General features: G+C 74.4%; 40 protein-coding genes and 1 pseudogene (1 of these 41 running past the window's edge). 18 read left to right on the top strand and 23 right to left on the bottom strand.

Features of this window, described 5'->3' with window-relative positions; translation table 11 throughout:
- Nucleotides 1-4,340: the 5' portion of a glycoside hydrolase domain-containing protein gene (locus GJV82_RS02750; RefSeq protein ID WP_155098164.1), read on the bottom strand. The gene continues 772 nt to the left of window position 1, outside the view; only the first 4,340 of its 5,112 coding nucleotides appear in the window; its start codon is at nt 4,338-4,340; the stop codon falls past the left edge of the window.
- Between the two features lie 223 nt (nt 4,341-4,563).
- Here GJV82_RS02750 and GJV82_RS02745 point away from each other — a divergent pair, with 223 nt between their 5' ends.
- The 4 genes from GJV82_RS02745 to GJV82_RS19330 all read left to right on the top strand — a co-directional run bounded on the left by GJV82_RS02745 (nt 4,564) and on the right by GJV82_RS19330 (nt 7,709).
- Nucleotides 4,564-5,439, top strand: a complete 876-nt coding sequence (locus GJV82_RS02745) for a DUF4397 domain-containing protein (RefSeq protein ID WP_155098163.1) — start codon at nt 4,564-4,566, stop codon at nt 5,437-5,439.
- Between the two features lie 233 nt (nt 5,440-5,672).
- Complete coding sequence (locus GJV82_RS02740) at nt 5,673-6,152, top strand: class F sortase (protein ID WP_318657207.1); 480 nt, start codon at nt 5,673-5,675, stop codon at nt 6,150-6,152.
- Entirely contained in the window at nt 6,149-6,859 is a 711-nt protein-coding gene (locus tag GJV82_RS02735; RefSeq protein WP_155098162.1) for an RNA polymerase sigma factor, read from the top strand. The genes GJV82_RS02740 and GJV82_RS02735 overlap by 4 nt, the downstream gene beginning before the upstream one ends.
- The gene (locus tag GJV82_RS19330) at nt 6,843-7,709 is read left to right on the top strand and encodes an anti-sigma factor (RefSeq protein ID WP_318657224.1); all 867 of its coding nucleotides are present in this window, start codon (nt 6,843-6,845) and stop codon (nt 7,707-7,709) included. Before GJV82_RS02735 ends, GJV82_RS19330 begins: the two co-directional genes overlap by 17 nt.
- A gap of 243 nt (nt 7,710-7,952) precedes the next feature.
- Here the strand turns inward: GJV82_RS19330 and GJV82_RS20925 are convergent.
- Both GJV82_RS20925 and GJV82_RS02725 read right to left on the bottom strand, forming a co-directional pair.
- Nucleotides 7,953-9,923, bottom strand: a pseudogene (locus tag GJV82_RS20925) (DUF7507 domain-containing protein); the annotation flags it as partial.
- 594 nt (nt 9,924-10,517) lie between these two features.
- Nucleotides 10,518-11,930: a BTAD domain-containing putative transcriptional regulator gene (locus GJV82_RS02725; protein WP_318657206.1), complete on the bottom strand. Its 1,413-nt coding sequence runs from the start codon at nt 11,928-11,930 to the stop codon at nt 10,518-10,520.
- 180 nt (nt 11,931-12,110) lie between these two features.
- On the opposite strand from GJV82_RS02725, the gene GJV82_RS02720 reads away from it, so the two are divergent.
- Nucleotides 12,111-12,983 (top strand): alpha/beta hydrolase, encoded by an 873-nt coding sequence (locus GJV82_RS02720; RefSeq protein WP_024840928.1) that lies wholly within the window; start codon nt 12,111-12,113, stop codon nt 12,981-12,983.
- A 40-nt stretch (nt 12,984-13,023) separates the two neighbouring features.
- On the opposite strand, the gene GJV82_RS02715 is transcribed toward GJV82_RS02720, so the two are convergent.
- On the bottom strand, nt 13,024-13,548 hold the full coding sequence (locus GJV82_RS02715) for a carboxymuconolactone decarboxylase family protein (RefSeq protein WP_024840927.1): 525 nt from the start codon (nt 13,546-13,548) through the stop codon (nt 13,024-13,026).
- Between the two features lie 45 nt (nt 13,549-13,593).
- Here GJV82_RS02715 and pdxR point away from each other — a divergent pair, with 45 nt between their 5' ends.
- Nucleotides 13,594-15,072 (top strand): MocR-like pyridoxine biosynthesis transcription factor PdxR, encoded by a 1,479-nt coding sequence (pdxR, locus tag GJV82_RS02710; RefSeq protein WP_155098160.1) that lies wholly within the window; start codon nt 13,594-13,596, stop codon nt 15,070-15,072.
- A gap of 27 nt (nt 15,073-15,099) precedes the next feature.
- On the opposite strand, the gene GJV82_RS02705 is transcribed toward pdxR, so the two are convergent.
- A complete protein-coding gene (locus tag GJV82_RS02705) occupies nt 15,100-15,744 on the bottom strand; it encodes a PAS and ANTAR domain-containing protein (RefSeq protein ID WP_155098159.1) in 645 nt (214 codons plus the stop codon).
- A gap of 187 nt (nt 15,745-15,931) precedes the next feature.
- Between GJV82_RS02705 and GJV82_RS02700 the strand changes: the two genes are divergently transcribed.
- From GJV82_RS02700 to GJV82_RS02675, 6 genes are all read left to right on the top strand, one after another.
- Complete coding sequence (locus GJV82_RS02700) at nt 15,932-16,948, top strand: zinc-binding dehydrogenase (RefSeq protein WP_318657205.1); 1,017 nt, start codon at nt 15,932-15,934, stop codon at nt 16,946-16,948.
- Between the two features lie 100 nt (nt 16,949-17,048).
- Nucleotides 17,049-17,552, top strand: coding sequence for a hypothetical protein (locus GJV82_RS02695; protein WP_155098157.1), 504 nt, complete (start codon nt 17,049-17,051; stop codon nt 17,550-17,552).
- Entirely contained in the window at nt 17,549-18,778 is a 1,230-nt protein-coding gene (locus GJV82_RS02690) for an NRAMP family divalent metal transporter (protein WP_024840922.1), read from the top strand. Before GJV82_RS02695 ends, GJV82_RS02690 begins: the two co-directional genes overlap by 4 nt.
- Nucleotides 18,775-19,191, top strand: a complete 417-nt coding sequence (locus tag GJV82_RS02685) for a hypothetical protein (protein WP_024840921.1) — start codon at nt 18,775-18,777, stop codon at nt 19,189-19,191. The genes GJV82_RS02690 and GJV82_RS02685 overlap by 4 nt, the downstream gene beginning before the upstream one ends.
- On the top strand, nt 19,188-19,586 hold the full coding sequence (locus GJV82_RS02680) for a PRC-barrel domain containing protein (RefSeq protein ID WP_318657204.1): 399 nt from the start codon (nt 19,188-19,190) through the stop codon (nt 19,584-19,586). Before GJV82_RS02685 ends, GJV82_RS02680 begins: the two co-directional genes overlap by 4 nt.
- Nucleotides 19,587-19,703: 117 nt before the next feature.
- On the top strand, nt 19,704-20,309 hold the full coding sequence (locus GJV82_RS02675) for a flavodoxin family protein (RefSeq protein ID WP_155098156.1): 606 nt from the start codon (nt 19,704-19,706) through the stop codon (nt 20,307-20,309).
- 22 nt (nt 20,310-20,331) lie between these two features.
- Here the strand turns inward: GJV82_RS02675 and GJV82_RS02670 are convergent, their stop codons facing one another.
- The 5 genes from GJV82_RS02670 to GJV82_RS02650 form a co-directional block, all read right to left on the bottom strand.
- The gene (locus GJV82_RS02670; RefSeq protein ID WP_024840918.1) at nt 20,332-20,706 is read right to left on the bottom strand and encodes a fluoride efflux transporter FluC; all 375 of its coding nucleotides are present in this window, start codon (nt 20,704-20,706) and stop codon (nt 20,332-20,334) included.
- The gene (locus tag GJV82_RS02665; protein ID WP_024840917.1) at nt 20,703-21,146 is read right to left on the bottom strand and encodes a FluC/FEX family fluoride channel; all 444 of its coding nucleotides are present in this window, start codon (nt 21,144-21,146) and stop codon (nt 20,703-20,705) included. The genes GJV82_RS02670 and GJV82_RS02665 overlap by 4 nt, the downstream gene beginning before the upstream one ends.
- Nucleotides 21,134-21,694, bottom strand: coding sequence for a universal stress protein (locus GJV82_RS02660; RefSeq protein WP_034604515.1), 561 nt, complete (start codon nt 21,692-21,694; stop codon nt 21,134-21,136). Before GJV82_RS02660 ends, GJV82_RS02665 begins: the two co-directional genes overlap by 13 nt.
- A gap of 61 nt (nt 21,695-21,755) precedes the next feature.
- Nucleotides 21,756-23,024, bottom strand: a complete 1,269-nt coding sequence (locus GJV82_RS02655) for a hypothetical protein (RefSeq protein ID WP_155098155.1) — start codon at nt 23,022-23,024, stop codon at nt 21,756-21,758.
- A 134-nt stretch (nt 23,025-23,158) separates the two neighbouring features.
- Nucleotides 23,159-27,292, bottom strand: coding sequence for an NPCBM/NEW2 domain-containing protein (locus GJV82_RS02650; protein WP_155098154.1), 4,134 nt, complete (start codon nt 27,290-27,292; stop codon nt 23,159-23,161).
- A 298-nt stretch (nt 27,293-27,590) separates the two neighbouring features.
- On the opposite strand from GJV82_RS02650, the gene GJV82_RS20610 reads away from it, so the two are divergent.
- The gene (locus GJV82_RS20610; RefSeq protein WP_155098153.1) at nt 27,591-30,584 is read left to right on the top strand and encodes a discoidin domain-containing protein; all 2,994 of its coding nucleotides are present in this window, start codon (nt 27,591-27,593) and stop codon (nt 30,582-30,584) included.
- A gap of 86 nt (nt 30,585-30,670) precedes the next feature.
- On the opposite strand, the gene GJV82_RS02640 is transcribed toward GJV82_RS20610, so the two are convergent.
- The 8 genes from GJV82_RS02640 to GJV82_RS02605 all read right to left on the bottom strand — a co-directional run bounded on the left by GJV82_RS02640 (nt 30,671) and on the right by GJV82_RS02605 (nt 38,605).
- Nucleotides 30,671-31,507, bottom strand: a complete 837-nt coding sequence (locus tag GJV82_RS02640; protein ID WP_155098152.1) for a class II fructose-bisphosphate aldolase — start codon at nt 31,505-31,507, stop codon at nt 30,671-30,673.
- Nucleotides 31,507-32,457, bottom strand: coding sequence for a 1-phosphofructokinase family hexose kinase (locus tag GJV82_RS02635; protein WP_318657203.1), 951 nt, complete (start codon nt 32,455-32,457; stop codon nt 31,507-31,509). Before GJV82_RS02635 ends, GJV82_RS02640 begins: the two co-directional genes overlap by 1 nt.
- The gene (locus tag GJV82_RS02630; RefSeq protein ID WP_024840911.1) at nt 32,454-33,509 is read right to left on the bottom strand and encodes an ROK family protein; all 1,056 of its coding nucleotides are present in this window, start codon (nt 33,507-33,509) and stop codon (nt 32,454-32,456) included. The genes GJV82_RS02635 and GJV82_RS02630 overlap by 4 nt, the downstream gene beginning before the upstream one ends.
- On the bottom strand, nt 33,506-34,402 hold the full coding sequence (locus tag GJV82_RS02625; RefSeq protein WP_024840910.1) for an SIS domain-containing protein: 897 nt from the start codon (nt 34,400-34,402) through the stop codon (nt 33,506-33,508). The genes GJV82_RS02630 and GJV82_RS02625 overlap by 4 nt, the downstream gene beginning before the upstream one ends.
- 63 nt (nt 34,403-34,465) lie before the next feature.
- The gene (locus tag GJV82_RS02620; protein ID WP_024840909.1) at nt 34,466-35,314 is read right to left on the bottom strand and encodes a DeoR/GlpR family DNA-binding transcription regulator; all 849 of its coding nucleotides are present in this window, start codon (nt 35,312-35,314) and stop codon (nt 34,466-34,468) included.
- Entirely contained in the window at nt 35,311-36,237 is a 927-nt protein-coding gene (locus GJV82_RS02615; RefSeq protein ID WP_024840908.1) for a carbohydrate ABC transporter permease, read from the bottom strand. Before GJV82_RS02615 ends, GJV82_RS02620 begins: the two co-directional genes overlap by 4 nt.
- Complete coding sequence (locus GJV82_RS02610; protein WP_155098151.1) at nt 36,234-37,223, bottom strand: carbohydrate ABC transporter permease; 990 nt, start codon at nt 37,221-37,223, stop codon at nt 36,234-36,236. Before GJV82_RS02610 ends, GJV82_RS02615 begins: the two co-directional genes overlap by 4 nt.
- A 101-nt stretch (nt 37,224-37,324) precedes the next feature.
- Complete coding sequence (locus GJV82_RS02605; RefSeq protein ID WP_155098150.1) at nt 37,325-38,605, bottom strand: extracellular solute-binding protein; 1,281 nt, start codon at nt 38,603-38,605, stop codon at nt 37,325-37,327.
- 337 nt (nt 38,606-38,942) lie between these two features.
- Here GJV82_RS02605 and GJV82_RS02600 point away from each other — a divergent pair, with 337 nt between their 5' ends.
- Both GJV82_RS02600 and GJV82_RS02595 read left to right on the top strand, forming a co-directional pair.
- Nucleotides 38,943-39,677, top strand: coding sequence for a hemerythrin domain-containing protein (locus GJV82_RS02600; RefSeq protein ID WP_155098149.1), 735 nt, complete (start codon nt 38,943-38,945; stop codon nt 39,675-39,677).
- A gap of 25 nt (nt 39,678-39,702) precedes the next feature.
- Nucleotides 39,703-40,161 carry an SRPBCC family protein gene (locus tag GJV82_RS02595; protein WP_155098148.1) on the top strand — a complete coding sequence of 153 codons (459 nt, stop codon included), beginning with the start codon at nt 39,703-39,705 and terminating at the stop codon, nt 40,159-40,161.
- A gap of 37 nt (nt 40,162-40,198) precedes the next feature.
- Here the strand turns inward: GJV82_RS02595 and GJV82_RS02590 are convergent, their stop codons facing one another.
- Both GJV82_RS02590 and GJV82_RS02585 read right to left on the bottom strand, forming a co-directional pair.
- Complete coding sequence (locus GJV82_RS02590; RefSeq protein ID WP_155098147.1) at nt 40,199-40,435, bottom strand: hypothetical protein; 237 nt, start codon at nt 40,433-40,435, stop codon at nt 40,199-40,201.
- Between the two features lie 352 nt (nt 40,436-40,787).
- On the bottom strand, nt 40,788-47,063 hold the full coding sequence (locus GJV82_RS02585) for a DUF7507 domain-containing protein (RefSeq protein WP_196217168.1): 6,276 nt from the start codon (nt 47,061-47,063) through the stop codon (nt 40,788-40,790).
- Between the two features lie 374 nt (nt 47,064-47,437).
- On the opposite strand from GJV82_RS02585, the gene GJV82_RS02580 reads away from it, so the two are divergent.
- Nucleotides 47,438-49,051 (top strand): helix-turn-helix transcriptional regulator, encoded by a 1,614-nt coding sequence (locus GJV82_RS02580; protein WP_155098145.1) that lies wholly within the window; start codon nt 47,438-47,440, stop codon nt 49,049-49,051.
- A gap of 160 nt (nt 49,052-49,211) precedes the next feature.
- Here the strand turns inward: GJV82_RS02580 and GJV82_RS02575 are convergent, their stop codons facing one another.
- The gene (locus tag GJV82_RS02575) at nt 49,212-53,552 is read right to left on the bottom strand and encodes an endo-alpha-N-acetylgalactosaminidase family protein (RefSeq protein WP_155098144.1); all 4,341 of its coding nucleotides are present in this window, start codon (nt 53,550-53,552) and stop codon (nt 49,212-49,214) included.
- Nucleotides 53,553-54,109: 557 nt separating this feature from the next.
- Here GJV82_RS02575 and GJV82_RS02570 point away from each other — a divergent pair.
- Nucleotides 54,110-54,511 (top strand): hypothetical protein, encoded by a 402-nt coding sequence (locus GJV82_RS02570; protein WP_155098143.1) that lies wholly within the window; start codon nt 54,110-54,112, stop codon nt 54,509-54,511.
- Nucleotides 54,512-54,586: 75 nt separating this feature from the next.
- Here the strand turns inward: GJV82_RS02570 and GJV82_RS02565 are convergent, their stop codons facing one another.
- Together GJV82_RS02565 and GJV82_RS02560 are read right to left on the bottom strand one after the other, a co-directional pair.
- Entirely contained in the window at nt 54,587-55,792 is a 1,206-nt protein-coding gene (locus GJV82_RS02565; RefSeq protein WP_155098142.1) for an SGNH/GDSL hydrolase family protein, read from the bottom strand.
- Nucleotides 55,793-55,996: 204 nt separating this feature from the next.
- Nucleotides 55,997-56,461 (bottom strand): MarR family winged helix-turn-helix transcriptional regulator, encoded by a 465-nt coding sequence (locus GJV82_RS02560; RefSeq protein ID WP_318657202.1) that lies wholly within the window; start codon nt 56,459-56,461, stop codon nt 55,997-55,999.
- 166 nt (nt 56,462-56,627) lie between these two features.
- Between GJV82_RS02560 and GJV82_RS02555 the strand changes: the two genes are divergently transcribed.
- Nucleotides 56,628-57,422 (top strand): sigma-70 family RNA polymerase sigma factor, encoded by a 795-nt coding sequence (locus tag GJV82_RS02555; RefSeq protein WP_155098141.1) that lies wholly within the window; start codon nt 56,628-56,630, stop codon nt 57,420-57,422.
- Nucleotides 57,423-57,671 lie beyond the last annotated feature (249 nt).

Below are 57,671 nucleotides of genomic sequence, written 5' to 3'. Positions count from 1 at the left end.
GACAGGCGCACGAACACCTCGTGCGTGCCGCGCACCGGGGTCGGCAGGTCGACCGTGGCGACGCCGTCCTCGGTCCAGTTCGGGCCCGTCGTCGGCAGCGGCACCGTGACGAACGGCTCGCCCGGGTCGGCCGGGTCGAACTCGTCGAGGTACACCGACAGCGCCGAGTTGTTCCCGGACCGGTTCGAGTTGTGCACGTAGTGGACCGAGAGCTGGTCGAGCGAGCCCGAGCCGAGGTCGATCTCGCCGTACGCGAGCCAGTCCCCGTCCGCGGTGCCGCCGACGTTCGTCACCGGACCGGTCGACCACGTCGACGACTCGTTCTTCAGCCCGCCGCCCGAGTTCTCGGTCCAGGCCTCCGACTCGACGACGACCCTGCTCGGTCCGCCCGGGGCGAACGTCATGCTGTCGAGGTTCGCCACGTACGGGTGGTTGGCGTACGCCTCGGTGGACAGCCGGACGAACACCTCGTGCGTGCCCTGCACCGTCTCCGGCAGGACGATCGTGGCGACGCCGTCCTCGGTCCAGTTCGGGCCCGTCGTGGGCAGCGGCACGGTCGCGAACGGCTCGCCCGGGTCCGCCGGGTCGAACTCGTCGAGGTACACCGACAGCGCCGAGTTGTTCCCGGACCGGCCCGAGTTGTGCACGTAGTGCACGGAGAGCTCGCCGAGCGGCACGTCGCCGAGGTCGACCTCCCCGTACGCGAGCCAGTCGCCGTCCGCGGTGCCACCGACGTTCTTCACCGGACCGGTCGACCACGTGGAGGACTCGTTCTTGAGCCCGCCGCCCGAGTTCTCGGTCCAGTCCTCGGCCTCGATCGTCACCGACTGCGGTGCGCCGGGGGTCGTCGCCGGGTCCTCGGCGTCGAACCGGAACCAGTCGAAGTTGCCGACCCAGCTGCGCCCGGACGGCGCGAGGAGCTCGAACGTCACGACCTTCGCGTCGACGAGCGCCTGGACGTCTCCGAGCGGGACCGTCACCTCGGTGTACTTGCCCCAGCCGCTCGTACCCGTCAGGTCGACGGTCGCGACCACGGGGCCGTCGATCTCGCCCGCGTGCACGCGCACGGTGCTGGGCGTGTCCGTCGGGGCGAAGCTCGTGTCGTACCGGACGGTGAGGAAGCGCGGCTGCGCCGGTCCCGCGGCGGTCTCGAACGTCATGTCGCGGTACTGGACCCACGACCCGGAGCGGACGCCGCCGAGGTTCCCGGACGAGTTGTTTGCCTCGTTCTTCAGCTCGCCGCCGGACCACGCCTCCGACTTCTCGGCCTCGAGCGTGCGGAACCCGCCGCCCGTGAGGTCGAGCGCGTCGATCGCGGCACCGAGCCGGTCCGCGGCGTACCGCAGCGCGACGCTCGTCGCCGCCTCGTCCGCGAGGAGCTCCTGCGCGGTGGACAGCGCGGTGGAGAACCGGTCGAACGTCACGGACGAGTAGTTCCCGTGGCGCACGAGCACCGCGTCGTCGACGAGCTCGGCCAGCGCGTCGCGCTCGGCGGCCGCGACGGACAGGCGCAGCGGCGAGAGCACCGACACACCCTGCCCGCGCAGGGACGCCGCGGCGACGCCGTCGGCGAGGGCCTCGTCACGCAGGTGGACGAAGAACCGCGCGTCGGCGAACGCCGTCCCTGTGAGCGTGACGGTCAGCGCGGTCGGCGACGCGACCGTCACGGCCGCGGTGACGCCGTCGGGCAGCCCGACGACGCTCGCCGCGCCGCTCGCGACGAGGTCCGTGCCGGCGTCCGCGGTGAACCGCGCGCCGTCGAGCGTGAGCGTGACCGCCGCGTCGAGCGCGCCGCCCTCGCCCGTCTCGACCGTGCTCGGGTCGGCGCTCACGCGCGGGCCCTGCGCCGGCTCGTCGGACGCGGTGCTCATCGAGAACGCGGGCTCGGTGCCCGTGCCCCAGTCGCTGGGCTCGGTGCCCATCCGGAACGCGAGGTCGGCGCCCCCGATCACGGTCCGGTAGTCGACCCACGTGTTGCCGAAGTCCGCGCCGTCGAGCGTCGCGGACTGGACGTAGAACGCGTCCTCGGAGACGCCGTCGGCCGTCACCGTGAAGGCGTTGCCGTCGTCGTAGGTGATCGTCGTGGCGTCGAAGAACGGCGAGCCGATCTGGAACTGCGACGAGCCGGCGGTCACCGGGAAGAGCCCGACGGCCGCGGCGACGAACATCGTCGACATGGTGCCGGCGTCGTTGTCCATCGTGGGGAGCATGCCGCGCGGGTCGAGGCGGTAGACCTTCGTCTTCACGGGCGGCGTGAACTCGCCCCCGCCGCTCGGGACCGCGCTGGAGGAGCCGGTCGCGATGTACCGGTTCCAGGTCTCCTTCGTGTAGATCGCGCGCGTCCACTTCTGCGTCAGGCTCGGCTCGCCCGTGTAGTTGAAGAGGTACGGCGCCTGCAGGTCGATCTCGTTCGCGTTCGAGTGCAGCATGGCCTTGCCGTCGTCCGGCGCGTGCTCGCCGAACATGTGGCGCATCGCGAGCCGCGCGGCCTCGGGGCCGCCCATCGCCTCGACGAGCGCGTCCATGTCGTACGCGTCGTACCAGTGGTACTGCCACAGCGTGCCCTGGTACAGGCTCGCCGCCTCGAACTTCTCGTAGTCCGCGCTCTGCCACGAGCCGTCCGCGGCCCGCGGGGTGAGGAGCCCGACGGGCGTGCCGTCGGGGGCGGTCCACGCACCCGGCTTCGTGAGCTTCTCGATCGGCCACGACGCCTGCTCGCGCATCGTCTCCGCCTCGTCCGTCAGGCCGATCGCGTCCGCGACGACCGACAGGCCGTACTGGTCGTAGCCGCGCTGCACCGACGCGCCGGGGTTGCCGGCGACGTAGCCGCGCTCGAGCTCCGCCTCGCTGTACTGCCCGACGAGCCGCTCGAGCGCCGGGTACGCCTCGTCGAGGCGGTCGAAGCCCTCGAAGCCCTTCGCGATCGCGTCGGCGACGACGACGGACGAGCGCTCCCAGCGCACCGTCGGCACCGAGTGCACGAACCCGCCGAGGCCGCTGCCCGTGCCGGTCGCCTCGGCGTCGGCGAACAGGTAGACGAGCGACTGCACCATGTCGCGGTACAGCGCCGGGTCGATGTAGGCGATGACGGAGAACTTGCGGAAGTCGTCCCACGTGGCCCACGAGTCGTAGTACGTGAAGCCCTGCGCGGTGTGCACCGCGCCGTCCACGCCGCGGTACGTGCCGGACGTGCTCGTCGCGTTCATCGGCATCGCGAACATCCGGTACAGGTGCGTGTAGAAGAGCTTCTGCAGCTCGCCCGTCGGGTCGGTCGCGGTCGACGCGTCGATCGCGACGCGCCCCAGCGTCGCGTTCCACTCGGCGCGCGTGCGGTCACGGACCTCGTCGAACGACAGGTCGCCGAGCTCGACCTGCTGGTCGGTCCGCGCCTGCTCGACGCTCACCGGCGACAGCGTGACCTGGAGCCCGACCTCGCCCGCGTCGGACGGGTCGAACGTGAGGATCGCGCCGGTGTCGCGGCCGTCCTGCGACGTCGCGTCGACCAGCTTGTCGTCGTCGCCCCACGTCGTGACCCCCGCGACGGGCTGGAGCGTGCGCGCGTAGTAGTACAGCGTGTACGACGCGTTGTAGAAGTAGCCGGTGACGTGGCCGCTCAGCGCGGCGGTGCCGTCGTCGAGCGTCTCGACCTCGACGGACGACGTGGTGCGGCTCGTGTTGTTGGTCTCGAGGTCCACGACGAGGCTGGGCGTGACGCCCTCGGGGAACGCGTAGCGGTGGACACCGGAGCGCGTCGTCGCCGCGACCTCGGCCTCGATGGTCCCGGGCGCGGTGGTGATCGCGCCGTCCGTGCCCGCGACGTTCCCGAGCCCGACCGAGTAGTAGCCCGGGCCGGCCTCCTCGTCGTCGTGCGAGAACGGGTGCGCGTACGTGCCGGTGCCGGGCCGGGCGGTGTACGTGCCCGACGTCGGGACCACGAGGATGTCGCCGCCGCCCCCCGAGCCGCCGACGCCGTCGAGGTTGGTGTGCGTGAAGCCGGAGATCTTCGACTGTGCGTAGTCGTAGCCGGTGTTGTTGCGGCCCGGCGTGGTGCGCGGGTTGACCTTGGCGAGGCCGTTCGGCGCCTGGGCCGCGGGCATGTCGTTGCCGAAGTCGCCCTCGGTGCCGACGAAGACGTCGACGAGCGACGCGAGGTCGTCCGTCGTGGCGGTCGTGGCGGGGGCTGCCGAGGCCGTGCCGGGAAGCACACCGACGGCGAGCGTCGCGGCGAGCGCGCCGGCGACGGCGCTGCTCAGCAGGCCGGGCCGACGACGGAGGGGTGCGGGGTGGTCCCCACGGGATCTGACAGCGCTGTCAAGACGCGCGGCGGGTGTTCTGGCCACGTGGACTCTCCTTGGGGGGTCGTGCCGAGGCTGCTTCGCCTCGAAAGCACACCGTACGTGGCGCGCGTCACGACCTCAAGACGCGCCCGCGTTCCTCACCCGGTCGAGAGCGCCGGAAAGAAGTCCGTCTCGGGTGCATCCGAACCGGCGTCCCCGCCGGAAGAGGGGGTGTCAACAGCTCGACCGCCCGGCACCGGCCCGGGCCCGCACACCGGAGGACACCATGCACCGCACCGCACGACGCAGCGTCGCGATCGCAGGGGCGACCAGCCTCGTCGCACTCGGGGCCCTCGCGCTCCCCGCCCAGGCCGCCACCGACGACGGCGCCTCCCTGTCCGTCCTGCACGGCGTGCCCGACACCCCCGTGGACGTGTGGGTGGACGGCGAGCTCACGCTCGACGACTTCCAGCCCGGCGACCTCGCCGGCCCGCTCGACCTGCCCGCCGGCTCCTACAGCGTCGCGATCACGGCGCCCGACGCCGCGGACGCGAGCGAGCCCGTCATCGGCCCGGTCGACCTCCGGCTCGACGCCGGCACGAGCTACACGGCCGTCGCCCACCTCGACGCGGCCGGCGCGCCGACCGCGACGCTCTTCACCAACTCGACCGAGCCGACGGCGGCCGGCGCGGGCCGGCTGACCGTGCGCCACGTCGCGGCCGCCCCCGCGGTCGACGTGCTCGCGGGCGGCGAGGCCGTGGTCACGAGCCTCGAGAACCCGAAGGAGGCCGTGCTCGACCTCCCGGCCGGGACCGTCTCCGCGTCGGTCGCCGCCGCGGGCACGACCGAGCCGGTGCTCGGTCCGGCCGACGTCACGGTCGCCGAGGGCGTCAACACGATCGCCTACGCGTGGGGCAGCCTCGAGGACGGCACGCTCGCGCTCGCGACGCAGACCGTCGAGGGCCTGCACTCCGCGCCGTCGGGCGTCCCGGCGGGCCTCTCGGGCCTCGCGGCCGAGTCGCCGAGCAGCACCGCCACGGGCGTCGCGATCACCGTCGGCGCGTCGCTCGTCGCGCTCCTCGTCGTCGCCGCGTCCGTCATGGCGGCGCGCTCGTGGCGCGAGCAGCACGCGCACGCGGGCCGCGACGACCGCTCCGCATGACCCTGCGCACGCACGCCGGTCCCGCGCACCCCGCCCGGGGTGCGCGGGCCGGCCTCCGCACCTTCCTGGGGGCGGTGCTCGTCACCGCAGCGGTCGTCGCCGGATGCTCCCCGCCGTCCGGCGACGAGGCGGCCGACGCGCCAGCGAGCCCGTCGGCCGCCACCCCGCCCGCCCCGGCCCCCCTCCGGGGCGGGGCGGGGGCCGCGTCGCCCTCGCCCGCCACGTCAGTCCCGGTGCGACCGGCCCGCGACGTGCCCGAGCCCGCGCCGCCCGCGCCCACGCGCGTCGTCGTCGCCGACCTCGGGATCGACCTGCCCGTCGAGCCGGCGGGCGTCGACCCCGACGGGCGGATGGCGCTCCCGGGGAGCGGCGACGTCGCGGCCTGGTACCGGTTCGGCCCGGCACCCGCGAGCCCCGCCGGCGCGACGGTCGTCGCCGCCCACGTGGACGACCCGGACGGCGTGGGGCCGTTCGCCCGGCTCGCGGAGGCCGCGGAGGGCACGAGCGTCGAGGTCGTGGACGCGACGGGCACCTCCTTCACCTACACGGTGACGGACGTGCGGAGCATCGCGAAGCCCGAGGTGCCCCTCGACGAGCTCTTCGACCGCGACGGCGAGCGCCGCCTCGTGCTCGTGACCTGCGGGGGCCGGTGGGACCCGGACCGCCGGTCCTACTCGGACAACGTCGTGGTCACCGCGACGCCCGAACAATGACCGCGCCCCGGCTGCCCGTCGCCGAGCGTTCGACGAGCGCGCGGGCAGCACGGGGCTACGATCGCTGGACACCGCTTGCCGCACCCGCCCAGGCGGCCGGCGCCGACCCCCGAGGACCCGTCCTGAACCCGACCGACACCGGGCCGTCCGACCCGGACCTGTGGCGCCTCGGGCGCGCCTTCGCGGACGGCGACGAGCAGGCGCTCGCCGAGGCCTACCGGCGGTGGTCCGCGCTCGTCCACACGATCGCCCTGCGCTCGCTCGGCTCGCGCGCCGACGCCGAGGACGTGACGCAGCAGGTGTTCGTCGCGGCGTGGCGCGGGCGGGCCCGGTTCGACCCGGACACGGCGCGACTGCCCGCGTGGCTCGTCGGGATCACGCGCCACACCGTGGCCGACGCGCACGAGTCCCGCACCCGGGTCCGCCGGTCCCAGGAGGCCGTGGCGGCGACGACGGACCCGCGTCCCACCGTGGCCGAGGACACCGACGTCGGCCGCGTCGCGGACCGGGTCGTGCTGTCCGACGAGCTGCGGCGGCTCGGCGACCCGGGACGGACGATCCTGGAGCTGGCGTTCTTCCGCGACCTCACCCACGTGCAGATCGCCGAGGAGCTGGGGCTCCCGCTCGGTACGGTCAAGAGTCACGTGCGACGAAGCCTGATCCGGCTGCGCGACCGATTGGAGGTGGACGGTGCAGCACATCGATGACGAGACCCTCGCGCTCCTCGCGCTCGGCGAGGACGTGCTCGACGACGACGCGCGCGCCCACCTGTCCGCCTGCGCGCGGTGCACCGAGACGGTCGCCGGGTTCACGCGCGTGGCAAGCACGTTCGACGGCGCGGACGCGCCCGACGCCCTCGACGCGCCCTCCCCCGCCGTGTGGTCCCGCGTGCACGCCGAGCTCGGCCTGACCGCGGTGGGCGCCGACCTCGACGCCCCGCCCCCCGGCCCGGCTCCGGCCTCGGCGCCCGCCGCCCCGGCGTTCGCCGCTCCCGGCCGCACGCCCGGCGACGGCCCCGACCGGCCGGGCGGACCCGTCCCCGGACGGGGCGAGTCCCGCGGGCAGGGCACCGCGGACGCGGGCACGACGGGCGTCGTCGTCCCGTTCGAGCCTCGGCGCCGGCGCCGCTGGGTGCCCGCCACCGCCGCGGCGTGCGCCGCGCTCCTCGTCGGCGTGGCCGGCGGCGTCCTGTGGGAGCGTCGCGAGGCCGAGCCACCCGAGACGACCGTCGCGAGCGCGACGCTCGACGCGCTGCCCGACTGGCAGGGTGCGAGCGGCGACGCGCGCGTCGAGGAGCGGCCCGACGGTCGGCGGCAGGTCGTCGTCACCCTCGACGCCCCCGCGCCCGACGGCACCTACCGCGAGGTGTGGCTGCTCGCCGAGGACCTCAGCGGCCTCGTGAGCCTCGGCGTGCTCGACGGCACGGAGGGCCGCTTCGACGTGCCCGACGGCCTCGACCTCGCGCAGTTCCCCGTGGTCGACGTCTCCGAGGAGCACTTCGACGGCGACCCGTCGCACTCGGGCGACTCCGTGGTCCGGGGGCCGCTCGACGTCTAACCCGTCCCGGCCGTCCCGCCGGAGCGGCGACGGAGCACGAGCAGGACCCCCGCGACGACGAACGCCGCGCCGAGACCCGCCACGGCGGCGAGGTCGGCACCCGTCCTGGGTAGCGGGCCCGACGACGATCCCGGACCCGGGGCAGGCCCGGGTGACGGCGGGCCGCTCGGCGCCGCGACGGGGACGGTCACGGTCGACGGCGCGGACTCGACGACCGTCCCGAGGGGGTCGGTCGCGCTCGCGGTGGCGGTGTTGCGTGGCGGTGTTGCGGACGTGGCCGCGCGCCGCGTCGGCGGCGGTGACCACGTGGCCGGGTGCGGTGCAGGTGGTGGTCGCGGCGGGCAGCAGCGTCGTGCTCGCGCACGTGACGGGCCCCGCCGTCGCGTCCGCGACGGCGGCGTCGGCGAGCGTCGCGTTCCCCGTGTTGGCCACGACGAACCGCCACTCGACCGTGTCGCCCACCGAGACCCGGCCGTCCGCGTCGGCGTCGACCACGGTCGCGGTCTTCGTCAGGGCGAGCGCCGGCCGCGAGGGTACGGGCAGCGCCAGGCGCGCCTCGGCCGACCGCGTGACCACGGTGGAGGCCGGCGCCGTCGCCTCGGCGACGGCGGCGTTGACGAAGCCCCCGGCGTCGACGTCCTCCTGCTGCACGACGTAGGTGGTCGTGCACGTGGTGCCCTCCCCGGGCTCGAGCCGCGTCAGCGCGCACGTGGGGGGCGCGAGCGTCCCCGCCCCCGTGAAGTCCGTCTCGACGACCGTCAGGCCCTCGAGCGGGAGCTGCCCGGTGTTGACGACCTCGTACGTGTAGTCGACCTGCGACCCGGCGCTCAGGACGACGACCGGCAGCCCGTCGGCCGTCGCGGTCTTCGTCAGGGCCAGCGACGTGGGGAGCACGTCCGCGACGGCGGTCGCGGTCCCCCCGCCGCATCCCGTGGCACAGCCAGGCGTCGTCGGCGTGACGGTGGCCGCGTTCGTGGCGTCGCCGACGGCCTGTGCGGTGCCGGTGAGGACGAACGTGGCCTCCTGCCCCGGGTCGAGGCCGAGCATGCCCGTCACGGTGCCGTCGGCGACGGCGACGGTGCACACGCCGTCGGCGCTCGCGGAGCACGTCGCCTCGGTGACCACGACAATGCCGGGTGGCGTGTCGAGCAGGGTCGCCGTCCCGGGCGCGAGGCCGTCGTTGCGCACCGTGACGGTGTAGGTCACGGGCTGGCCGACGGCGACCTGCGCCGGCGCGGCCGTCTTCGTCTGCGCGAAGAGCGGGCCGGCGACGGCGAACGGCAGGGTCGTGGTGTTGTTGCTCGTGTCCGGGTCGGTCGCGCCCCCGTCGAGCTGGACGGGCGTGCCGTCCTGCCCCACGGTCCCGGCGTCGAAGTCCGTGGGGACGACGGCCTCGTTGGCGTAGTCCGCGGGCGAGGCGTCCGGGGCGACGGTGCCGGTGACGAGGAGCTGCACGCCGCTGCCCGCCGCGGCGACCCAGTCGGCCTGCACCACGGGCCCCGTGCCGCCCGGCGTCACGCACTCGGCGTCGCCGACCGGGGTGCAGGTCCAGGTGACGTCCGCGATCGGGAGCTCCGAGAGGTCGTCGAGCACGCGCGCGACGCCGTCGGGCGGGTCGCCGATCGCCGTGGGCCCCTCGTTCGTCGCGGTGACCACGAACGAGACCGGGTCCCCGGGCAGGAACGTCCCGGGCGGCAGGTCTGGGCGCCCGGGCGTCCCGGGCGCGAGCGACGTGGTGATGCTCGCGTCGGCGAGGGCGGTCACGCGGATGTCGCGGATGTCGTGGAAGTTCGTCGCCCCGCCGGTCGACGCCCCGAAGCCGAGCTTCAACGTCGGTGCCGGGTCGACCTGGCCCGGGACGGACGCGATGTCCGTCTGCAGGACCTCGGTGAGCGCGCCGTGGGGCTGCTCCTTGGGCGTGGGGGCGCTGAGGTAGACCGTGACGACGCGCGCGTCGCCCTGCGGCAGCACGACGACGCGCAGGTGCCGGTAGAGCGAGCCGTCGACGTCCGCCGGGTCCGCCGTCGAGCCGGTGACCCCGGTCCACAGGCCGGGCACGGGCGCCCCGTCGATCCACGGGTAGCTCGCCTCCGCGTCGCAGGGCTGCGTCCCGGAGCCGCGGATGCCGAGCGTCGACGGGCTCACGCCAGGACCGCCGTCCGCGAAGGCCGTGGGGCGGGCGTAGTTGCCGTACACGTCGAGCCCGATGCCCATGTACCCGCCCACGACGCCGCACGTGACCTCGTTGCCCGCGTACCCGAGCCCGCCCCCGAACGCGCCGGGACTGACGTCCACCGCGCCGTCGACCAGGTACACCGACATCCCGTCCCCGGTCCGGCACCCGGCGGCGCCCTGGCAGTGCTGGTTGCCGCCGGCCTGGCGGTAGTCGACGTCGATCGTGAAGCCGGTCGTGGCGGGGAACGGCACGTCCCACAGCAGGCTCGTCGCCAGGTTGCCGCGGTTGTCGGTCAGCCGCATCCACCCGTCCCCGGTGTAGGTGCCGCCCGGGTTGTCGACCCCGCTGACCGCGCGCGGTCCCACGCCTCGTTCAGCTCGCCCGGCGTCCCGGTGGTGTCGTCGACGATCGGGAAGGGCGGGATGGCGACGGCGGTGGGAGCCGGGACCAGGACAGCGGCGAGGGCGAGCGCGACCGTGCCGAGCACGACCCCGCGCAACGACCGGTTGCGGAACATCCGGTCGGCCTCCTCGCCGACGGGGGCCACCCGCGGCGGACCCCTCGTCTACCAGAGTGGCGCAGCGGCGGCGGATCGCCAAGAGCGGGCCGAGGTGCCCGCTGCCGACGGCGGCTCACGCCGGGCGGCTGCCGAGGCCGTCGAGGCGGTCGAGCCAGAGCCGGACCGGCCCGAGGGACACGAGTCCGGAGCCCGCGCCGGCGAGCTCGTCGGGGGTGCGCGCGAGGGCGCGGCGGGCGCGCCGCGCGAGGTCGGCGTCGCCGAGCCGCGCGGCGGTCTCGGCGGCGAGCGCCCACCGCAGCTCGCGCAGGTGGTCGGCGGGCGGCTCGGGCGCCGCGCGCGCGAGGTCCGCGGCGGCGTCGCGGTCGCCCGCGTCGAGCGCGAGCAGCGGCTCGACCCACGGCGCGTACGGGCCGTCGGCGGCGATCCCCGTGAGCGTGCGCCCGTGCCGCAGCCGGACGGTGAGCAGCGCGAGCGGCAGGAGACCGTCGCGCACGCCCGGCATGCGCACCCCGGCGAGGAGGGTGTCGGCCGCGCGGTACGCGCGCGCCGCGACGTCGGGCGGGGCGGTCTCGGCGTCGCGCATCGCCCGGTACCACGCGGTGAGCATGGGCACGACGGGCGACTCGTAGCCCGCGGCGACGTCCTCGGCGGCCGCGGCGTGCGCGTCGGCGTCGGCGAAGCGCCCGGCCCCGGCGGCGGCCTGCATCCGGACGAGGTGCCCGAGGATCGCGAACGTCGGCAGGTCGTGCGCGTCCGCGAGCCCGACGAGCTCGGCCCCGGTCCGCTCGCGCTCGGCGCCCGCGCCGGGCCGCTGGAACGACTGGAGGAACCGCGCGTTGAGGGCGAGCGCGAGCGTGCCCGGGTCGCCGAGGTCGCGCGCGAGGCCCACGGCGTCCTCGGCCGCGGCCCACGCCCAGGCACGCTCGCGCCACGGGTGCGCGGCGGCGTGCGCGTCGAGCGTGGCGACGGCCCGTGCCGTGCGGCCCTCGGCGAGCAGGCCCTCCGCGAGCGCCTCGACCGCGCGTGCGTGCACCTGCGCGAGGTGCCGACGCTCGGCGAGCACCCACGCCCGGTCCGGCAGGTCGCCGTACGGCTCCCCGCGCCACGCCGCGACGGCGTCCTCCAGCGCGCGCGTCGTGCCCGACGCCGCGTCGGCCGCGGGCGGCGACGTCGCCCGGGCGACGGCCGCCTCCAGGCGTGCGGCGTCGAGCGCGTCGTCCGGGAGCCGCAGCGCGTAGCCGCCGTGCGCGGTGACGAGGACCCGCGGGGGCGTGCGCGGGGCGCGGTCGGGCTCCAGGCGGCGACGCAGGTCGCCGACGAACGTCGCGAGCGCGCCGCGCCGGTCGCCGGTCCCCGCGCCGGGCTGGTCCCACAGGTCGTCGGCGAGCCGGTCGAACGGCACGGGGCGCCCTCGGGCGGCGGCCAGGCGCGCGAGGAGCTCGCGCTGGCGCGGCCCGCCCGGGTCGACCTCCGCGCCGTCGCGCAGCACGCGGACGGGCCCGAGCACCTCGACGCGCAGCTCCACCCCGCCATTCTCGCCGCACCCGCACCCGCACGGCGCGACCGCGGGCCGGTCGGCCCGCGGCACTGATCGGACGCTGATCCGCCACGCGGAGGATGGCGACGCGCCGGCCGGGCACACCCGGGCGACGCGCCGCCGGGCGCGCCCGGCACGCCTGAGAACCGCCCGAGAGAGGACTTCCCCATGCACATCCCCGGCTTCGAGACCCGCACCGTCGAGGTGGCCCCCGGCGTCGCGCTGCACGCCGAGACCGCGGGCGCCGGCACGCCCGTGGTCCTGCTCCACGGGTTCCCCCAGACCCGCCACATGTGGCGGCACGTCGCGACCGACCTCGCGCGGGACCACCGTGTCGTCGTGCCGGACCTGCGCGGCTACGGCGACAGCGGCAAGCCGGCCGCGACCACGCCCGACGTGTACGCCAAGCGCACGATGGGCGCCGACGTCGTCGCGCTCGCCGACGCCCTGGGGATCGACCGGTTCGTGCTCGTCGGCCACGACCGCGGCGCGCTCGTCGCGTTCCGCGCCGCGCTCGACCACCCGGACCGCGTGAGCCACCTCGGCGTCCTGGACGTCGTCCCCACGCTCGACACGTGGGGCGTGCTGCACGGCGTGGACGCGGCCGTGGCGTTCCACCTCTATCTCATGGCGCAGCCCCCGGGCCTGCCGGAGACGATGATCCGGGCGAGCGCCGACGCGTTCTTCGGGCACTTCCTCGACGCGTGGACCCAGGACCCGGCCGCGATCCCCGCCGACGTCCGCGCGCACTACCTCGCAGCGAGCCGCGGCGCGGTCGACTCGATCGTGGCGGACTACCGGGCGACCGCGACGGTCGACGTCGAGCACGACCAGGCGTCGCTCGACGCCGGCGACCGGCTCGCGATGCCCGTCACCGTGGTGCAGCAGGACTGGGGCGCGCAGCTCGGGTACGACGCCGCGGGCGTCTGGCGCCGCTGGGCCCCCGACCTGGAGCACCTCACCACGACGGCCGGGCACTTCATGGCCGAGGAGGCGCCCGACGACGTCGCCGCGGTCGTCCGGGCGCTCGCCGCCCGCTGAGCGCACGACGGCGAGCACCGGGCCGTGGGCGGGCGCGCCGTCAGCGCGGGCGGCGCTCCGGGGCCCACGCGCGGGAGGTCACGGCGAGCGCGTTCCACGCGTTGATAGAGACCAGCACGGCGAGCACCGCGGCCGTGCCCTGCTCGCCGAGCGCGTCCAGCGCGGCGCGCGCGACGTCGTCCGGCACGTGCGTCTCCGACAGGCGCGTGACGGACTCGGTGAGGTCGAGCGCCGCACGCTCGCGGGCCGTGAAGAAGCCCGACTCGCGCCACACGGCGACGGCCTGGAGGAGCTGCTCGTCCGCGCCCGCGCGGCGCGCCGTGCGCGTGTGCAGGTCGACGCAGTACGCGCAGCCGTTGAGCTGCGACGCGCGCAGGCGGACGAGGTCGGCGAGGACGGGGGAGATCCCCGCGCGCTCCGCCTCCGCGGCGGCGGCCTTGTCGACCGCCACGACGGCGGCGTAGAGGTCGGGCGTTTGCGCCTCGACGTCGAAGCGGGCGGGGACGGCGACGGGCGCGTCGGCGGCGGTCGCGGTGGCGTGGGCGGTGTCGGTCGTGGTCGTCATGCCTCGACGCTACGAGCGAGCGGCCCAGGGCTACAGTGCAATCGCATGGGAGAAACCCAGGCCAATCCGTCGCACGCGGGCGCCCTCGACCTGCACGTCGCGCTCTCGCCCACGCGGCCCGCGCGCTCGCTCCAGGACGCGCTGCGCGACGCCGTGCTCGACGGCCGCCTCGCCCCCGGCACGCGCCTGCCCGCGGGGCGAGCGCTCGCCGCGGACCTCGGTGTCGCGCGCGGGACCGTCGCCGACGCGTACGCGCAGCTCGCCGCCGAGGGCTGGCTCGAGTCGCGCGTCGGCGCCGGGACCTGGGTCGCGCACCGCGTCGTCGGGCCGACGGCGGCCCCCGCCCCGGCCGCGCCCCGCCGCCTCCCGCTGGACCTGCGCGCGGGCATCCCCGACCCGACCGGGTTCCCGCGCGGGCCGTGGCTCGCCGCCGCGCGCCGCGCGCTCGCGGACGCACCGGACGCGGGACTCGGCTACCTCGACCCGCGGGGTGTCCTCCCCCTGCGGGCGGCGCTCGCCGCGTACCTCGGGCGGGCCCGCGGGGTGCGCACCGACGCGGACCGGACCGTCGTGACGCACGGGTTCGCCGACCTGCTCGCGCTCGTCGCCCGGGCCCTCGCCGCGCGCGGTGCGCGGCGCGTCGCCGTCGAGCAGTACGGGCACGGGGCCCACCGGGCCGTCCTGCGGGCCGCGGGCCTCGACGTCGTGGCACTGCCCGTCGACGACGGCGGGGCGGACGTCGCCGCGCTCGACGTCGCGCGCGTCGACGCCGTGCTGCTCACACCCGCCCACCAGTTCCCCACCGGGGTGCCCCTGTCCCCCGCGCGCCGCGGCGCGCTCGTCGCCTGGGCGGCACGCACGGGCGCGACCGTCGTCGAGGACGACTACGACGGCGAGCTGCGGTACGACCGCCGGGCCGTCGGTGCGCTCCAGGCGCTCGCGCCCGACCACGTCGTCTACGCGGGGACGGCGAGCAAGGCGCTCGCGCCCGGCGTCGGGCTCGCGTGGGGCGCGGTGCCGGCCGGACTGCTCGACGACGTGGTCGCGCAGCGGCGCGTGCTCGGCGGGTCGCCGGACGGCGTCGGCCAGCTCACCCTCGCCCGGTTCCTCGCCGACCACGAGTACGACCGCGCGGTGCGCCGGGCGCGCGCCCGGTACCGCACGCGCCGCGAGCGCCTCGCCGCCGTCGTCGCCGAGCACCTGCCCGGGTGCCGCCTGCGCGGCCTGCCGGCGGGGCTCCAGGCGGTGCTGGAGCTCCCGGCCGGTGCCGACGAGGACGCGGTGGTCGCCCGGGCGGCGCGCGACGGGCTCGACCTGCTGCCGCTCGGCGCCTACGCGGTCGACGCCTCCATGGCCGACCCGTCGCCGCGGGGTTCCGGCAGCACGGGCCGGACCGCACGGGACGCGCGCGCCCCGGCCGTCGTCGTCGGGTACGGCGCGCCGCGCGACCACCAGGTCGAGCGGGCCTTCGACGCGCTCGTGCGCGCGGTCCGGCCGGTCGCGGCGCGGGCGCGCGGCACCTGACCGACGCCGGTCCGCGGAGGTCCGGGCCTACCGCAGGAGCGAGACGACGCGGCGGATGCGGTCGGCGTGCGGGCGCGTCCCCTCGTCGACGACGCGCAGCGCGAGCTCGCGGAGCCGGACGTTGCGGTCGTTGGACACGCGGCGCAGCAGCGCGAACGCCTGCTCGGTGCCCACGCCGAGCGACGCGCCCACGATCCCCTTGGCCTGCTCGATCGGGCCGCGGCTGCGGGCCGCCGCCGCGATGTCCTGCCGTGCCTGGCGCTCGGCCTGCTCCCGCAGGGGCCGCGTCACGTCCACGAAGTAGCCGTGGAGCTCGACGACCCGGTCCGTGCCGGGCTCCACCCGGCCCTGGCCGACGATCACGAGCACCCGCTCACGGCCACGCGCGTCCATGATCCGGTGCATGCTCGAGAACGGCTCGCCGTCGCGGCGCGCCTTCCCCAGCAGGTCGCTCACCCGGTCCCGCTCCTCCGGGTGCTTGTGCGCGAGCACGAGCGACGTCGTCGGAACGACCTCGCCGGGCTCGAACCCGTGCATCTCGTACGTCTCCGGGGACCACCACCAGGTGTCGGTGGCGAGGTCCACGCGGAACTGCCCGAGGGTCGTGGTGTCGCCCAGGGACAGGGGGTCCAGCGTCACGCGGTCGTCGAGGGACATGGTCGTCTCCGTCATCGTTCAGCGGGTCGTGTGCCAGGTCCTGATGTGGCTCAGGGGAGCCTAGTCCGGCCCCCACGTCCTGCAACCGGACGCGAGGACGACGGCCCCTCACGCCGGGCGACGGGAGCGCCGTGCGTCGTACCGTGGACGGACCGTCCTCGTCGTCGGCCCGACGACGTCCCCCGACCGCGAGGGAGCCCCCGTGCGCGCGACCGTCATCCACGCCCCGTACGACGTCCGCGTCGAGCAGCGCGACGACCCGCGCCTCCTCGCCCCGACGGACGCGATCGTCCGCGTCGAGCTCGCGTGCGTGTGCGGGTCGGACCTGTGGACGTACCGCGGCCTCAACCCGATCGAGCGACCCGTCGCGATGGGCCACGAGTACGTCGGCACCGTCGAGGAGGTCGGCGCCGACGTCCGGACCGTGCGGCCCGGGCAGCTCGTCGTCGGCTCGTTCTTCGCGTCGGACAACACGTGCCCGATCTGCCGCGCCGGGTACCAGACGTCGTGCGTGCACCGCGAGCCCGTGCGCGGTGCCCAGGCCGAGCTCCTGCGCGTGCCGCTCGCCGACGGCACGCTCGTCGCGACGCCCGAGCGCCCCGACGCCGACCTGCTGCCCGGTCTGCTCACCGCGTCCGACGTGCTCGGGACCGGGTGGTTCGGGGCGCGTGCGGCCGAGGCCGGGCCTGGCAAGGCGGTCGTCGTCGTGGGCGACGGCGCCGTCGGGCTGCTCGCCGTGCTCGCGGCCGCGCAGCTCGGCGCCGAGCAGGTGATCGTGATGAGCCGGCACGCGCCGCGCCAGGAGCTCGCGCGCGCCTTCGGTGCGACGGCGGTCGTCGCGGAGCGCGGCGAGGAGGGCGTCGAGCGCGTCCGCGAGCTCACCGACGGGCTCGGCGCGCACAGCGTCGTCGAGGCCGTCGGCACGCAGGACTCGATGACGCAGGCCCTCGGCGCGGTCCGGCCGGGCGGCCACGTCGGCGTCGTCGGGCTGCCGCACGGCGTCGACCTGCCCGCGGTCGACATGTTCTACCGCCACGTCCACTGGAGCGGCGGCCCGGCGCCCGTGCGCCAGTACCTGCCGGAGCTCGTCGAGCTCGTGCTGGAGCGCCGCATCGACCCGGCGCGCGTGTTCGACCTCGAGCTCTCGCTGGACGACGCCGCGGAGGGCTACGCCGCGATGGACGAGCGCCGCGCGATCAAGTCCTTGCTGCGCCCCTGACGTCGCCCGAGGGCACGGGCGCCGTCTCCCTACGGGGCCGGGACCGCGGCGCGACGACGCCCGCGTGCGCGCACCCGCCCGGCGCGGCACGATCGCTGGCGTGGGACGTCGCGCGCGCATCACCCGGTCCGGGGCCGTGCTGACCCTCGCGGTCGCGCTCGCCTCGACGGCGGGCTGCACCGTCGCGAGCCACCAGGAGCCGGGGCAGGCGACCGCCGCCGTCGCCGACGCGGTGGCCCAGGCCGGGTCCGCGGTCGCGACGACGCGGCTCACGGTGAGCCTGCTCGACGCCGACCGGGTGACGACGCCCGTCGCGGACGCCGCCGTGCTCGACCAGGTGCGCGTGCTCGAGGAGTCCACGACGGCCCTGACCACCCTCGTCCCGCCCGACGACGTCTCCTCGGCGCAGCGCGACGCTGGCCTCGCGGCCGTCGCCGACGCGACGGCCGAGGTCGTCACGGCACGCGCCTGGGTCGCGCGCGAGGCCGGCGGCGACCTGTCCACGTCCGGTGCCGTGCCGCTCACGGCGTCCGAGCTCGAGGCCGACCTCGCGCGCGCGGCCGACGACCTCGACGCCGTGCTCGCCCTGGCGGGTGGCGCGTGAAGAAGCTCCTCGGCGTCGCGCTCGGCATCCTCACCGCGATCGGCGGGTTCGTCGACATCGGCGACCTCGTGACCAACGCCGTCGTCGGCTCACGGTTCGGGCTGTCGCTCGTGTGGGTCGTGGTCGTCGGCGTGGTCGGCATCTGCCTCTTCGCGTCGATGTCCGGCCGCGTGGCGGCCGTGAGCGGGCGCGCGACGTTCGAGATCATCCGCGAGCGCCTCGGCCCGCGCGCCGCGGGCGCGAACCTCGCGGCGTCGTTCGCGATCAACCTTCTCACGCTCACGGCCGAGGTCGGCGGCATCGCGCTCGCGCTGCACCTCGCGAGCAGCGTCGAGCCGCGCCTGTGGATCCCCGTCGCGGCGCTCGCCGTCTGGCTCGTGCTGTGGCGCGTGAAGTTCGAGGTCATGGAGAACGTCGCCGGGCTGCTCGGGCTCCTCCTCGTCGGGTTCGGCGTCGCGCTCTTCCTCCTGGGGCCGGACTGGGGCGAGCTCGTGCGCCAGGCCGTGCCCCCGTCACCGCCGGCCACCGAGCACGTCGCCACGTACTGGTACTACGCGGTCGCGCTGTTCGGCGCGGCGATGACGCCGTACGAGGTGTTCTTCTTCTCCTCCGGCGCCGTCGAGGAGGGCTGGACCGCGAAGGACCTCGCGCAGAACCGGGTCAACGTGCTCGTCGGGTTCCCGCTCGGCGGCCTGCTGTCCGTCGCGATCGCCGCGTGCGCGGCCGTCGTGCTCCTGCCCGCCGGGATCGAGGTGTCGTCGCTGTCGCAGATCGTGCTGCCCGTGGCGCAGGCCGGCGGGACGCTGCTGCTCGCGGTCGTGATCGTCGGGATCGTCGCCGCGACGTTCGGCGCGGCGCTCGAGACCGCGCTGTCCAGCGGGTACACGCTCGCGCAGTACCTCGGCTGGTCGTGGGGCAAGTTCCGCCGCCCGGCGCGGGCCGCGCGGTTCCACCTGACGATGGTCGTCGCGCTCCTGCTCGCCGTCGGGATCCTCATGACGAGCGTCGACCCGGTGACGGTCACCGAGATGTCGGTCGTGTTCTCCGCCGTCGCGCTGCCCCTCACGTACGTGCCGATCCTGCTCGTTGCCAACGACCCGGAGTACATGGGCGAGCACGTCAACGGGCGCGTGACCAACGCGCTGGGCATGGTGTACCTCGTGATCGTCGTCGTGGCAGCGGTCGCGGCGATCCCCCTGATGATCGCGACGGGAGCAGGCTCGTGAGCCGGGAGTCGTCGTCGGGCGCGGGCGTCCGCGTGGTCGACGCACGCCTGCACCTGCTCAGCCGCCAGGTGCTCGACGTGGACGGCGAGCCCGTGACCACCGTCGACGACCTCGAGCTCGTCGCCGCCGACGCGCGGGACGACGACGCGCCGCGCGACGCCGCCCCCGGCGAGCCGGCCGAGCTCGGCGCGATCCTCACCGGACCCGTGCTCGTCACCCGCCTCCTCGGCGGGCGCCCTCCCGCGTCGCGCTGGGAGCGTGTCCCGTGGCGCGACGTCGGGCACGTGGGCACGGCGCTCGAGCTCACCGTCCGGGCCGACTCCCTCGACGTGCACTGGCCCGAGGGCTGGTTGCGCGAGCACGTCGTCGGACGCATCCCGGGTGGGCGGCACGACCCGGAGGAGGCCTCGTGATCCTCGGCGACCTGCTCGACGCGCGGGTCCGCGGGCCCGGGGGCGAGCACCTCGGGACGGTCGTCGACGTGCGGCTCGCGCTCGAGACCCTGCGCGGCGACGACCCGTCCCCCGACGACCCGGACCGCGAGGCCCGCGCGCTCAGCGCGCAGGTCCGCCGACGCGACCGCGTCGGGCGCGCGCGCGTCGTGGGGATCCTCGTGAGCCCGCGCTCCGGCGCGCCGCTCCTCGGGTACGAGCGCACGGGCGTCACCGCGCCGTGGCCCGTGCCCCAGCTCGTGCGCCGGCGGCACCGCGGCACGTTCCTCGTGCCGTGGGAGGACGTCGCCGCCGTCGGGCCGGGCGAGGTGCGGCTCGCGGCGGGCTACCGCCAGGAGGACGCCGCGCTCCCCTGACCCGAGCCGCGCGTGCCCGCGCGTTGCGAGCGGGGCGCGGGCACCTGACGCTGGTGGGGACGGTGAGGCAGCCGCCGTCTGCCGTCCCGGACACCGTCCGGCGCAGCGGGAGGTCCCATGAAGGCCCTGTTCGTGAGCTGCACGCTCAAGAAGTCACCGGAACCGTCCAACACCGAGGCGCTCGGGCGCGTGGTCGCCGAGGAGCTCCAGGGACGCGGTGTCGAGGTCGAGCACGTCCGGCTCGTCGACCTCGACGTCCCGCCCGGCGTCGTCACCGACCTCGGCGAGGGCGACGCGTGGCCGCGCGTGCACGAGCGGCTCCTGGACGCGCGCATCCTCGTGGTGCTGACGCCGACGTGGCTCGGGCGGCCGTCGTCCGTCGCGCAGCGCATGCTCGAGCGCATGGACGCGATGATCTTCGAGGAAGGGGCCGACGGCGTCCCGGTCGCGTACAGCCGGGTCGCCGGGGTGGTCGTGACGGGCAACGAGGACGGCGCGCACCACGTCATCTCGGAGATCAGCGGTGCGCTCGCCGACATCGGGTACACGATCCCGGGTCAGGCGTGGACGTACTGGAACCAGGGTCCGGGCCCCGGGCCCGACTACGTGCAGACCGGCCACGGCCACGAGTGGGCGCGCGAGACCGGGCGGCTCATGGCGCACAACCTGCACGCCGTGGCGTCCGCGCTCGAGGCGCGGCCCGTGCCCGCCCCGGGCTCGTGACAGGCGAGGCCCCGACCGGCGGTCACGCACCGCCCAGCGCGATCCCCGCGACCGCGGCCGCGAGGCACAGGACGAGCATCCCGAGCGCGTGCACGAGCGCGACCGCGCCGCGCCCCGCGAGGAGCAGGCGCGCGGCCTCGACGCTCGCGGTGGAGAACGTCGAGTAGCCGCCGAGGAACCCGACCCCGAGCACGGCCACGACGTCGCCGCTGCCGTGGTGCGTCACGCCCCACCCCGTCAGCAGGCCGAGCAGGAAGCACGCGGTGCCGTTGACGACGACGGTGCCGAGCGGCGTCGACGAGCGGTTGTGCCGCGCGACGAGCGTGTCGAGGAGGAACCGCGCCGCCGCGCCCAGACCGCCCGCGACGGCGACGAGGACCAGGTCCGTGGGCGTCACCGGGCCCCACCGCCCCGGGTCGCGCGCCGCCGGACCGCCGCGGCGAGGGCGATCCCGCCGAGCGCGGCGAGGACGCCGAGCACGACGCTCCCCAGCCCGTACGCGGCGCCGAGCGCGACGTGCCCGCCGTCCGCGAGGCGCTCGACCTCGACGACGAACGTCGAGTACGTGGTGAACCCGCCCAGCACGCCCGTGCCGCAGCCGAGGCGCACCGCGCGCCGCCGTCCCGTGTCCGGGCCGGAGCGCAGGAGCGTCTCGAGGAGCGCGCCGAGCACGAACGACCCGGCGAGGTTGATCCAGGACGTCGTCCACGGCCACGCCCCGGGCGCGGGCGCGAACGCGTGCTCGAGCAGCGCGCGCGCCGTCGTGCCGACCGCTCCCCCCGCCGCGACGAGGCCCGCGAGCGCGAGCAGCGGCGTCGGGCGTGTCACGTCTCCCACGGCGCGCGGATCTCCTCCCAGTCCACGACGGTGAGCGGGACCGTGAGCACGGGACGGTGCTGGTGGTGCGCGAGGTGCAGCGCGACGGAGCCCTCGACGAGCTCGCGGGCCAGCGCGAGCGTCCCGGGCGACCGCGTGCCGACGACGATCACGGCGGCGTCGACGGCGCGCGCGAGGTGGGTCAGCGCGCGGTCGGGACGGCCGGCGAGGTAGCGCAGGTCCCACGGGACGCCCGAGCCGCGCACGTGCTCCTCGACCTCGGCGCGCAGGCGTGCCTCGACGTCCTGCCACGCGTCGTCGGCGTGGTCCGGGTCGAGGGGCGCGTGCGTCACGGACCCGTCCGCGTGCTCGGCGACCACGTGCCGCGACGTGTCGGCGTAGGCGGCGACGAGCCGGCCGTCCGCGGCCGCCGCCCAGGCCGCGGCCGTGCGCACCACGAGGGGGTGGCCGCCCGGGACGACGCCGACCACGACGGCGTGCCCGGCGAACGGGACCATCCGGTCGAGCGCCGGCTGCGGCACCGGGCCCGCGTGCGGGCGTGCTCTCATGGGTCCTCCTCCACGCGCGGGGCCCCGCCGGACCAGGCTACCGAGCGGGTCCGGCGGGCGCTCAGCCGGCCTTCGTCTTCGCGAGCGGCTTCTCACCGAAGCTCTGCGCGACCTCGTGGTCGGTCACGACGAGCCCGACGGCCTGCGCGACCGGCAGCAGCTGCTCGCGCTCGATCCCGTCGTCGATCCCGAGCCGCAGGAGCAGCACGACGCTCCCGGTCGACAGCAGCACGCCCGGCCCCTCGCCCGCGTCGAGCACGGCGTACGACGCCTCGAACCCCGGCTGCGGGACCGCGGCGGCGAGCGTCGGGTGCGCCGGGCCGCTCGTGTCCGCGGCCGGGTCGCCGTCCGCGGCGGCGTCGTACGCCGCGGCGACCCGGTCCGCCTCCTCGACCGACCCGACCTCGACGACGACGGCGTCGAGCGCGACCGTGGCCCCGTCGTGGGACACGACGCGCGCCTCGAAGCCGCCCTGGCACACGTCCGCGAACGACTCGACCGCGGGGATCGCGGGCAGGTCGTCGCACGCGAAGTCGCGCCGCGCCGTGAGCGCGATGCGGTCCCCGTTGACGCGGTAGTCGTTGTCGGAGAAGAACTCCCAGGACATCGGCGCGAGGTCCGGCCCGGACGCGGGGTCCATCTCCGCCCCGGCGCGGTACTGCACGTCGAGCCAGGGCTCGTCGTCGTCCTCGGCGTCCGCGCCGCCGGTGCCCGACGGCGCCGGGTCGGGATCGACCGGGTCGGCGGGCGCCGCCGGGGTGGCGGGGTCGGGCTCCGCGGTGACGGTCACGTCCACCGGCGGGGCGTCGTCGCGCAGCCCCAGCCAGACGCCGAGCCCGCCCGCGACGACGACGAACGCGCCGACGCCCACGAGGGTCGGGACGAGCCACGGGCGCGGGCCGCGACCGGTCGGGGGCGCGTACGGGGAGAACGCGTACGGGTCCGCAGGCGGGGCGAGCGCGCCCGGCACGACCGTCGCGTCGACGGGCGCGTCGTGCACGGGACCGGCGCCCGCGTGCCCGGGCGTCGCCCCGGCGGGCGGCCACGTCGCCCCGGTGTGCGCGGGCGGGAGCGTCGCGTGGGGGTCGCCGCCGTCGTAGCCCCACGCCGTGCCGCCGCGCAGCGGCCCGTACGGGTCCGTCCCGTAGGGCGCCTGCACGTGCGGCGTGCCGTACGCGGGCGGGTACGGCGCCGGGGCGGGCGACGGCGGTGCCGGCGGTCCGGGCGGCGCACCGGCCCCCGGTGCGGCCCCCGGGTCCCCGTACCGTCGCGGCGGCCGCATCACGGTCTGGTCGTCGACCGGCTCGTACGGCTGGGTGGGGTGGGACATCGGGGAGGGTCCTCTCGTCGCGGCGCCCGTGCAGGGTAACGCCCGTGACCGGGCACGACGCAGCGCGGGGCGGGCCGTCCGGCAACGACCCGCCCCGCGCTGCGCGCCCCGGCCGGAGCCGGGGCGACGGCCGGCTACCCGGCCGCGTCGTAGCCGACGGTCCTCGAGGACGTGACGTCCTCGCCGTCGACCGTCTTCGTCACCGTCACCGTCACCTCGCCCGCCTCGACCGACGTGCTGCGGGTCGCGAACGACTGGTAGGCGCTGGCCCCCGGCGCGACGTCGGCGAACGACTTGTCGCCGAACGGCGTGGTGACCGTGACGTCCACGGGCACGTCCTCGTCGTTGACGACGCGGACCGCGACGTAGACCTTCCCGGCCAGGGTGCGCGGCTGCGCCTCGGCCGAGAACGCGACCTCGGGCTCCTCGCCGCCGCACTCGAACCGGGCGTCACCCCACACGCCGTGGGCGCCGTTGATCGAGCCGGGCGCGTCGACGATCAGGTCGACGTAGTGCGCGCCCGCGACGTCGAGGTCGACGGTCTCCGTCGGGAACCCGGCCTGGAACGTCGTGCCCTGGTAGCGGTTCACGTCGTCCAGGTTCACCTTGAAGATCACGGAGCCGTTGAAGCCGTCCTCGAGGCCCGTGTCCGCGGTGAACCGCGTGCACTGGCCGCCCAGGTAGTACGTGATCCTCGACGCGGCGTGCACGCCCAGTCCCTTCGCGTACGTCTTCCTCAGCTCGGGCGTCGTGTTGATGACGAGCGGCACGTCGGGCGAGGACGCGGAGTCCTTGTTCGCCACGTCGATGCCGATGACGCCCCACCCGTTCGTCGCCGACGTCCACTCGAGGTCGGACGCCCACACGTCGCCCGTCGGCGCGTCGGGCAGCCCGAGCGTCACGGGACGCACGTCGAACAGCTTGGCCGTCGTCCCGGTCGGGAACGTCACGGACCGCAGCTCCTTGGTGGGATTGAGCGGCGCGACGTTCGCGTAGACCTGGTAGGTGTACGCCGCGTACTCGTAGCCGTCCGGGTTGTTCGCGTTGTTGCGGCCCTTGCTCGCGACGGCGACCGCCGCGTCCTTGAGCGGGCCGGACGCCTGGATGAGCCAGTTCGGGAAGTAGAACGTCTGCTTCGACGTCGTCCCGTCCGCGTACGTGATCGTCACCTCCGGCGTGACGCCCGACGCCGTCGCGGACGAGCCGAGGAACGCGAGGTGCGTGCCCTTTCCGCTCAGGGCGACGGTCTGGCCGTTGAGCGCCATCGAGTTCGGCACGCCGGGCTCGGAGTCCGGCCACACGAACTCGATCGTGTCCTCGCCGCGCCGGACGGTGAGGGGCTGGCCCCACGTGGCCCCGGCGGCCGCGAGCGCGTCCTCCGAGAACGAGGCGCCCCCGCCGTCGAAGTTGCCCGCGTCCTTCGTCGCGACCGACGTGATCGAGACGTGGTTGAACGCGGCGGCGAGGCTGCCGGACGCGACGTCGATCTGGTTGGTGCCCGCGACCGTGCGCTCGCCCCCGGCGGCGTCGCGGTACGTGGCGGTGCCGCCGACGCTCTGCGCGCCGGCCGACGAGCCGCTGCCCGGCGAGACGACGAACGTCGCGCTGAGCGAGCCGCCCGGCTCGACCGAGGCCGCGGAGGTGCCCTCCGCGCTCACGACCGTCCAGCCCTCGGGCACGACGGGCGTGATCGTGACGTCGTCCTTCGCCCGGGTGCCCGTGTTGTGGAACGTCACGCGGGCCGTGGTCTCCTCGCCCTGGAACACCTGGTCGTCGACCACGACGGACACGTGCGCGCGCTGCGCGTCCGAGTCCTCGCCGCCGACGGCGCTCGTGCCGGTGAGCGTGATCGTCGCCGTCGCATCGGACCCGACGGCGGCGACCTTCACGCGCACGACGCCGCCGCGCGCGTCGGCGTCGTAGAACCAGCCGGTCTCGACGGCGTCGAGCGCCGCGGCGTCCGCGACCTCGTCGAGCGGCGCGCCGTCGACGCTCACCGCGTCGGGCGCCGAGCCCGTGTGGACGTCGAGCGCGTACGGGCGGGCGTCCGCCTTGCCGGCGTACTCGCCCTCGCGCTCGCCGATCGTCACGACGACGTCGCCGCCGTCCTGCTCCGGCGCCGTCACCGTGAAGGTCTGCCGCGACGCGGCGCCCTCGGCGTACGCACGCGTGACCTCGTCGTCCTCGTAGAGCTCGAAGCTGCTCTCGCCCTGCGGGTACACGTCGAGGGTGATCGGCGAGTCCTCGGGCACGAGGGACGCGTTGCGCGCGACCTCACCCTGCGGCACGACCGCCCCGGCGCGCACGAACAGCGGGAGCGTGTCGAGCGGCGCGGCGTACCCGTCGACGACGCGGCCGCCGTCGTACAGGGCGCCCGTCCAGTAGTCGACCCACTGGCCCTCGGGCAGGTAGATCCCGTTGCGCACGTCCGTGTCGGTGAAGACCGGCGCGACGAGGAAGTCCTCGCCCAGCAGGAACTCGCTGTTGGCCTCGGCCCCGTACGCGAACGGGTCGTCCGGGTACTCGAGCGCGAGCGAGCGCATCATCGGGGTGCCGGACGCGTGCGACTCGGCCGCGAGCGTGTAGATGTACGGCATGAGCCGCTGCCGCAGCTGGAGGTACGTGCGGTTGATCTCGGTGGCCTCGTCGCCGTAGAGCCACGGGCGCTTGTCGACCGACGCCCAGCCGCTCATCGAGTACAGCGCGGGCGCGAACGCCTTCCACTGCAGGTCGCGCACGTACGACTCGGCGGACCCGCCGAAGATGCCGTCGACGTCGCCCGTCGTGAACGCCTGGCCCGAGTTGCCCGAGCTGAGCAGCGCCGGGACCTGCCAGCGCACCGCGTCGAGGTTGCCCGAGTGGTCGCCGGTCCACTGCATGCCGCAGCGCTGCGAGCCGGCCCAGCCCTCGACCATGAGCGCGGTGCCGCGCGCGTCGGAGTTCGCCTCGATGCCGTCGTGCGCGGCCTCGCAGCCCGTGAGCGCCAGGCGGTAGCCGGAGCCGACCCACGCGACGTCGAGCTTGCGCAGGCGGATGCCCGCCTCGCCCACCTCGTACGCCTGGTTGGTCAGCGAGCGCTCCGTCCACAGACCCGTCTTGAGGCCCGTCTCCTCCTCGATCTGGGCGGCGGTCTCCGGGAGCTCGACGTACTCGCAGCCGTACCCGTCGTTGACGAGCATCCAGCCGCCCGGCATGTCGTGCTCGACGAAGTCGCGCGCCACCTCGAGCGCGTCCGGCGTGCGGAGCTTGCCGGGCACGTTCCACGAGCCGGGGTTGCGCGACTTGTACGACTCGGACGAGCGGTTGTAGCAGTCCGCGTCGCCGTACTCGAGCGCGTAGACCGGCGGCATGTGCGGGCGACCCGTGAGCAGCGTGTACCCGTCGAGCGACTCCTTGTAGTCGCCCACGAAGTAGTAGGCGTCGAACCGCCGCTCCTCGTGCGTCGTCGTCGCGTCCTGCGTGAACGCGTACGTGCCGCGCGCGAACGTGTTGCGCAGCACGCCGTAGCCCGCGCTCGTCATGTAGTACGGCACCGCGTTGGGGTAGCCGTCGTCGTCCCAGTCGTACGAGCGCGCGATGTTGATCGTCGCGCCCGTGTGGATCGAGCGGCCGTTCTGCATGCCGCCGCCGAGGAACTGCTCGCCCTCGCGCGGGGTCAGGTGCTGGGTCGCGCTGTTCGTCCCGAACGTGATCGGCGCCGACTCCTCCCACACGACCGAGCCGTCGGCCCGCGTGAGGGTCATGCGGCTCGTCGCGCGGTCGACCGTGAGCGTCACGGCGCCCGTCGAGAGCGTGACGACGTCGCCGTCCTCGACCGTCGGCGTCGCGCCGGGGAACTCGTCCGTGCCGACGACGATGTCCGCCGTCCGGGCCGGGTCGCCCTCCGGCGTGTTCGCCGGGTCGGTGAAGGAGCCGCTCGGGTCCGCCTCGACGCGCAGCGTCGTGTCGTCGAGGAAGGTCACGCGCGCGGCGCCGTTCTCGGCGCGCAGCGTGACGACGTTCCCGTCCTGCTCGACGGCCGTGATCGCGCCGATCGGGGTGCCGTTCGCCGCGACCGGGACCTCGGGCGTGACGGGCTTCGGCGTGATCGGCGTCGGGCCGTCGGCGGTCGTGGCGGCCTCGGTGGTGCTCGGCGCCGGTGCGGCGCCCGCGGGGACTGCGACGAGCCCCGTGGCGACGAGCGCGGCGGCGGCGAGCGCGGCCGCCGCGGCCCTGGGGTTGCGCCGGCGAGCGGCGCTCGCCGGGTGTCGCTGACGTAGTGGCTTCATGGAGCTCCCTCGCCCGGGCCGCTCGCGTGCAGTGCGTTGGACGCTGAGCAACCGTTGGTCAGTGTTCGTGCGGTACTGCATGAATCTGCGTGATTCCACGTCGAATCACGCACCAAGCATCACGTATCACCTGCCATCGCGCAAGACCCTTTCTCTGGACAACACATCTGATCTCTGCAAGATTCGACGCGATACGCGCCTCGTTCGGTCGTAAAACGTCAACGGGGGCGGTCGCGCGGCGCCGTCGCCGCGCAGCCCCGGGCCCCCGCGCCCACTCATCGATAGCAACGGAGTCATCGTGAGCCTCTCTCCCCCGCCACCTGCCCGGCCACGCGGCCGGCGCCGCACCGCCGCGGTCGCGCTCGTCGCCACCGGCGCCGTCGCGCTCGCGGGCGTGCCCGCCGCGACCGCGTCCCCGTCCGGACCGCTGCCCGCCGAGCCCGCCGCCGGAGCAGCCGTCTCCGAGCTCGCGCCCGTCGCCGAGCCCGCGGCGTACCCCGGCACGGCGCCCGGCACCGCGAGCGTCGAGCTCTCCGGCGACGCGGTCACGCTGTCCAACGCCGTCCTGTCCGCCACGTGGTCGTTCGCGGGCGGCACGCCCGCCCTCACCGCGCTGCACCACGCCGAGACCGGGACCGACGTCGCCCCCGGCGCGGCCGGGTTCGTCACCCTCACGCTCGCGGACGGCACGACGATCACCGGCGACGACCTCACCGCCGTCGGCACGCCCGTGCGCACCGACCTCGCGCCCGAGCCGGACGCGGTGCGCTGGTCCGAGCGCGAGGCGGGCGCCGCGGTGAGCGCGACGTACCGCTTCGACGACGGCACGCGCGCGTTCGACCTCGTGTGGACGGTCTCCCTGCGCGACGGCGCCAGCTCCGTCCAGCAGGCGTTCGAGCTGACGAACGTGACCGGCACGTTCGACGTCACCGCGCTGCGGCTCGTCGACGTGTCCCTGCCCGGCGCGCGCGTCGACGGCCGCGACGACGGCAGCCCCGTCGTCGTCGGTGACCAGGGTGCCGAGCGCTTCTTCCTCGGCGTCGAGACGCCGCTGTCGAAGCCCGCGGTCTCCGGCGACGCCGTCCAGGTCGACGTCCCGCGCGCGGGCGACCTGACCACCGGGCACACGCTCGGCTACACCGCGAGCGTCGGCGTCGTGCCGGACGGCCAGCTCCGCCGCGGCTTCCAGTACTACGTCGAGCGCGAGCGCGTGCACGACCGCCGCACGTTCCTGCACTACCAGAGCTGGCTCGACCTCAAGCCGCCGTCGGAGGTCATCGACTCCGCCGAGCTCAACGAGGCGATCGCGCTGTTCGGCGACGAGCTCACCGGGCGCGGCGCGAGGATCGACAGCTTCTGGATCGACGACGGCTGGGACTACGTGCGCGACCCCGCGGTCGCGGACGAGAGCGACCTGCACGTGTGGGACTTCGACCCGACCGAGTTCCCCGACGGGTTCGCGCCGCAGAAGGCCCTCGCGGAGCAGTACGACGCGTCGCTGTCCGTGTGGATGTCGCCGTTCGGCGGGTACGGCCAGAGCGCGTGGTCGCGCCAGCAGCTCAACGCGAGCAAGCCCGAGGCCGAGCGCCTCGAGACGCACGGCGGCGCGTTCGCGCTGGGCGGCGAGCGCTACTACGAGCGCTTCCGGTCGGTCGCGTTCGACATGGTCGACAACCAGGGCGTGCGCGGCTTCAAGTTCGACGGGATCGGCGGCGGGCTCTACCAGACGGGCCCCGACGAGACCTACCTCGGCGACTACGAGGCGATGCTTCAGCTCATGACGGACCTGCGCGAGCACCAGCCCGAGGTGTGGATCAACGCGACGGTCGGCACGTGGGGCTCGCCGTACTGGCTGTGGTTCACCGACTCGATCTGGCGCGACGGGCACGACGCCGGGCAGGCGGGCGCGGGCAGCGTGCGCGAGCGCTACGTGAGCTACCGCGACTCGCAGACCTACCGCAACACGGTCGTGGAGAACCCGCTGTTCCCCGTGCCGTCCCTCATGAACCACGGGTTCACGTTCAGCGAGCGCACCCCGCAGTTCACGGCGGACTACGACCTGTCCGACCCGGCGGTGCGCGCCGAGGTGGGCCGCGACATGCGCGCCTACTTCGCGCTCGGGCTCGGGCTGCAGGAGCTCTACGTGCGCAACACGCAGGTCCGCCCGGACCAGCCCGGCGCCGAGTGGTTCTGGGACGAGCTCGCGGCCAACGCCCGCTGGGCGCGCGACAACGAGAACCTGCTCTCCGACGTCCACTGGGTCGGCGGCGACCCCGCGGTCGGCGAGGTCTACGGCACCGCGGCGTGGGCGGCGGCCGACGACGCGGCCGGCACGACCGACCAGGCGATGCTCATGCTGCGCAACCCCACGCCGTACCCGCAGTCGTTCCGGGTCGAGGTGGGCGACGCGCTCGAGCTGCCCGCGGGCGCGGAGCAGACGTACGCGTTCACGGACCGCGACGGCAACCGCGACGGGTTCGTGGCGCGCGCCGGGACGGGCTACTGGATCGAGCTCGAGCCGTTCGAGGTCACGGTGTTCGAGGGCGTCCCGAGCGACGCCGAGCCCACGCCGAGCGAGCCGGGCGCCGTCCCGCTCGACAAGTCCGCGTGGACCGCGACCGCGGACAGCGCCGAGACGACGTACGAGAACGGCGCCGCGGCGAACGCGATCGACGGCAACGCCGGCACGATCTGGCACACGTCGTACGCGACGGGGATCGACCCGCTGCCGCACACGCTGACGATCGACCTGGGCAGCGAGCAGCGCGTCGGCGTGCTGCGCCACGTGTCCCGTCAGGACGGCGGCGTCAACGGGCGGATCTCGACGTACGAGGTGCGCACGAGCCTCGACGGCGAGAGCTGGACGACGGTCGCGAGCGGCACGTTCAACGGCACGTCCGAGCCGGACCTCGTCGACCTCGAGCCGACGACGGCACGGTTCGTCCAGCTGCGCGCCACGGGGTCGGTCAACGGCGCCGGGTACACGAGCGTCGCCGAGATCGACCTCTTCGGGGCACCCGAGGAGACGGAGGCCCCGGTCACGGTGACGGCGCAGACGCGCTGCCTCGCGGGCACCGCGTACGTCGCGGTGCGCGCCGTGAACGACGACGACGCCCCGCTCGCGGTGCGCCTCGTCACGCCGTTCGGCACGCACGAGGCGGCGGAGGTCGCCCCGGGCGCGTCCGCGTACCAGTCGTTCAGCACGCGCTCCGCGCACGTGGACGCGGGCGAGGTCACGGTCGAGGCGGGCGGCGGCACGGTCGTCGCGCCGTACGACGCGCGCACCTGCTGACGCGGGTGCGGCGGCCCGAGAGCCCGGGCCGCCGCACCGTGGTCCACCCGCCGGTCGGACGGCCTGACGGCCCGGCGGTGGAGCTCTCAGGCGGCGCGGAGCACGCCCAGGAGACGCACGACCTCGGCGCGCATCGCGTCGCGCCCGGCGCCGAGGTACTTGCGCGGGTCGACGACCGTCGGGTTCTCGTCGAGGTACGCGCGCAGCGCGGTCGTCAACGTGTTGTTGAGGTGCGTCGAGACGTTGATCTTCGTCATCCCGGTCTCGACGGCGCGCGTGAGGTCGGCGTCGGGGACGCCCGACGAGCCGTGCAGCACGAGCGGCACGGGCACGGCGGCACGCAGCTCCGCGATGCGCGCGAAGTCGAGCCACGCGGTGCGGTCCGTCATCGCGTGCGAGGAGCCGACGGCCACGGCGAGCGCGTCCACGCCCGTCGCGTCGACGAACTCGACCGCCTCGGCCGGGTCGGTGCGCACGCCGGGCGCGTGCACGCCGTCCTTGCCGCCGACCTTGCCGAGCTCGGCCTCGACGAACACGCCGACGGCGCGCGCCTGCGCGACGACCTCCGCCGTCGCGGCGACGTTGTCCTCGTAGTCGAGCGCGGAGCCGTCGTACATGACGGACGTGAACCCGAGCTCGATCGCCTCGGTGACGAGGTCGCGGTCCTCCGCGTGGTCGAGGTGCACGACGACCGGCACCTCGGCCGCGCGCGCGATCGCGAGCGACGCGGCGGCGACGGGCTCGAGCCCGCCGTGCCAGCGGGCGGCGTTCTGGCTGATCTGCAGCACGACGCCGGCGCCGACCTCGGTGGCCGCCGCGACGAACGCCTCGGCGTGCTCGATCTGGATGACGTTGAACGCCCCGACGCCGCGCCCCTCGGCGCGGGCGGGGTCGAGCAGGTGGTCGGTGGTGACGAGGGGCATCAGGACTCCGGTTCGGTGACGACGTGGGTGAGCAGGCGGTCGACGTCGGCGCGGTCGACCGCGCCCGCGACGGGCTGCAGGACGGCCGCGGCGGAGGTCGCCGCGGCGAGCGCGAGACGGTGCGCCCAGGGCTGGTCGGGGTCGACGGCGAGCGCCGCCATCGCGGCGTCGCCCGCCCCGGTGGGGTTGCCCGCGACGGGCGCGGCGAGGCGCGCGCGTCCCACGACCGCGGGGCTCGCGGGCCCGTCCGGGCCGGCCTCGTACGCGGTGAGGCCGCGCTCCCCGTCGGTGACGACGACGGCGCGCGCCCCGCGGCGCAGGAGCTCCCCGACGGCGCGCGCGGGGTCGTCGACCCCGGTCGCCTCGACGAGCTCGGACCGGTTGGGCTTCACGAGGTCGGCGCCCGCCTCGGCGGCCCACACGAGGCCGGGCCCCGAGACGTCGACGTGGACGCGCGCGCCCGCGGCGCGCAGCGCGCCGACGAGCCCGACGACCCGCTCGCGCGTCGTCCCGGGCGGCAGCGAGCCGGAGACCGTGGCGACCACGGCGGCGGCCGTGCCGACCTGCGCGACGCACGCGGCGACGAGCGCCGCCCACTCCGCGTCGTCGAGCGCGGGGCCGGGCTCGTTGAGCACCGTGGGGTGCCCGCCGTCCTCGGCGGGGACGACGGCGACGGACTGGCGCACGGCGCCCGCGACCGGCACGACGGCGGCCGGTTGCCCGTCGGCGTCGAGGTCGTCCGCGAAGGGCCCCGCGAGCGGCCCGCCCAGGGGGCACACGGCGACGCTCGCGGACCCGAGGGCGCGCACGACGCGCGCGACGTTGACGCCCTTGCCGCCCGCGCGCGCGACGACGGAGCGCACGCGCAGCGACTCCCCGGGCAGCAGCCGGTCGACGCGGTACGTGACGTCCCAGGCCGGGTTGGGCGTGAGCGCGACGACGCGCGTCACGGCGCGACGCCGTCCGCCGTGACGAGCCCGCCCAGCGGCGCCGAGCCCGGCGCCGGGCGGACCGCGTGCCGGTGCGGCACGTCGAGGCCCGCGGCGCGCGCGGCGTCCCAGCCGAGCAGGGCGGCCCCGTGCATGCCCGCGGCCGAGCCGAGCTCCGCCGGGACGAGGCGCGGTACGGGGTGCACCGTGAGGTAGGAGCGGACCGCCTCGTCGAGCGGGCGCAGCAGGGCGTCGCCCGCGCGCACGAGCCCGCCCCCGACGACGACCGTCGGCAGCGCGAGGAGCCGCGTCATCTCCGCGACGAGCTCGCCGAGCCGGTCGACGCCGCGGTCCCAGACGCCGCGGGCGACGTCGTCGCCCGCCTGCGCCCGCGCCAGCACCTCGCGCGCGCCGGGGACGTCCGCGACGGACGCCCCGGTGAGGCGCCGGTACGTGCGGGCCATGCCCGCCGCGGACGCGAACGTCTCGGCGCAGCCGCGCCCGCCGCACGGGCAGGGCTCGCCGTCGCGCGCCCCGCCGTGCCCGACCTCGCCCGCCCAGCCGTGCGCCGGGTACGGCTCGCCGCGCAGCACGACCGCCGCCGCGATGCCCGTGCCCACCGCGAGGAACGCGTGGTCGTGCGCCCCGCGCGCGGCGCCGAGGCGCCACTCCGCGAGGCCGCCGGCGCGCACGTCGTGACCGAAGCCGACCGGCAGGCCGGTCGCCTCCTCGACGAGCGCTCGCACGGGCAGGTCGACCCAGTCGAGGTTCTCGGCGCTCAGGACGACGCCGGCCTCCTCGTCCACGGTGCCGGGCACCGCGAGCCCGACGGCCGCGACGGTCCGCCCGGCGGGGACGCGCCCGCGGACGTCCGCGACCGCGGCGAGCACCGCGGCGAACGATGCCTGCGGGCCCTGGGCGGCGCGCGTCGGCGTGACCTGCTCCAGGAGCACGCCGTCCGCGTCGACGAGCGCGGCCTTGATGTCGGTGCCCCCGACGTCGAGCGCGACGACGACGGGGCCCTGGCCCGCGAGGGTCCGGGCTCCGTCGCCGTGGTGGGTCTCGCCGCTCACGACGCCGTCGTGTCGAGGATGATCGAGCGCGTGAGGTGACGCGGCGCGTCGGGGTCCAGGCCCTTGCTCTCCGCGTTCGCGACCGCGAGCCGCTGGAGGCGCACGAGCGTCACCTGCGGGTCCTCGTCGAACCGGACCGCGAGGGCGCCCGTCCGCTCGACGTCGTCCACCAGGCCCGGCACCTCCTCGCCCAGGAGGTACACGACGCTCGTCTCGTCGGAGATGCTGATCGGCCCGTGCCGGTAGTCCATCGCGGGGTACGACTCGGCCCACGCGAGCGACGCCTCGCGCATCTTCAGCGCGGCCTCGTTCGCGAGGCCCACGGAGAAGCCGCGCCCGAGGAACGTGAACTGCGTGCGCGCGAGGTGCTCGGCCGGCACCTCCCACGTCACGGCCTCCTCGGCCGCGGTCGCGAGGGCGGCCACGTCGTCGCCGAGCGACGCGCGCAGCAGGCTGAGGGCCGCGGTCGCGAACCGCGTCTGGACGACGGAGCGCTCGTCCGCGAACTCCATGACGACGACGTCGTCCGCCGCCGTCGCGCCCGGGGACTCGGGGTCGCCCACGATCGCGAGCGTGCGCTGCTCGCCCTGCAGCGCGTCGAGGAGCTGGAGGATCTCGGTCGTCGTGCCGGACCGGGTGATCGCCACGACGCGGTCGTAGCGGCGGCCGGTCGGGTACTCGCTCCCGGCGAACGCGTCGGTCTCGCCCAGCCCGAGCGCCTCGCGCCGGGCCGCGTACGCCTGCGCCACGAACCACGAGGTCCCGCACCCCACGACGGCGACGCGCTCACCTGCCTGCGGGAGGATCTCCGTGCTCCGGGCCGCGAGCTCCGCGGCGCGGCGCCACACCTCGGGCTGGCTGGCGATCTCTGCGCTCACGTGGGTCGTTCTCATGGTGCTGAGTACCTTTCTGCGATGCAGCGGCCGGCGGGCGCCGGCCGCGCGTGACCGACGCCGCTACACGACGACGACCTCGACGCCCGCCTCGCGGAGGGGGTCGAGGGCGTCGGCGGTGGCGCCGCTGTCGGTGACGAGGGTGGTGACCTGCGAGATCTCGCAGATCTGGGCGAAGGACCGGGTGCCGACCTTGTCGGACGTGCCGACGGCGACGACGGAGCGCGACCGCTCGACGAGCGCGGTCGTCACGCCGGCCTCGTCCGGGTCGCCGCACGTCAGGCCCGCGGCCGCGTCGATGCCGAGCATGCCGAGCACGAGGACGTCGAGCCACAGCGTGCGGGCCATCTGGATCGCGGCGGGGCCGGTGAGCTCGTACGACTGGGCGCGCGCCGTGCCGCCGAGGCACACCGTGCGCACCTGGGGCCGCAGCACGAGCTCGGTCGCGATGTTCAGCGCGCTCGTGACGACCGTCAGGGCGTGCCCGCTCTGCTGGAGCGCGTCCTCGGACGTCTCCTCGGTCTGCTCGCCGAGCGCCTTGGCGACGAGCGTCGTCGTCGTGCCGCCGTTGAGGCCCACGACCGGGGCCGTGTACCGCTCGAGGACGAGCGCGGCCGCGGCGGCGGCGATGCGCTGCTTGTCCTCGACCTGCTTGCTGTACCGGCGCGGGAGCCCGTACGCGACCGACGCCGCGACGACGCCGCCGTGCGTGCGGTGCGCGAGCTGGCGCGCGGCCATCTGGTCGAAGTCGCGGCGCACCGTCGACTCCGAGATGCCGAACTCGTCCGCGACCTCCGTCACGGACAGGCGGCGGCGGTCGGCGAGGAGGGCGAGCATGCGCTCCCACCGGACGGACTTGCTGAGGCCGGCGAGGCCGACGTTGTCGGCGAGCTCGTCGTGGGTCGTCGTCATTTGATGCTCCCTGCGGTCAGGCCTCCGACGAGGCGCTTCTCGATGATCGCAAAGAGGATGATGACGGGGACGATCGCCACGATCGAGACCCCGAAGACGTACTGCCACGCGGAGTCGTACTGCCCGATGAACTTCGTCAGAGCGACCGACAGCGGCTGGTTGCCGGCCGTCGACAGGATGACGAGGGACGCCGCGAACTCGTTCCAGGCGGCGACGAACGTGAAGATGATCGCGGTGACGATGCCCGGCCACACGAGCGGCAGGTTGATGCGGAACAGGACCGTCCAGCGGCCTGCGCCGTCGATCTGCGCGGCCTCGTCGACCTCCTTGGGGACGCTCGCGAAGAACGAGTGCATGATCCACACGGCGAACGCGAGGTTGAACGCGGCGTTGACGAGGATCATCGCGAGCCACGTGTCGACGATCCCGAAGGCGAGGAACTGGCGGAACAGGCCCGCGACGAGCACCGCCGGCTGGAGCATCTGCGTGACGAGCACGAGGAACAGGAACGCGAGGCGACCGGGGAAGCGGAACCGCGCGGTGTAGTACGCCGCCGGGACGGCGACGAGGAGCACGAGCAGGGTCGCGAAGACCGAGATGACGATCGTCGAGACGAGGTTCTGCGGCAGCGGCGTCTCGGGCGTCGACCACATCGAGACGTAGTTGTCGAAGTGCCACTCCTGCGGCAGGTACGTCGGCGGGATCCGCAGGATCTCCGGCCGGCTCTTGAGCGAGCCGAGCAGCATGACGACGTACGGCACGAGGAACAGCGCGGCGATGACGATGCCCGCGATCACGCGGCCCGTGACCGAGCCGTGGGCTCCGGGGCCGCCGGTGCGGTACTTCGACGCCTTGCGCCGGGGCGCGCTCTCGCGCGCGACGGCCTCGCGGGTCGCCGGGGCGGGCTGGGTCGTGGCGCTCACTCGTCCACTCCCTTCATCGGCTTGACGATCCGCATGTAGGCGACGATCACGAGGATGACGATCGCGAAGTTCACGACCGACAGCGCGGAGGCGAGGTCGACCCGGCGGTCGGACTGGATGAGCTTGAAGATCAGCGTCGTCGTGGTGTCCGCGTCGTAGCCGGGGATCGAGCCGGTCATGATGCGCAGGATCGGCAGCGAGTTGAAGACGTTGATGATGTTGATGAGCGCCGCGACGGACAGCGCGGGCTTGAGCTGCGGCAGGATCACCGAGAAGTAGGTGCGCGACCGCGACGCGCCGTCCATGCGCGCCGCCTCGACCACCTCGTGCGGCACGGCCTGCAGACCCGCGAGGATCGTGTACGTCGTGAACGGCAGCGACACGAACACCGCGACGACGATCGCGACGATGAACGCCGACGTCGCGTTCTTCGTGAAGCCGTAGTCCCCGACCTCGAGGATCCCGATGTCGGCGAGGAACTGGTTGAAGATGCCGTAGTTCGGCTGGAGGCCGTAGTAGACGACGGTCGTCGTCATGACGACGGACGCCGCCCACGGCACGATCACCGCGAGGCGCACGAGCTGGCGGCCCGGGAACTGCTTGTTGAGGAAGTTGGCGAGCGCGAGCGAGATGACGACGGTGAGGCCGACGACCACGACGACCCACACCACGGTGTTGAGCAGGACGCGCGGCAGCGCGTCGATCGCGAGGACGTCGGCGTAGTTCTCGAGCCCGGCGCTCCCGCGGTCCACGCCCGACTGCGAGATGTCGCGCGTCGAGTTGAAGATCATGACGCCCGCGGGGAACAGCACGATCAGGGCGATGAGCGCGAGGCTGGGCCCGATCCACGGGAGGGCGGTGAGGGTGCCGCGCCAGGTGCGTCGCGAGCGGTCGTCCGCGCCCGGTGGCGCGGCGTGGTGGTCCGACGGCGGCGCGGCGCTCGCCGTCGTGGCACCGGCCTGGGTGCCGGTCGTGTCGGTGGTCATCGTGGAGTCCTCGGGTGCCGGGTTGAGGTCTGGGTCGGGTGCGCGGCGGCGGCGCCGGGCGGCGGGACGGGTCCCGCCGCCCGGCGGTCGTCACCGATGCGTCACTGGTCGGCCTTCGCCTGGATCTCCGTGAGCACGGCCTGCGCCTCCTTGCCCTGCGCGACCTGCCCGATGAGCGACTGGATCGCGCCCTGGGCCGCCGACCACTGCGGGTTGGTCGACGGGTAGAACTGCGCGTTCGGCAGCAGCTCGAGGAACGGCGCGATGGTCTCCTTCGTGGCGAGCTCCTCGCCACCCGACTTCGTGGTCGGGATGAAGCCCTCGGCGTCGACCCACGGCACGTAGACCTCGGGCGAGTAGTAGTAGTCGAGGAACGCCTTGATCGCGTCCTGCTTGTCGCCCTCGTTCTTGAACGCCATGAGGTGGTCGGCGACGCCGAGCGTGACGGGCGAGCCGTCCTTGGTCGCGACCGGGGCGGTGCCGTAGTTGAGGTCGGGGTTCTTGTCCGCGATCTGGCCGATCGTCGGGGGCAGGCCGACGATCATGCCGATCTTGCCCTGGATGAACACGTCGATGAGCGGCGTGCGGTCGGTCGCGCCGGCGTCGGGCTGCGTGAGGTTCTCCGCGGCGAGGCTCTGGAAGAACTGCGCGGCCTCGACGTTCTCCGGGGTGTCGATCGTGATCTCGGACGCGTCGCCGTAGCCGCCGCCGTTGCCGAAGAACCAGATCCCGGCCTCCGCCTGCGCCTCCTCGGAGCCGAGCGGGAGGCCGTAGCCGTAGGTGCCGCCGCCGAGCGCGGAGATCTTCGCCGCCGCGTCCTTGAGCTCGTCCCACGTGGCCGGCGGGGCCTCGGGGTCGAGGCCGGCCTGCGTGAACAGGTCCTTGTTGTAGAACATGGTGCGCGCGGAGGCGATGAGCGGCAGGCCGTACTGGGTGCCGTCCATGGACGCGTTCTCGACGAACGACTCCTGGAAGTCCGCGATCGTCTCGGGCGAGAGCACCTCGTCCGCGGAGTACAGCAGGTCGTCCTCGACGAACCCGGCGAAGGCGTCGATGTTGAGGATGTCCGGCGCCTGGTCCGACTGCACCTTGGTGCGGACGACGTCGTTGATGTTGTCCCAGGACTGGACCTCGAGGTTCACGTCGATGTCCGGGTTCTCCTCCTCGAACCCCGCGATGACGTCCTCCCAGAGGGCCTTCGTCTGGTCCGAGTACGTGGGGACGAGCAGGTCGAGCGTGGTGCCGTCACCCTCGTCGCCACCGCCGCCCTGGCCGCCGAAGCCGCACGCCGAGAGCGTGAGCCCGGCGACCGCCGTGAGCGCCACCAGACGCAGCGGGCGACCCGCCGAGAGGGTCGTGCGCCGCGTGTTCGGGTCCTTCATGTCCTTGTCCTCCGCTTCGTTGCCATGAGGTCGATCGGTCCGGACCACGTGAGGCACGAGCCCGGGAGGAACGACCGGATCTGTCATCGTCATTGATAGATCACGATCATTTCCTGCTGGTTACGATCACATAGAAGCACGTTACGCCAGACCGCGTCCAGAGTCGAGCAGATTCCGTCATCGAACTGTCACCTTCGCGCACCAGCGGGGCGTCGCGCACCCGCACGAGGGCGCGTACGGCGGTCCCGAGGGCCCGCGACGGCGCCCGGCCCGCGGAGTACCGTCGTTCCTGGAGCGCCACCACGACGCCGAGGTCGAGGACGGGGCGGAGGACGCGATGGCCACGAGACTGCCTCCCCCGGGGCCGCTGCCCGCGGGGCAGCACCCCGGCTGCGACACGTCCGGGATGCTCCTCGTGCACCGGATCTTCCGCTGGCTGTACCGCGAGCTCCCCGTCCTGGTGCGCGACGTCGCGCCCGGGGACACCGCGCGCGCGGCCGTCGTGGGCCGCTACGCGCACCTCGACGTGTTCGCGCTGCACCTGCACCACGAGACGGAGGACCTCACGCTGTGGGACCGGCTCGTCGCGCGCGACCCCGCGTGCGCGCTGCACGTCGGCCGGATGCGCGCGCAGCACGCCGAGGTCGCCCGGCACCTCGACCGCGTCGAGCCGCAGATCGACCCGTGGGTCACGACCGCCGACCCCGCGCTCCGCGACGCGCTCGCGACCGACGTCGAGCGCGTCCGCGACGCGCTCGCCGGGCACCTGCGCGAGGAGGAGGACGACGTCCTCCCCGTCGCGGGCGCGCTCCTGTCCCAGGAGGAGTGGGACTGGATGGAGCGGCACACGCGCGCCGAGCTCCAGTCGCACCGCAAGGAGCTCGGCAAGGACCTCCTGGCGCTCCAGCTCGGGCTCCTCCTCGCGAGCGTCCCCGCGGACGAGCGCGAGGAGTGGTTCCGCACGAACGTGCCCGCGCCGGTCCGCGTCCTGTACCTGCTGCTCATGAAGCGCCGCTACGACCACGCGATGCGCGAGCTCTACCCGGGCCGGCCCGTCCCCGCGATGGCGTGACACCCCGGACCGAGGAGGACGGACCGTGCGGCGCCGCGTGACGATCGAGGAGCACCTGGACCACCCGCCGTCGCGCGTCTTCCCCTACCTCGCGGACCCGTGCCGGTGGCCGCTCTTCGCACCCGCGGTGCACTCCCGCCGCCCGCTCGACGACGGCCCGCTGCGCGTCGGCCAGCGGTGGGCCGGCGTCGACCGCATCGGCCCGTTCCCCGTCCGGTTCACCGACGTGCTGGAGGCCGTCGACCCGGGCAGGCGGGTCGTCTGGTACTCCACCTCGCCCTGGAGCTCGCGCGTCGAGTACGTGTGCACGCCCGACGGCCCGGGCACGCGCGTGCGGGCCGACTACGACGGCGACGTCTCGGCGTGGCTCCGTGTCCTCGCGCTCCTGCCGACGGCGGTCCTCGCCCGCGTCCTGCGCCGGGACTTCGCGGGCCTGCGCCGGGTGCTCGAGGCCGAGGACCGTACCGCCGCCCGCTCGTCCTGAGGTCCTGGTCCCGCCGCGAGCCGGGACTCGCGGCGGCTCACCCGTGGTCGATGCGGTCGGTGGCGCCACCCCCGACGTTGGTCGAGGCGAGGAGCGCCAGCGCGCGGGCCGCGTGCGTCACCTCGCTCGCCTCGTCCGTGCGCGCTGCGACGAGGGCGCACCAGACGAGCTCGCGCGCAAGAGCCTGGTGTGCGGTCCCGAGCCGTGCGCGGTCGGCCTCGCGCATCGCGCGCACGAGCGCGGCGAGCGCGACGTCCGCCGTTCGTCGCGGCACGTCCGGCTCCGGGTGCAGTGCGGCGGTCGTGCGTACGTCGACCGCGAGACGCAGGGCGGGCCGCCACGCCCGCGCAGCACGTCGTGGAACCCGTCGAGCTCGTCCGGGGTGAGGACCGGGGGAAGGACCGTGTCGACGCGTCGCGTGCCTCCGCCGCCCGCCAGGGCGGGATGACTGCGACGGGTCAGCGTCGCGTAGCCCCAGATCGTGGGGCGCAGCACGCGGTGCACCGTACCGCCACGCATCATCGCCCTCCTTCGAGACGGGTCGTCCGACGAGCGCCCTCGCGTCGCCGGTGGAGGACGGCCCTGCCCGCGCTGGAGGTCGCGGGCAGGGCCGTCCGGTCCCGCTGTCAGCTGGTCAGCCGGCGGCGACGCGCCGCGAGCAGGGCCAGCATCCCGAGGAGCAGCAGGAGCGCTGCTCCCCCGGCGACCCACGCCAGGGTCGCGCCGGTGGTGGCGAGCGAGCTTCCGGGCTTGCCCGGCGCTCCCGGAGTCCCCGGCTGGGCCGGGTCGACCGGCTCCGGTGGCGCGGCGCACGCGTCGGCCGCGTCGGTCAGGTCGTTGTGCCCGACGCCCGCCGTGTTGGCGAACCCACCGGCCTCGCCCGAGCCCGGGGCGGGGCAGGCGAACGTCGTCGCGTCGGCCCTGCCCGGGTCGACGGCCGCCACGACCTCGACGCGGTAGACGTGGGTCGCCCCGGGGGCGAGGTCCACGTCGGCAGCCACGACGTTCGCGGCGTCGCCCTCCGCACCCTGACCCGTCCACGTGGCCGACGCCGTCACGCCCTCGGGCGTCGCGGTCACCGTGGCGGACCGCACCGTGATGCCGGCGCCGTAGCGCAGGCGGTCGGTGAGGTCGTACACGCCGGCCGAGCCGCCGTCGTTCGTGACGGTGACGGCGTACCGCACGGTCCACGAGCCGTCGTCGCCCTGGACGGGGTCGCCGTCCGTCGACTTGGTGACGTCGATCGACGGCAGCGGGGCGCAGTCGGTGTCGGTCTGCGTCCCACCGGTCTCGTCGGTGAGGGTGGCCGCGTTGTTCAGGCCCTGCTGCAGCGTGTTCGACCCGGCGGGGACCGTGCAGGCCGGCGAGCCGGTCCCGTCCTCGTCCACGTCGTCCGCGGCGAAGGACAGCGGCACGTGCGCGACCACCGTGACCCGGTAGACGTGCGGGGCGTAGCCCTCGTCGTCCATGCCCGCGATCGACACGCCCGTGGCGATGCGCTGGTCGGCGGCGCCGTCGAACCCGGCGTTGACCGTCACGCCCTCGGGGCCGGTCACGGCGACCGAGTCGACCGTGACGACGGGGGCGAAGAGCAGCTCGTCGTCCAGGTCGTACGTCGTGGCCTCGCCCCCGACGTTGCCGACGGTGAGGTCGTAGACGACCTCCCACGTCCCGTCGCCGGCCGGCGCCGCGGAGACCAGCGCCTTGTCGAGGGTCGGCTTGCCGGGGCGCACGCACGCGTCGTCCGTCCCGTCCAGGCCGTTCCAGCCCACCGTCGCGGTGTTCGCCAGACCGCCCGCAACCGTGGACCCGTCACCCGTCGTGCACGCGTCGGTGTCCGGGATCTCGACGTCGGACAGGTCTGCCGCGTACCGCACGGTCACCGTGTAGGTGTGCACGACGGGTGCGGTCGTCGCCCCGGCGATCGGCTGCCCGGCCACCACGAGGGTGTCGCTCGTGCCGTCGAAGCCGGGGTTGAGCGCCACCGGCTCCGGCGCGTCGGTCACGACGTCCTGGACGCCGAGCACCTCGACGCCCTCGCCTGGTGCGAGCTCGTCCGTGAGGTCGTAGAGGCCGTCACCCGGGCCGGCGTTCGTCACCGTGATCTCGTACACCGCGTCGTACTGGCCCGGCTCGCCCTCCACCGGCGTCACCGCTCCCGACAACGACTTGACGATGTCGATCAGCGGCAGCGAGGCGCACGCGTCATCGGCGGAGGTCTCACCGTTGTGCGTCAGCTCGGTCGAGTTCGCCAGACCGCCACCCTCGCCCGAACCAGGCTCCGGACACTGCAGCGACTCAGGAGTCACCACGGCCCGATCCAGCGAGACCACGACCTGCACCTGGTACGTGTGCGCGGAGTCGGCCCCGAGCGTCACGCCCTCGGCGACCACGTTCTCAGGCGACCCGGCGGCGCCCTGACCGGTCCAGCCCGCCTCCGTCACCACGCCGTCGGGCGCGGACACGACGGTCGCGGACTCCACCACGACGCCCTCGCCGTACTGCAGACGATCCACCAGGTCGTACTCACCCGAAGCCTGCCCCGAGTTCGTCGCCACCAGGTCGTACGTGATCGTCCACGTCCCGTCACCGTTCGGCACCGGACCCGCAGAGACCGACTTCTCCACATCGATCAACGGCAACGAGGCACACACCTCGTCACCCGCGACGATCCCGTTGTGATCCAGGCTCGTCGAGTTCGCCAGACCACCCGAACCACCGCTACCCGGCTCCGGGCACTGCAGCACGCTCGGGTCGATCGTCGACTCGTCCATCTCGACCGTGACCACGATCCGGTACGTGTGCACGCCACCCGCATCCAGCTCCACGCCATCAGCCACCAGGTTCTCCGGCGACGACGACGCGTCACCCAGACCCGTCCACGACCCGTTCGGCGTCACACCATCAGGAGCCTGCGTGATCTGCGCCGAGACGATCTCGATCCCCTCGCCGTACCGCAACTGGTCGTACACGTCGTACTCACCCGCAGCAGCACCCACGTTCTGCGCCACCACGTCATACGTGATCGTCCACGTCCCATCACCGTTGGGCACCGGACCCTCGGCGATCGACTTCTCCACCGTGATCGCCGCAACCGTCACGCACGCCTCGTCCGAGTCGGTGAGGTCGTTGTGCTGGATCGCGGCCGCGTTGGACAGCCCACCCGGGGCGCCCTCGGGCTCCGCTTCGCACGAGGTGACGAGCGGCGCGCCGCCGTCACCCTCGATCGCCAGCACGACCTCGACCTGGTAGGTGTGGGTGCCGCCCGCGGGCAGGCTCACCCCGCTCGCGATGACGTTCTCCGGCGCGCCCTCGGCACCCAGACCGGTCCACGACCCGTTCGGCGTCACACCGTCCGGCACCGTGACCACCTCACCCGAGACGACCTGCAGGTCACCGTCCGCGGTCATCCGGTCCGCGATGTCGTAGATCCCGTCCCCCATGCCGGTGTTCGTCACGACGAGGTCGTACGTCACCGTCCACGTCCCGTCACCGTTCGGCACCGGACCCGCAGAGACCGACTTCTCCACGTCGATGGAGGGGATGGGCGCGCAGGCCTGGTCGTCCTCGGGCTCGCCCTCCGGACCCGTCATGTGCGAGGTGTTGTTGAAGCCCTGGTCCGCGTCGGACCCTTCCGCCGGGCACGCCGTCGGGTCGTCCTCGCCCGACCCTGCGCCGTCGAGCTGCAGAGGCACGTCGGCCAGCACCGTGAGGCGGTAGACGTGCGGCTCGTACCCGTCGTCGTCCTGACCGGCGAGCGGCACGTCCGTCGCGATCGTCACGTTCTCCTGGCCGTCCCACGCCGGGTCGGCGAGGACCACGCCGGCCGGCGCCTGCGTCACGGCCGCCGACACGACGGTCGCCTGGTCCGTGAAGTGCAGGGTGTCCTCGAGAGTGTAGGTCGTCGAGGGGGTCTGGGTGTTGCTCACCACGATCTCGTAGACGACCTCCCAGCGCCCGTCACCGACGGGCGTCGCGGAGACGACCTCCTTGGTGTGGGTGGGCGTGCCCACCACGGTGAACCCGGCCGGGTCGCAGTTGATCGTCGGCTCCACCCCGGAGTCCTCCGGGATGTCGGCGTCCGCGCACGCGGTGTTCACGATCACGTCATCGACCGGCTCGACGATGTCGATCTCGAACTCGTGGCTCTGCGTCTCCCCCGGAGCGAGGGAGTCGATGACGAACGAGCCCAGCTCGGGCTGCTGGTCATCGGAGACAGCGACGTTCGTCAGGGTCCCCTGACCGGTGTTCTCCACGACGATCCGGTACCGCACCGTGTCCCCCACGCGGAACTGCGGGTAGTCCAGCGGGTCGTTCGCGTCTCGCCAGTTCCCGAACTCGTCCTGGACGTACTTCTTGAGCGACGCGGAGTAGTAGTTCGCGATCGATGTCGACGCCGACGTCCGCATGACCAGACGCGTGTTCTCGGCGCGCCCCTGGGACCGGTTCACGAGCGTGTCCCCACCGAGCATGCCGTCCGTGACCACGGGCACCGAGATGGTGAACTCGCCGCGCGGCGCGAGGGTGCCGGTGATCACGCGCACCGCGGTCGCGTCGGGAGTGAACGTGGTCGTCCAGCCCACGGTGTTCCCCGAGACGTCACCCGCCGAGCCGTTCGCGGGGTCGGCCGGGTCGTCCGTGAGGGTCGCCGGGTCCGCCGTCGTGTAGTAGACGGTGGATCCGATCGATGCCGTGACAGGTCCGTCGAGCTCATAGGAGCCGCTGAAGGACGTCCCACGGCCGTCACCGACGTACGGCAGGATGTCGATGACGTCGACGAAGGACTGCGGCATGGGGTCCTGCGACCGGACGAGCACGGTCCACGACCCCGTACCTACACCGTCTCCGGCGAGGTTCGGGATGAAGGCCTGGTCCGCGGTCTTGATGACCTTCGTGAGCCCCGAGTCGCTCACGACGACGGACGCGGTCGCGTTGCCCGAGGTGATGCCCCCGACCGCCGCGTTGACCGAGTTGACCAGCCGGTCCCCGCCCTGGAGGTCATCGGGGAACTGGACGCGGTAGCTCAGCGAGTGCGCGACGTTCGTCGCCACCCCGTCCAGCGTCCAGGTGAGCACCTGCTGCCCGCTGCCGTCCGTGGTGACGGCGGGCTCGGGGCTCGCCGAGCCGGGCACGTACGTCGCGCCGGCGGGAAGCGTGTCGGTCAGCACGTAGTCGTCGACGGTCGGCGCGACGGCACCGGTGCCGTTCGCCGAGTAGTCGAGCGTGTACGTGGCCTCGCCACCGGGGTCGACCGTGATCGGCAGGACGGACTTCTCCACGTCCGGAGTGACACCGATGGTCCGCAGGATGTCACGACCACCCGCCGCGTACGCGTAGCGCGAGTTCGGGGTGACGGTGCCGTTGACGGGCATGTCGGCCGGGTTCGAGGACCTGTTGGGGTAGACCCACACGTTGTTGGGGTTCGCGGCGTTCATGTAGGCGCCCCACGTCCACACCGGCGTGCCGACCGGGGTGGTGTCCTTGATCCGCTGCGTGACCTGAAGCACCACACGGCGCTCCTTGATCGCGTTCGTCGGGGTGTAGATCGTGCGCACGGCCTTGATGGTCGTCGGGTCCGCGGGCATCGTGGTGGTCCACCCCGCCGAGCCCTGGCACTCGAACGCGTTCGGGTCGTACGAGCCGCTGCTCGGGTTGAGCAGCGCCGAGTTGCCCGTGTAGTAGGCCAGCGGCAGCCCGGCGTCCGGTCCGGTGGTGGCGTTGTCGAAGCGCGTCATCGCCCCGGTGAACTCCACGTACCGGGTGTCGAGCACGACGCACAACGCACCCTGGGTGGCGTTGGGGGAGGACACGTTGGGGTAGTTCACCGACGCGGCGGCACTGACCTCCGTCCCCGGAGCGACGCGGTACGTGTCCGACCAGGAGGAGCTTCTCTGACCGGTGTAGGAGTACGTCCACGCGTGCGTCCAGTACCCGGCGGTCCACGTGCGGTTCGAGGAGTTGTTGGACGGGTCGTCCGTGTACGTCTGCCCATCGACGGCCGTGTACGTGGGGGCGTTCGAGGTCAGCGACAGCCCGCCGGCGGTCGCGCCGGACATGACGCGGATCTGCACCTGACCCGACGCGACGGCGACGCGGTCCGTGGGGAGAGCGTTCCCCGCGGAATCCTTGGTGGGGACCTGCGTGTGGCTGTAGTCGATCCCCGAGATGGTCAGCGTGTAGGAGGTGCTGCTGTTGCGGGTCAGCACGCACGTCCCGGGGAACGGTGCCATCTGACTCGCGTCATGGGAACCGCCGGACCACGGGTGACCGCTCGCGGTGCCGCTCGTGAAGGCACGGCACCCGTCGGGGCCGAGCTGCATCGTCGCACCCAGCGTGTTGCTCAGCGTGAGCTCGTACTGCACGGTGTCGGGGCCCGCGGGGCTGTATGCGCCGTGGAACAGCGTCCAGTTGAACACGAGGTCGCGGTACGTCGCGGTGTTGGTGGACTGCGTCGTGGCCTGGACCCAGTAGATGTCCTGGAGGAACGCGTTCTGGACCGTCAGCTCCGGCACGTCCGCCGCCTGACCGCCGACGGTCGCGTCGGCGCTCACCGTCTCACCGGTCCGGGCCGTCACGCGCATGGGGGTCGTCAGGGAGAACGCGGTCCCGCGGTCGAGCGTGCCGACGTTGCACACGAGGGTCGACCCGTCACCGGAGATGCTCGAGGCCGGGTCCACGCCGTCGGTACGGCACACGGGCGGCAACGAGTCGAACACCGCGCCGTGCGCGGTGACGGTCACGGTCACGTCCTCGACGGGCTCGTTGTCGGGCGCCGCCTCGTCGTCGTTGACGTTGAACCACCACGTCGGGGAGACGGCGTCGCCGGTCGCGAGAGTCGTCGGCGTGCCGGAGGCCCACTCGCCCTGCAGCTCGTACACGGTCGCCGCGGTCGCCGGTGCCACCGAGGCCGCCAGGCCGGAGCCCGCGGTGACCAGAGCGAGGATCGCGCCGAGGATCCTGCGGCCGCGAGATGCGCGGCGTCCTCTCACACGTGCGTGGCGGGCACCGCGCGGCGCCGTCGACCTCCGAGCGGCGACGGGGTCGCCGTCACGTCCAACTCCATGCATCGGGTGTCCCCTTCGTCGTGCGGACGCACACGTCGCGTCCACGCTGAGCACTTCATAGGACCGTGGGACGCGGGTCCCATGACGGGCGAAGCCAGAAATTTCATCCGCTGGATCACCAGTTTGGTGAAGAAACGCAGGCCTGGCGGAATTCACCCTCGGGACACGTCCGCCGCAGTTGCATTATTTTCGACTTCGATCAAGATCACGGCATGACCTGGACGCTGCATGCGCCGCTGACCAGGGAAGAGACCCTGCTGTCAGTGCGCGCCGGCGACCTCGACGCCCTCGAGTGCACGTTCGACGCCCAGTGGTACGACCTGCCCGACCAGTTCGCCGACGAGGTGATGCGAATGCTCGGGGACGTCCCTCCCGACGTCCTCGAGCGCCGGCCTCGGCTGACCCATCTCGCCCTCCTCGCGCAGCGCCGACAGGCCTACGCGCGCGGCGACGACGACGCCGTGTCCCGATCGTTCCAGCTCTACGTCCGGGCCGGCCTGCGGTCCGTCAGACGCCTCGACCGGCTCAGTCGGCTCCCCGACACGCTGTGCGCCGGCACCGCGGCAGTCGTCGCCCACCGGAGCCGCCGTGACTACGCGTCGTCGGAGCGGGTCGGTGCCTGGCTGGACGCGCGTGCGCAGGACGCACCGCACGCGGCGCTCCCGTGGGCCGCGATCCGACCCGCGGCGAGACCGGGGTGGCTGAGCGCCCAGCGAGGGATCACGGCCATGCTCTCCGGGGCGGACGACGCCGCCGCCACCCTCTTCTCGCGCGCGGCCGAGGAGGCGGGTGACCGCCCGTCCGCTCACTACGCACGTGTGACGGCGACGGCGCACCTCGCGCTGCTCGGGGCGTACCGCGGCCATCACCGGCTCGCCTGGCGGCACCTCGAGAGGCTCGCGGACGAGCCTCCGTTCCCCGACTGGGTCGCCTCGGCCCACATGGGCGCCGACGCGCTCGCCTCCGCACAGCTCGCCATCGACGAGGGCGACCCCGAGACGGCGCGCGCGATTCTCGCCGGGTACGAGGCTCTCGCGCCCCACCGGCCGGATCTCTGGGCGTTCCACGCGCACGTGCTGGCCTGCTACCACGCGCACTACGGCGACCCCTTGCGCGGGCTGCGGGAGATCGACGAGCTGCGCCTGCTGCACGGCGTGGTCGGCCGAGAGAGCGACACGTTCCTGGGACGCGTGGCACTGCGAGGCGAGGCCAAGCTCCTGGTGCGTGCGGGAGGCGCCGGCCGTGTCCTCCAGCTCGCCCACGAGCACGACCCGAACGACGAGTGGCTCTCGACCCACCACGCGTGGGCGCATCTGGTCCTCGGCGAGACCGTCGAGGCGATCAGCCTCGCGTCGTCCGCGCTCCGCCGGGCGCCGCTGTCTCCGAACGACGCGCTCGGCTTGCACGTGGTCAACGCGGTCGCGCACCTTCGCGCGGGGCGTGAGGACAAGGCCCGCACGTGGTTCCAGCGCGCGCTCCGCCTGCGCGCGACCCCGAGGCAGGTGGCGCCGTTCCTCGGGATGCGCCCGGAGGAGCGCGAGACGCTGGAACGGCTCGCCGGGGTGTCGAGCCTGCTGCCGGGCGGGAGCACGGTGGTGGACCACAACGTCCTGGGCGTCGCCCTGGCGGAGCGCCTGTCCCCGCGGGAGCGGGTGGTGCTCGAGGCGCTGTGCGAGGGGTGCACCGCCGAGCAGGCCGCCGAGCGGTTCAGCGTCTCGATCAACACGGTGCGGACCCAGATCCGCCACATCTACCGCAAGCTCGGCGTGACGAGCCGTAGGGAGGCCGTCGCGGCGGCCCGGGAGCTCGGGCTCGTCGCCGCCTGAGCGCGGCCCCTCCGGCGGACCGTCGCCGCCGCGGGGTGGACCGCAGCTCACGCGAGACGTCGAGGTCCCGTCGGGGTTCTCGGTGCTCGCGGGCGACGTCGTGCGCCGGGCACGCGCCGGCCGCGCCCCCCGCGAGGGAGGGCGCGGCCGGCGCGCGCCGTCAGGCGCAGCTCAGCGCGTCGTACGACGCCTCCGCGCTGCCGGAGACCTCGACGCCGTCGACGGTGCCCGCGACCTCCACGGTCACCGTCCCGCCGTCGACCGACGCCGCGCGCGTCGCGAACGACTGGTAGGCGGCCTTGCCCGGCTCGACGGCGTCGAACGCCTTCTCGCCGAACGCCGTCACCAGGCGCGCCGACACCGCGACGTCGGCGGCGTTCGTCGCGCGCACCGCGACGTACGCCGTGCCCGCGAGGCACCGCGGCTCCGCCGTCACCTGGACGGGCAGCTCGGGCTCCGGCTCGACGCCGCCCGCGCACGTCACCTTCGCGGCGGCCCAGTCGGCGTGGTCGTTGCCGTTGCCGTCGCCGCCGTCGGTGACCACGAGGTCGAGGTACCGCACGCCCGTGACGTCGAGCGCGAGGTCCTGCGTCGCGCCGCCGCCGCGGAGCACGGGCGTCTTCACGACGGACGTGCCGTCGCCGAGCACCTCGAACACCACGGAGCCGCGCGACTGGACGTCGTCCACGCCGACGGTCGCCGTGAACGCCTCGCAGCGCTCGCCGAGGAACAGGCGCACGGTGCCGTTCGCGTGCGCGCCCACGCCCTTGGGGTAGACGGTGCCGCGCAGCGAGAGCGGCGTGCCGTCGCCCTCGCCCTGCTCGCCGTTGGACAGGTCGCGCTCGACCGGCCCCCAGCCGTTGGTCGACGACACGAACGGCAGGTCGGAGACCCAGTGCTCGCCCGCCGACGGCGGCACGACGACGTACACGTCGCGCGAGGCGGTCGTCGTGCGCTCGCCCACCGGGTCGACCGTCGTCGCGTACGACGCGCTCGCGTCGAGGCGGTACGCCTGCGCCGTGAGGTCGCCGCGCGGGGTCACGGTCCACGTCGTGGTGAGCACGCCGCCGGCGGGCAGGGTGGCGGCGGTCGTGGCGCCCGTGGCCTCGACCTCCCAGCCGTCGGGCACGTCGAGGCTCACGACGACGTCGCTCACCGCGGCGGGCTCGTGCACCTGCAGGCGCGTGGTCACGGTGTTCGCGGTGTCCGGCTCGAGCGCGGACGTGCCGCCCGAGACGGTGAGGGACGCGCAGGCCGGGACGGCCTCGGCCGGGCCCAGGTCCTCGACGAGGAAGTCGTCGAGGATCATGTCGGCCTGGTCGCCGCCGCCGCTGGCCTTGCGCAGCCCGACCCAGGTGTCGCCGCACGCGCTCGCGACGACCTCCTCGCTGAACCGCGCGGTCGTGCGCTGCTCGCCGAGCGGCGTCGCGCGCGTCTCGACGGAGACCGGCGACCCGCTCGCGACCGAGTCGTAGCCCGTCACCCACGTGTAGAGGCCGCCGCGACCGTTCTGGTGGTCGAAGCTCACGCGGTAGCGGTGGCCCGCCTCGAAGCGGACCGTGTGCGGGACCGTGCGGTAGACGAGGCCCTGGTTCTCCTCGTGCGCCTTGAGCGACCAGTCGCCGCCGATCACGTCGTCGACGCGCTTGCCGTTCCAGCCGGCCTGCGTGTACGGCGCGTTGCGCTTCGCGACGTGCGTGCGCGGGTCGGTCACGCCGCCCGCGTCGCCCTTGACGAACGGCCCCCAGCCCTGCGGGACGGACTCGAAGTCCTCGAACGCGACGACGGTCGAGCCGTCCTCGGCGAGGCCGTCGGGCACCTCGGCCCGCTCGGTCGCCACGACGCGCAGGTCGTCGACCCGCACGACGGCGGTGCCCGCGCCGGCCTCGACGCTCAGCACCGGCCGGGTCGTCCGGGTGACGTCGACCTCGACCTGGACGCGCTGGAAGTACCGGCTGTGCTTGTCGTCGGCCGCGACGAGGTTCTTCGCGGTCGACCGCTCGACGACGACGCTCGCCTCCTCGACGCCGTCGCCGCTCACGCGCAGCGTCGTCGGGCGCGACGCGCCGGGCGCGACCTCGACCCACGCGCTCGCGGCGTACGTGCCGGGCTCGAGCTCGCCGAGCTCCTGCGACAGCGACGCCTCGCCCGCGCCGAGCGCGGCGACGTGCTGGCCGTTGGACAGGCGCTCGACGCTCACGTCACCCGTCGTGTCGTAGGCGTCGAGGTCGCCCGCGTTGAAGCCCGGGTCGACGATGCCGGTCCCCTGGCCCCAGTCCGCGTCGACGTCGGCGGCCTGCGGCACGCCCACCGGGTACAGCACGTACGGCTGGTTCGCGTCGGCCTGGACCGTGACCTGCCCGCCCGTGACCGGGACGGACCCGACCTCGACGCGGCCCGTGTCCGTGAGGCGGTACTGCGTGAGCGACGTCGCGCCCGCGAGGTCCGCGGGGAGCGTCCACGTCGTGGCGCCGCCGGACGGGTTGTAGTGGTAGAGCTTCTGGCCGTCCGCGGCCTCGCCCTCGACGCCCGGGGCGTCGGTGGCCGACCACGGCAGCAGGTACGTCCCGCCGCGCGCGACCACCGCGTCGCCCACGAGGATCTCGCGGTTCGCAGCGGTCGTGCCGCGCGCGGTCACGCCGTCCGTGAAGGCGATCTCGTCGTCGTCCCAGCGCACGATCTCGTGGTGCTGGAGGAACTTGGTGGGCACGTTCGTCTGCCACACGTTGCGGTAGAACGCGTTCCAGTCGACCTGGCCCGTCCAGCCCTCGAACTCGACGATCCGCGCGTTCCCGAGCAGCGGGTGCGGGTTCCACGTGTCCTTCTCCGCGTTGCGGACGAAGCGGACGATCTGCGAGTTGAGCCCCTTGTTCGTCGCGCCGCCGTAGTTCTCGTCCGCGGACCAGTGGCTCCACAGGGAGTCGGCCTCGAACTTGTCGGACCACTCCGACGCGATCGAGAAGCCGTTCTCGCGCGCCGTGTTCGCGAGCGCCCGGGCCTGCCACCCGTAGTTGTAGTAGACGTCCACGTAGAGCATGTCGAGGTCGCCGCCGGTCTCGTCGGCGAGCTGCCCGATGCGCGACGCGAGGTCGCCGCTGTTGATGTCGCGGCGCTGGTCGATGTAGTACGACTGCCCGAGCCAGTTCCAGCCCTTGGCCCCGGCGTCGACGAGCTCGTCGGAGAACGCGTTCGCCTCGGCGTACGACTCGGTCGCGTTGATGTGGACGCCGAAGTCCGCGTTCCACTCGCCGCCCTCGACCAGCAGCTCGCGCAGGTCGTCGAGGCCGCCGGCGCGCTCGTTGTAGTTGCCGCCGTAGTCGGGGTGCGCGGAGTCGTGCCCCTCGGAGCCGTACCCCTTGAGCAGGGCCATCTGCCCGAGGCCGTCGGTCGCGAGCGAGATGCGCTTGACGTCGTCGAGCGTGCGCAGGAACGGGTGCGTCGCCTGCGAGGCGAAGTTGAACGGGATGTGCGAGACGACGCGGTCCGGCACCTGGTCGGCGCCGAGCGCCTTGGGCGCGACGGTGCGGTACGCGATCGCGCCGTCCTGCCAGTCGACCGTGCCGTCGTCGTTCGCGTCCGGCGTCACGACGACCGTCGCGCGCGGGAGCTCCTCCGTGGTCGGCGAGCCCTGCGCGCGGTACGTCCACGCGCCGGACCACACGCCGACGCGCACGCCGCCGTCCGCGGCGAAGGCCTGGCGCTGGAGCCGGTTGCCCTCGTTCGCGGCCTTGCCGGACGCCTCGTCGTACACGCTGTTCGTGACGATCGACGCGGCGAGGCCCGAGGTCGACACGATCGCGTACGCCGAGCCCACGGGGTTCGCGTTCGTCGGCGTCTGCGCGGTGACCGGGGTGAAGGTGTCGCCCACCGAGCCGCGGTCCGGGCTGATGACGGCGGTCGCGACGTTCGCGCCGTCGTCGGCCGACGCGACGGACAGCAGGTCGTGGCCCGGGATCTCGAGGCTCGCGACGCGGAACGCCGCGGTGTCCTCGATGCCCGTGACCTCGAACGTGACCGTGCGCCCCTCCACCGTGAGCGACGCGTCGATCGTCACGCCCTCCAGGTCGGGGAACGTCAGGCGGTAGGCCGTCGCGCCGTCGGACTGCGCGACGACCTCGCCCGTCACGGCGCGCGCCGTGCCGTTGAGGAGGACCTGGGTCACGGGCCGGGTCGAGCCGGCGAGGTTCGCTCCCGTCGCGCGGTCGGTGTAGGTGAGGACGCGCGGGAAGTCGTCCGCGACCTGCACCTCCAGCTCGTCCGACGCGAGGGTGATCGCGCCGTCGGCGGCGTTCTCGGCCGCGAGCGCCGCCGCGGCGAGGGACGACGCCGGGCCGGCCACCGCGGTGGTGGTGGCGCCGGGGCCCGCGTGCGCGGGGACCGCGACGAGGGGCAGCCCCAGGATCGGGACGGTCGCGAGCGCGACGAGCCCCCGGGCCGTGAGGCGGCGCCGCGCGGGGGGACCCCCGGGGACGCCGGCGGGGGGTCTGGACGATCGGGCCATCTGAGCTCCTTCGATCAGGGTCGGCGACGCGACGCGACGTCGACCGGTGTGCGGTCGTGCGGTCTGCGGCGGCGCGGTCCGGGCGCGGGACGTCCGGGCCGCAGCCGGTCGGGCTGCGGTGCGTGGGCTGCGGGCGTTCGGGCGACGGTGCGCGAGCGACCGGGCGGCGCCGCCGTCGGGCGGCGTCGCGGCGGGTCAGAGCACCTCGACGTACTCCTCCCGCTCCCCAAGGTCCGGTCGACGCGCCGTCGAGCACGTCGTCGCGCTGGTCACGGACCCGCAGACGGTCCACGAGCCCGAGGTCGTGCGCCCCGAGCTCGTCGTCCGGGCGAGCACCGCTCCCCCGCCCACCTGACCCACGACCGGGCGAGCCGCGCCGCGTGAGCAGCGCCTGACGCCGTCGACCGGATACGCCGAGCGGACGAGCACAAGTCCGCCTCTGGGAGGACACGCCGGGGTCGCCCGGCGCGTACGCTGCCTGATGGGTCGCACCCGGAGGCAGGGGGAGACGCTCGACCGACGAGAGTCCAGGCCGCCGCCCGACCCAGGACGACGCCATGAACATGCTCACCTGGACCGCACTCGACGCCTCGACCTGGCGCGCGCTCAACGACGCGCGCGAGTACGTCGCGCGTCAGGACGACGACGGCACGTGGACCCTCGACGGGCCCCGGCGCACCTGGGCCGCGCTGCCGAGCCTCGAGCTCGCGCAGGAGGTCGCGGCGCTCGCCGAGCAGGTCCACCACGACGACGACGCGCTCGCGACGTACCTCGTCGTCACCGCGAGCGGGGCGCGCCGCGGGGAGCCGTTCGGCGCGGCCGACGACGGCGCCGCGCTCGACGTGCTCCGGGCGCGCCGGCGCGCGGGGAACCTGCCCCTCGCCCCGTTCCGCCTCGAGACCGGCGACGGTCGCGTCGTCGGCGCGTGGGACAAGGCCACCGAGCTCCCGTCCGCCTGAGCGCGACCGCCCGCCGGGTGCCTCCACGACGACGGCGCGGCGCCCGCCCGGGCAACACCCGCCCTGGTGACCCGCTCAGCCCCGGGCGGCGGGCGTCGTCGCCCGACCCCGGACCACGTCGGCGAAGGGTCCGCGCACGAAGACCTCGTCGGCGAAGCGCTCGCCCATGATCCGGTGCGTCTCCGCGCCCGGGTGCAGGGCGTCGGTCAACGGCCGCAGCGCGGCGTCCTCCTCGCCGTACAGGACGAGGCCGTCGAGGTGGTGCAGGTTCGGGTCGTCGGCACGACGCTCCTCGACGATGCGCGCGATCTCGGCGCGGACCGTCGTCAGGGTCAGCCGCCCGCCCGCGACGTCGGCCGGGTCGCCGGTCGCCCGGAACGCGACCCTGCCCTCCGCGAGCGCCTCGAGGTCGAACGCGCCGGGGCCGGGGGTGGTCTCGTGGATCGCGCAGAAGATGGGCGACACGACGAGCAGGGGCGTCGTCGGGTGGCCGTCGCGGATCGTGTCGAGGAACCCGTGCAGCGCGGCCCGGAAGGCGCGCATCCGCATGAGGTCGGCGTTGACGAGGTTGATCCCCATCTTGACGCTGATGACGTCGGCCGAGGTGTCCCGGATCGTGCGCGCCAGGAACGGGTCGAGGAGCGCACTGCCGCCGAGGCCGAGGTTCGTCAGGTCCACGCCGGCCCGGCGCGCCGCGACCACGGGCCAGACGCCGGTGGGCCGGGTCGCGTTGGAGCCGTGGCTGATCGAGCTGCCGTGGTGGACCCAGCGCGGCCGCGCGTCGGGCACGGGCGCGACCGGGGCGTCGGCGCGGACGTCGACGACCTCGACGATCTCGTTGTGAGGCAACCAGAGCTCGACGTCCTTCGCCCCCGGTGCGAGACCGTCGAACGTGAGGGTGAAGTCCTCCCCCTCGTCCGACGTCGTGCTTCCCGTGGCCATGTCGACGACGGTCGTCGAGCCGCCCGACGTCGTCGCGTGCGCGACCGCCTCCTCGTCCACGACGAGGTCGACGACCCCGTCCGGGCGCGGCGGCACGCCCGTGTACGTCACGCGGGAGCGGAAGCCGACGACCTGCACGGCCGTCGCCGCGGTGCGCAGGGCGACACGCACGCCGGAGGGCTGCGCCTCGACCATCGAGAGCTGCGGGTCGGCGGCCTGGGACACCGCTCGCTCCGGCAGCCGGTGCGGTGCGACGCCGCGGGCGGTGCGCTCGAGGCGCGCCGCGCCCCGCACGTACTCGTCGGTCAGGGGGACGGAGGTCCAGGTGTGCTCGGTCATGGGTGCTCCCGTGGCGTGGACTCAGGGGAAGGATCGGGCCCTGTCGACAGCAACCGGTCCCTGGCGTCGACGACGTGCGGCCAGGCGCGGGCGGCGTGCCGTCGGCCCGCCGCGAGGTCGCGGTAGGCGTTCATCGTCGCCACCGGGGCGTCCCGCCCGGCGCGACCGGCGATCGCGTCCGCGTCACTGCGTGCGGCCCGCCCCCTACCGGTCGGGTCCGATGCCGTGGGCGCCCGCGGCGTGGTCGACGATCGACGTCAGGACCGTGAGCGCCTCGGCCGCGCGTTCGGGCGTGAAGCCGAAGGTCTCGCAGATCACCGGGTAGATCCCGGTGGCCTGCTCGCGCAGCGCGTCACCCTCGGGAGTCAGCGACACGATGACGGTCCGCTCGTCCTGGTCGCTGCGTCGCCGGGTCAGGAGGCCGCGCTGCTCCAACCGCTTGAGCAACGGGGTGAGGGTGCCGTAGTCGAGCTGGAGCCGGGCGACGAGGTCGCGCACGGCGCTGTCGCCCTGTTCCCAGAGGACGGCGAGCACGAGGTACTGCGTGTACGTCACGCCCAGCGGCTCGAGCAGCGGGCGGTACACGGCGGTGACCGCGCGTGCCGCGGCCTGGAGGTTGAAGCACACCATCTCGTCGAGCGGTACGGAGCCGCCCTGCTGCTCGGTCACGGTTTTCACGCTACCACGAGGTACGCGTGCGCTATTGACTCGTGCACTAGGTAATGGTGTGCTAGGTAATCGAGCACGAGGCACGTCGAGAGGTCACCGGCGACCCGCCGGCGACCGACCCGACGGCTCCGCGACATGAGGTGCGCAGCACGCGAGGAGACCCGTCATGTCCAGGACCGCACGCACGAGCATCCGTGACGTCGCGCACGGGACGACGGCGGAGAGACCCCGTCGCGACCCGGATCCGCAGGCGCTCGCCGACTTCCTCGCCGTCCGGCCGCAGCTCGTCGGCGTCGCGCACCGCATCCTCGGCAGCGCCCCGGAGGCGGAGGACGTCGTCCAGGACGCCTGGGTGCGGTGGCACGGCACCGACCGGTCACGCGTCGTGAACTCGGCCGCGTTCCTCACCACGGTGGTGACACGCCTGGCCCTCAACGTGCGCGCCTCGGCACGGGCACGGCGAGAGACCGGCGTCGGGCCGTGGATCCCCGAACCGGTCGACACGTCCCCGGACCCGTCCACGTGCGCCGAGCGCGTCGAGGCGATCCAGGTCGCGGCTCTCGCGCTCCTCGCACGGCTCACGCCCGTCGAGCGCGCGATCTACGTCCTGCGCGAGGCCTTCGGGTACCCCCACCGTCACGTCGCGCAGATCCTCGACCTCAGCGAGGCCAACACTCGCCAGCTCGCACGGCGCGCCCGAGCGCGGCTCGCCCAGCGCGACGCCGTCGCCGTCGACCCCCGCGAGCACCGGCGGCTCGTCGACGAGCTCACCGCCGCCACGCACGACGGCGACCTCGCGCGCTTCGAGCGCTTCCTCGCCGCCGACGTCTCCGCGAGCACGGACCAGCCCCGACGAGGACGCCCGCGCACCGTCCGCCGGGACGTTCGGCGCGCCGGGTCTCGGCCACGCCGCGGTCCGCGCGCTCCGGCTCTCGCAACACCGCAGACCGCCGACGCCTGACCGGCAGGAGCTCGATCCGGCCAAGGACCTCGGGAGCACGAGTCCTGCCTTCGTCATTGGCTCAAGGCTGCCGACGTCGAAGACGGCGTGCAGCATGAGAACGGCGCAGGAGTCGGCAGGGCTCCGTGAGCTCCAGCACTCCCCGTGCAGCGTGTGTGCAGGATTTCTGCAATCACGGCTGCGCATCACGTCGACGGACTGCACGTCGACACAGAGGTGTTCTCACCAGCATGATCGTCGGGTTCCTCG

Source organism: Cellulosimicrobium composti, assembly GCF_009711085.1.
Taxonomy (GTDB): domain Bacteria; phylum Actinomycetota; class Actinomycetes; order Actinomycetales; family Cellulomonadaceae; genus Cellulosimicrobium; species Cellulosimicrobium composti.
This window is presented reverse-complemented; position numbering and strand designations above follow the sequence as displayed.

Bases quoted from the DNA above. Each gene is read 5' to 3' on its own strand.
- pdxR (WP_155098160.1), top strand. From the start codon at position 13,594: ATGGGAGAAACCCAGGCCAATCCGTCGCACGCGGGCGCCCTCGACCTG.
- GJV82_RS02575 (WP_155098144.1), bottom strand. From the start codon at position 53,552: ATGGCCCGATCGTCCAGACCCCCCGCCGGCGTCCCCGGGGGTCCCCCC.
- GJV82_RS02735 (WP_155098162.1), top strand. From the start codon at position 6,149: ATGACCGCGCCCCGGCTGCCCGTCGCCGAGCGTTCGACGAGCGCGCGG.
- GJV82_RS02675 (WP_155098156.1), top strand. From the start codon at position 19,704: ATGAAGGCCCTGTTCGTGAGCTGCACGCTCAAGAAGTCACCGGAACCG.
- GJV82_RS02600 (WP_155098149.1), top strand. From the start codon at position 38,943: ATGGCCACGAGACTGCCTCCCCCGGGGCCGCTGCCCGCGGGGCAGCAC.
- GJV82_RS02715 (WP_024840927.1), bottom strand. From the start codon at position 13,548: ATGACGACCACGACCGACACCGCCCACGCCACCGCGACCGCCGCCGAC.
- GJV82_RS02705 (WP_155098159.1), bottom strand. From the start codon at position 15,744: ATGACGGAGACGACCATGTCCCTCGACGACCGCGTGACGCTGGACCCC.
- GJV82_RS02660 (WP_034604515.1), bottom strand. From the start codon at position 21,694: ATGAGAGCACGCCCGCACGCGGGCCCGGTGCCGCAGCCGGCGCTCGAC.
- GJV82_RS02655 (WP_155098155.1), bottom strand. From the start codon at position 23,024: ATGTCCCACCCCACCCAGCCGTACGAGCCGGTCGACGACCAGACCGTG.
- GJV82_RS02570 (WP_155098143.1), top strand. From the start codon at position 54,110: ATGAACATGCTCACCTGGACCGCACTCGACGCCTCGACCTGGCGCGCG.
- GJV82_RS02640 (WP_155098152.1), bottom strand. From the start codon at position 31,507: ATGCCCCTCGTCACCACCGACCACCTGCTCGACCCCGCCCGCGCCGAG.
- GJV82_RS02650 (WP_155098154.1), bottom strand. From the start codon at position 27,292: ATGAAGCCACTACGTCAGCGACACCCGGCGAGCGCCGCTCGCCGGCGC.
- GJV82_RS02605 (WP_155098150.1), bottom strand. From the start codon at position 38,605: ATGAAGGACCCGAACACGCGGCGCACGACCCTCTCGGCGGGTCGCCCG.
- GJV82_RS02620 (WP_024840909.1), bottom strand. From the start codon at position 35,314: ATGACGACGACCCACGACGAGCTCGCCGACAACGTCGGCCTCGCCGGC.
- GJV82_RS02720 (WP_024840928.1), top strand. From the start codon at position 12,111: ATGCACATCCCCGGCTTCGAGACCCGCACCGTCGAGGTGGCCCCCGGC.
- GJV82_RS02625 (WP_024840910.1), bottom strand. From the start codon at position 34,402: ATGAGAACGACCCACGTGAGCGCAGAGATCGCCAGCCAGCCCGAGGTG.
- GJV82_RS02565 (WP_155098142.1), bottom strand. From the start codon at position 55,792: ATGACCGAGCACACCTGGACCTCCGTCCCCCTGACCGACGAGTACGTG.
- GJV82_RS02555 (WP_155098141.1), top strand. From the start codon at position 56,628: ATGTCCAGGACCGCACGCACGAGCATCCGTGACGTCGCGCACGGGACG.
- GJV82_RS02745 (WP_155098163.1), top strand. From the start codon at position 4,564: ATGCACCGCACCGCACGACGCAGCGTCGCGATCGCAGGGGCGACCAGC.
- GJV82_RS02610 (WP_155098151.1), bottom strand. From the start codon at position 37,223: ATGACCACCGACACGACCGGCACCCAGGCCGGTGCCACGACGGCGAGC.
- GJV82_RS02580 (WP_155098145.1), top strand. From the start codon at position 47,438: ATGACCTGGACGCTGCATGCGCCGCTGACCAGGGAAGAGACCCTGCTG.